The following is a 56,676-nucleotide window of genomic DNA, read 5'->3' on the forward strand; positions in this document are numbered from 1 at the left end:
GCGGGCAATCTGTTCCTCCAGCGCGGCGAAGCCTTCGCTAATCCAGTGAGCGATCCAGGCGGTGATCTGATCTGGGGTCGCCGTGAAATCGCCGCGTAGCCGGTCGAGGGCACGCAGATTGTTGAGCGGGTGGATATCGCAGGCGACGAGGGCCGCCATGCCGCGAACCACCGCTCGGTCGAACGGAGTGGCGGGCAGCAGCGGCGGGTCGGGATATTGTTCGTCCAGCCATTCGATGATCGCGCCGGACTGGGTGAGGACACCGTCCGGCGTCTCCAGCGCGGGAACGAGCGCTTGCGGGTTGAGCGCGCGGAAGGACGGGGCGCGGTGCGCGCCGGTACGCAGATCGTGGGTCGTCTGGCGATAGTCCAGCCCCTTGAGCGCCAGTGCGATGCGGACCCGGTAGGCGGCGCTCGACCGCCAATAGCCGTGCAGGATCATGCCAGTCAGCCTTTCGCCGGAAGGATGCGGGCGCGGCATTCGCCAAAGCCGATGGACACGAAGCCTTCCCGCTGCGCGGTCGCGGTGAGGATCACTTCGTCGCCATCCTCCAGAAAGGTGCGCTGTTCGCCCGATGGCAGGGTGATCGGCTCCGCGCCGCCCCGGCTGATTTCGAGCAGGCTGCCATAGGCGCTGCGATCGGGGCCGGAAATGGTGCCGGTGCCGAGCAGGTCCCCAGGCTGGAGGTTGCAGCCGTTCGAGGCATGATGGGTAACGATCTGCGCGGGCGTCCAATACATGTTCGATGAGGGACCGTGGCTGAGCGCGAAGTCCGGCAGCCCTTGATCACGCATGCGGGCAGTGGACAGGGTGACGCTAAGGTCGAGTGCTAGAGCCCCGCCTGCCTGATCCTGTTCATCCCAGAGATAAGGCAAGGGCTTGGGATCGGCGGCGTCCCGCATCGGCTGCGCGGTGCGGAAGGGGGCGAGCGCTTCAGGCGTGATGACCCAGGGCGAGATGGTGGAATGGAAATTCTTGGCGAGGAAAGGGCCGAGCGGCACATATTCCCACGCCTGAAAATCGCGCGCCGACCAGTCGTTGAGCAGGCAGAAGCCCGCAATATGGTCGGCCGCCTGGCCGATCGGAATGGGCTCGCCCAATTCATTGCCCTCGCCGATCCACAGGCCCAGTTCCAGCTCATAATCCAGACGCCGGGTCGGACCGAAGCGCGGTTCGCTATCCTGTGGTCCCTTGGTCTGGCCGACTGGGCGGACGACTGGGATGCCGGAGGGGCGGATCGAGGAGGCGCGGCCATGATAGCCGATCGGCACATATTTATAGTTGGGCAGCAGTGGATTGTCGGGGCGGAATAGCTGCCCGACATGGGTGGCGTGATGGATGCCGACATAGAAATCGGTATAATCGCCGATGGTCGCTGGCAGGTGGAGTTCGCATGCCGCCATCGGGTGCAGCGCGGGTTCGACCGCTGCCTGAAACGCCAAATCGGACAGCGAAGCGGACACTGTTTTGCGTAATTCGCGCCGGAGGGCGGTGGGCAGGGCGAAGAAGTTATTGAGGCGGGTTTGGTTCAGCGCGGCCTGTAAGTCCGTCGGCAGAATGTCAATTATAGATTTTATATCAAGGATATAGTCACCGATCGCAATACCAGCGCGCGGGCTGCCGCCCGGTGGCGAGAAGATGCCGAGCGGCAGATTCTGGATCGGGAAGGCCGCATGGCCGTTCGCGCTGGTGACCCAGCTTTGCAGGTCGGCGGCGTGGGTGTGGTCGATCATGCGGCGTCCTTGTCGGTGGGGAGTTGCGCCTTGCGGAAGCCATCCCAGCATTGGTCATAGTCGGGCTGGGCGAAGGGGGCTTGCGCGGCGAAGCTTGTGGGGCGGAAGGGGAAGCGGCTTTCGAACATGAAAGCCATGGTCGCCTCGATCTTGTGCGGGGCCAAGGGGGCGGAGATGCCCGCTTCATAGCTGGCGCGGTCGGGGCCGTGGCTCGCCATCTGATTGTGCAGCGATGCACCGCCGGGCGCGAAGCCGCCAGCCTTGGCGTCATAGGTGCCTGTTATCAGGCCCATAAATTCGCTCATGACGTTTCGATGGAACCAGGGCGGGCGGAATGTGTCCTCCGCCACCATCCAGCGTGGCGGGAAGATGACGAAGTCGCAATTGGCGGTGCCCGGCGTGTCGCTGGGGCTGGTCAGGACGGTGAAGATGGACGGATCGGGATGGTCGTAGCTGACCGTGTTGATCGTGTTGAAGCGGCGCAGGTCATAGCGGCAGGGGGCGAGATTGCCGTGCCAGGCGACGACATCGAACGGGCTGTGCGGCAGGCGGGTGGACCAGAGCTGGCCCTGGAATTTCTGGATGAGGTCGACCGGCGCATCGACATCCTCGAACCAGGCGACCGGCGTTTCGAAATCGCGCGGATTGGCGAGGCCGTTCGATCCGATCGGGCCAAGGTCGGGCAGGCGGAAGGCCGCGCCGTAATTTTCGCAGACATAGCCGCGTGCGACCGGGGCCAGCAATTCGACGCGGAAGCGCAGGCCGCGCGGGATGAGCGCGATCTGGAGCGGCGCGACATCGAAGCGGCCGAGTTCGGTGATCAGGCGGATGGTTCCTTCCTGCGGCACGATCAGCATTTCGGCGTCAGCGTTGAAGAAAGCGCGGTCCTGCATCGAGCGGTTGCAGGCGTAGAGATGCACGCCCTGCCCCACGCCCGCCGCGACATCGCCATTGCCGCAATAGGTGACGAGGCCGTCGAGGAAATCGGTCGGATCGGTCGGGATCGGCAGCGGGTTCCAGCGCAGGCGGTTGGGGGATGGTGGCAGGTCGGCAAAGGGCGCGGAGCGAAGTTGGCCAGCCCCCTGCCAAGGGCGATAGGTGCCATGCTGTGCAGTGGGGCGCAGGCGGTAGAGCCAACTGCGGCGGTTCTCAGCACGGGGCGCGGTGAAGGCCGTGCCCGAAAGCTGTTCGGCATAGAGGCCGAAGGGCACTTTCTGCGGCGAGTTGCAGCCGACCGGAAGCGCGCCGGGCACGGCCTGCGTCACGAAATGATTGGCAAAGCCGGTCATCATATCGTCCGCCTGTACCATTGTCGACATGCCTCCATTTATAGTTTCATATGCAGCCACTATAAGACTTGCCGAACTGGTGTCAAATGTTACTATCTGGCATGTCTACTCCCCGGCTCGCGCTTGATCATTTCCTGCCCTATCGCTTGTCCTTCACCGCCAATCTGGTGAGCGACGCGGTGGCCCATGCCTATCAGGCGCTATTCGGGCTGCGCATTCCCGAATGGCGGGTGGTTGCGGTGACGGCCGAGAGCCCTGACGGCATCACCCAGCAGGCCATTGGTAGCCGAACGCGGATGGACAAGGTGACGGTGAGCCGCGCGGCCAAGAGCCTGATCGCGCGCGGCCTGATCGCGCGCAGGCCCAACGCCGCCGATCAACGGTCGCATCTGTTAGTCCTGACGAGCGAGGGATGGACGCTGTATGACGCTGTCGTCCCGAAGGCATTGGAATTGGAGAGGCGGATTTTCGATTGTTTCTCCCAGTCGGAACTGGCCCGGTTCGAGGCGATGTTGCGGAAGGTTGATGCGATCGTGCTGGCATCCGGCCTGTCGAACGGTGCGCCGGATGCCGATTAAGCCGGTGTGCCGCCGCGCCGTTCGCTCGCCCTTGGCGGGGTAAATCAATCTGGATCAATGCGATTGCGCGGCGCGCGGTGCGGCCAATTTGTCGTTGAAACGTTGTCGGGAGGTGAAACGAACAGGCGATTGGCAGGTTACCCCGTCGATCCGTTGATTGACGGGATCAACCGGCACGTATGACACAGACAATGAAACGGAATGCAGCATGTTCCCCTGGACCCATGAGTCCCAAACCCAACTCGAAGGCGAGTTGCAGGATCATATCAGCGCGCCAGCCTTTCCCTGCGTCGGCGCGAAGGCCGCACTGGCGCGCGGCAATCTCGTGACGCTGGCATGCAATCGCATCGACAGCGCGTGGGACGATCTGCGCGTACATGATGCGTTGCTGGGCTTTACCAGCGCGTACAAGGATCAACCGGGGCTGTTCCGCAGCTTTGCGGCGGTGTTCGAAGGGCCGGACGATCTTTCGGAGGAAGCGTTCGAGCGCGCCTTGTGGGACCGGGTGCAGTCGCTGAGCGACAAGGATGCGTGGCGCGGCCAGGATTATGACAAGCGGGTCAGCGCCGATCCGACCAATCCCCATTTTTCGCTGAGTTTCGGGGGCGAAGCCTATTTCATCGTAGGCCTGCATCCCCGCGCCAGCCGACCGGCGCGCCGGTTCAAGCATCCCACCTTGATCTTCAACCTGCACGACCAGTTCGAGCAACTGCGGGCCGAAGGAAAATATGAGACGATGCGCGAGAAGATATTGGTGCGCGACGAAGCGCTGGCCGGATCGCGCAACCCGATGCTGGAGCGATTTGGCGAGAATAGCGAGGCACGGCAATATTCCGGGCGCGCCGTGGGCGACCAATGGGTCGCGCCGTTCGAATATCATGGAGAGAAAGCATGACCGATGGCGTGCAAGTGATCGCCGAGCGAAGCGGCACGGCATTCCGGCTGCCGCGCGGGGCCGTGCTGACGGTGACCGATCCCAAGGGCGAACAGGTGGCGGACCTGTTGGCCTATAATGCCGCCGATGTGCGGGAGGTGATTTCGTCCGGGCGGACGCTGGACTATGCCGAGACGATCAGCCTGACCACCGGCCATGCGCTCTATTCCAATCGGTCGCAGGTGATGCTGACGATCATCGCGGATACGGTAGGCCGGCATGATTTTTTGCTGACGCCCTGCTCCATCGACACGTTCCACCATTTCTATCCCGACCTGGAGCCGCATCGCGGCTGTTTCGGCAATCTGGCCGAAGCGCTGGCCCCCTATGGGATCGAGCCGGATACGATTCCGGTTGCCTTCAATTGCTTCATGAACGTGCCTGTTGCGCCGGATGGCAAGCTGCGCGTGCTGCCGCCCGTCAGCAAGGCGGGCGACCATATCCGGTTCCGGGCGGAGATGGACCTGATCATTGGCCTCACCGCCTGTTCAGCGCCCGATTCCAATGGTGGCAGGTTCAAACCCATCCATTATGAGATTGAGACTGTCGCTGATCAGGCTGACGCTATCTGATCCACTTCGGCCTGGAGCAAGGCGCGGCTCTGGTCGGTGACGGTCCAGCGATCGGCGAACAGTCCCTGTTCGCCGAACAAGGCGGTGACGATGCCGTCGGTCCCGGCCGATTGCCATAGGGCGGCAAGCTGCGCGGCCATGGGATCGTCCACCGGCCGCGCGTCGCCGCGGATGTGGAGCATCCAAGCGGCCAAGGCTTTCAATGTTGCGGGACAGGCGCGGCCTGCGGCCAAATTGATCGCCAGCGGCTCCAGCCAGCGTTGCGGGATTTTCTGCGACCCGTCGATCGCGATCTGGGCGAGGCGGTGGGGCAATGCGGGATTGGCGAAGCGCGCGAGCAGTTGCGCGGCATAGGCGTCGATGTCGAGGCCGGGGGCGCTACCGAGGCTTGCGCCCGCTTCGTCGCGCATAAGGCGCTCGATCAAGGGACGCAGGGTTGGGTCGGCGATCGCCTGATGCACGAAGTCATAGCCTTGCGCGAGGCCGAGATAGGCGAGCGCCGAGTGGGCACCGTTGAGCATCCGCAGCTTGGCGGCTTCATGCTGGCGCACATCGGATACCAGTTGCGCGCCGCCGACTTCCCAGCGGGGGCGTGGCCCGGCGAAGCGATCCTCGATCACCCATTGGCGGAAGGGTTCGGTGATGACGGCGGCGGCGTCCTCAAGACCGATGGTGTCGGCGATCTGCTGGCGGTCGGCATCGGTGACGGCGGGCACGATGCGGTCGACCATGGTGGAGGGGCAGGCGCATTCGCGGTGGAACCATGCAGCCAGGCCCGAATCGACGCGATCGAGATAGGCGTCGAGCAGGCCGGACAGGACCGTGCCATTTTCCGCGAGATTGTCGCAGCTTACGAGCGTCAGGCCTGCAAGGCCGGCCGCGCGTCGATGGGCCAGCCCGGCGGCGAGAAAGCCGTAGATGCTGCGCGGGGTTGCGTCTTTGGTCAGTTCCGGTTCGAGCAGGGACAGATCAAGCTGGCCTGCGGGGGTGCGGCAATAGCCCTTTTCCGTAACGGTGAAGCTGACGATGTGCGTGCTGCTGCTGGCCAGCGCCGCGACGACGGCGGCGGGGTCGCGCGGCGCGACGATCACGTGCTGCACTGCGCCGATCAGGCGGGTGCGCGGGCTGCCGCTGCCGCGTTCCGATACGGTGAACAGGCCATCCTGCGGCTGCATCTGATCCGCGACATCGCCCGAACGGAGCGATACGCCGGTGATGCCCCAATCGCGGTCGCCCGCCGCCATGGCATCGTCGGTATAGACGGCCTGATGCGCGCGGTGGAAGGCACCGATGCCGAAATGGACAATGCCACAGGCCTGGACAGCGCGGTCATAGCCCGGCCGTTCGACGTTCGCGTTCAGCGCGGTGATATTCTCTTGCGACAATCTCACAGCTTATACGCCTTTTTGGCCAGCGTGTAGGATAGGTCGATGGCCAGTTCGGCCGCCTCCCATTCCTCCATCCGATGTTCTGCGACCCATTGGGCGAGGAAGCCGCAGTCGATACGGCGCGCGACGTCGTGGCGCGCCGGGATAGACAGGAAGGCGCGAGTATCGTCATTGAAGCCGACCGTATTGTAGAAGCCCGCCGTCTCCGTCATCTGGTTGCGGAAGCGGCGCATGCCTTCGGGACTATCGTGGAACCACCAGGCCGGGCCGAGCTTGAGCGCGGGATAATGGCCAGCCAAGGGCGCGAGTTCGCGCGCATAGCTGGTTTCATCCAGCGTGAAGAGGATGATGGTGAGGTTTGTTTCATTGCCATAGCGGCTGAGCAAGGGGCGCAAGGCGTGGACATATTCGGTCGCCATCGGAATGTCGGCACCCTTGTCGCGGCCGAAGCGCGTAAAGAGCGACGCATTATGGTTGCGATAGGCACCGGGATGAATCTGCATGACCATGCCGTCCTCGACACTCATCCCGGCCATGACGGTCAGCATATGCGCGCGGAACAGTTCGGCGTCGGCATCGGGCACGCTGTCGGCGGTCACGCGCGCGAACAGCGCCTGCGCCTCTGCGTCGGTCAGATCGGCGGTCGCAGCGGTTGGATGGCCGTGATCGGTCGAAGTAGCGCCCATGCTGGCGAAAAAGGCGCGGCGCTGGCGGTGGGCGGCGAGATAGCCCCTATAGTCGAACGCATCCTCGCCAGTCAGCTCCGATAGCTTGCGCAGATTGTCACGAAAGCCGTCAAAATGCGGGTCGATGACGGGATCGGGGCGGTAGGCGGTCAACACCCTGCCCTTCCAACCGTCGGCGCGATCTTTTTCGGCAAGAATGGCGGCGTGATGGGCGAGGTCGTCCAACGGCGATTCCGTGGTTGTGATCACCTCGATATTGAAGCGATCATAGAGCGCGCGCGGACGGAAGGCCTCGGTCGCCAAGGCCTCTGTAATGGTGTCATAATAGAGGTCGGCGCTGGCCGCTTCGAGCTGGACGGTCAGGCCGAAGGCTTCCGCGAAGACCCAGTCGAGCCACATGCGCGAGGGCGTGCCGCGGAACAGCGTGTAATTTTCCGCCAATATGCGCCACGCCGCGCGGGGATCGACAGGGGTGCCGCCGCCCCCATTGGGCACTAGCCCGATCGTTTCGAGCGATATGCCCTGGCTGTAGAGCATCCGAAAGACATAATGGTCGGGCGTCAGCAGCAATTCGCTGGCGTTGCCGAAGGGTTGATCCTGCGCGAACCAGCGCGGGTCGGTATGGCCATGGGGGCTGATGATCGGCAGGCCAGCGACGGCTTCATAGAGGCGGCGCGCGATCGTACGGACGGACGGATCGGTCGGAAACAGACGGTCAGGATGCAAGGTCAGCGGGCGCATGAACAAAACCTATAAAGTTGCGGCGCGGCTATAGCGCGCACGGGTGGAAGCGACGGTGCGACGGGCATCCTGGATCGCGTCCTCTTCGATCGCGAACAGCAGATGATCGATCACCGCGCCGAGATGCGCGCGCATCGCCGCCCTGGCCGCGGCGGGATCACGGGCATGAAGGGCATCCTGCACGGCGCTATGTTCCTCGACGATGGGCTGGATATTGGCGGTGCGCGCCTTTTCAAGCAGGAGCGCGCAGTCGGGCGAGGTCGAACGCAAGCGCCACATCTCCTCTACCTGGCTGTGGATCACCGCGTTGCGCGTGGCCGAGGCGATGAGCAGGTGGAAGGCGCGATCGGCTTCGGTGCTGACGCCGGGCAAGAGATTTTCTTCCGACATTTGCTGTACCAGCCGGTCCAGCTCTTCGAGTTCATCGTCGCGGATGTTGACCGCGGCGAGCGCCGCCGCCTCCCCTTCGACCAGCAGCCGGGCTTCCATCAGTTCAAAGGCGGTCACGGTGAAGCCGGGACGATCCTGATCGCCGGGCAGGGCGCGGACATAGGCACCCGATCCGACGCGCACCTCGATCAACCCCTGGACTTCCAAGGCGATCATCGCCTCGCGCACGGCGGGTCGGCTGACCCCGTGCATGACGGAAAGTTCGCGTTCGGCGGGCAAACGGTCGCCAATGGCATAGCGACCCGCCGCCAGATCCTGGAACAACCGGCGCGCCAGCTTCTGATACAGCCGTTCGGTCCCTTCCATAGGGGCAGAACCGCCGGCACTTTTATCTGTCTCAATCATGTCTCAGCCCTCGCCTATAATAGGCCTTACCAATTCAAGAGAAATCGGCAAGGGTGATACTAGCGGCGCTTGGCAATCTTCGCCACTGTTGCGAGCGAGAATTTCCATGGCATGAATAGGATTTGGAGCGTTAACCGCGGACAGGATCAAGCATCGATGCCTGGTTGTCGATCCGGCCGTCCATTGTTTATCGAAGAGCCGCAGGCCGCCCCATTCCCCGAATGCCCGCTTATCCTTCTACACTCCGTCTGGGCGATGATAGTGGTAAGGCCAGACCGACGATATTTCTGCAGGCATCGACGGCGGCGCGTGCGCGATCCTCGTCATTCACGCCCTGGGCCTTGTCTATCCACCTTGGTACTTCGACTTCAACCAGCAGCGGCTGGTGAAGGACGGATAAGAGATCAGAGAGCGGGAAAGTCCCTTTGCCTGGCAGTTCGCGCGTCTTGACCGCTTCGTTCCAGCGCTGATCATCTGGACAATGGTGCAGACCGTCCGACAACTGAATATAGCTGATGAGATCGGCGTTGGCGGCGACCTCCTCCACGCTACCGCCTTCGCGAAACAGATGAAGGGCGTCGCAGGCCAGCATGCCGCGCTTTGCCTGCCGCACGATCTGCGCTGCTTCGCTGATCGTGCGGATCGCCGAAAAGCGCATAAATTCCAAACCGGCAACGATGTCGAAACTGTGCGCGAGCGCGGCAAAGGCAGCAAAACGATCAACCGCTTCGGTCGGATCAGATATGGCATGGATATGCGCGGTCGCGCGCGTGGCGCCCAGGGACGCGCCGACGTCGAGCGCGCGCGCGAAAGCATCGACATCCTCTTGCCCATCGAGGGAGAAAACCTCTATATTACCGATCGTTACACCGGCATCCTTCATATGGGCGCGCAATTGCGGCACGTCGGAGGGCGTCACCAGCGGGTAGCGTCCCTTTGCTGCGTCCGGCATGATGGTGAAGAGGCACACATGCGCGCATCCGGTCATTGCAGCCAGATCCACCAGCCGAGTCGGCGCGGCGTCGAGTATCGTCAGTTGATGCAGCGACAATACGATGTCGGCGGTGGCGTCCATGCCGGTCTCTCCTTGGTCTGTCCGCCTTTGACCTTACACGCCATTTGGCAGAAAAAGACAATCATGGATGTCTTTTTCTATTTTCCGCTATAGGATGGTGTCATAGAGTCAGGCGGCAAGCCTGACCGAGAAGGAGGAGAGGCACCATCGTGAAACGCACCGCTGTTGATGGGCCAACGCAGCAGGCGCTCAAAAGCCTGAATACGCGGGCGCGATTGATCGAGGCGACAATCCGGGTTCTCGTGCGCAACGGCTATGCCCGCACGACCACGCCGCAGGTCGCGCTGGAGGCCGGGCTGTCGCGCGGTGCGATGCTGCACCATTTCGACAATGGCGTTTCCCTTATCAAGGAAACGATCATCCACCTGCACGAACGGCGGTTGCTTGCGTTCCGTCGGGCGGCGGAACGCAATGCGCTGGACCATCGCGCCATGGTGCGCACCTATTGGCGGCAGGTGCAGAAGCCCGCCTTCATCGCCTTTCACGAACTCGCTATTGCAGCGCGCACGAACAGCGATCTGGCCGCGATGCTGCACCCCTTGCAAGCGGAGTTCCGCGCCCGCTTCAACCAGCTAGCCGCCAGCCTCTATCCCGAATGGCAGAGCGAGCCGCATCGCTTCGCGCTCGCCATGGCCGTGTCGCAAGCGACTATGGAAGGTATGGCGATCAACCTGATGACCGGCGCCATGGACGAAGCCCTGGTGGAGCCGGTGCTGTGTTCGCTCGAAGCCCAGCTTCATGCGCTGCGGCCCGATCAACCGTCCTTGGCATTGGCCAGTCCCCAGCCAATGCCACGGCGCAAAAGCTCATGAAAAATCGGATAATTCCAGGCGCAGCGTTGCGGATGCGGCCAGAAGGACGTCAGCGGCCGAAGATCATAATGGCCCCGGCAATGACCCAGCGTGAGATACAATATCGCCCCCTTCCCCACCGACCGTTCGTAGAGCACGGGCACCTGCGGTTCGTCCCAGTCCGCATCGCGAAATTCGTCGCATGTTCCGGTGAAGCTGGTGTGGAGCAGCACGTCGATATCGGCGGTGCGATGCGTGAGATACAGTTCATCCTCGACGCGGAAGTCGCGCAGTCCCTGCGTCATCATATGATCGCCGCGCGTCACGAACACCTTGAACGGAGCGATCGGGGGATGGCCGGCAAAGCGGGTGCCGAGCAACTGGCTGAACGTCGGCACAAGATCGGGTGTGTCGACGACGCCGTCCGCACCGAAGCGCAGCACGGCATTGGTGCCGTGCAGGGCGAGCCAGCGGCCGCCGCGTCGCAGGAATGTGTCGAGAGCCGCCACCTGCGCATCATCGGCTGGCATGAGGTCGCATGTGTAGGTAATCAGCATATCCGCGCGCGCCAGATTGGCGAGATCGGCATAGTCGGACGCAACAGACGTACGGATTTGTGGCTGTTCCGCCAGCAATTTGAGCAGTTCGAGCCGCGCAAAATCAATGTCGTGAAATTTTCCGGCGGCGATCAAATGAACGTTCATGACAGCAAACTTCCCTCTCCCGCATATGTGCGTGTGCGCGCGAGCTTAGGGCAGGCCAAGGAGATGGCAATGATCGAGACGGGCCAATGAGCGGCAAAGGAAAAGGGCCGCTGGCGGGCGTGCGCATATTGGACCTGACCAGCGTGCTGATGGGCCCTTATGCGACGCAGATTTTTGCCGACTTGGGGGCCGATGTCGTCAAAGTGGAAAGTCCGCAGGGGGACACCACCCGTTTCATTCCACCCGGACCCGATGCGGCGCGCGGAGCGATGTTCCTGAACGTCAATCGCGGCAAGCGGTCGATCGTAATGGACCTCAAGCAAGCTGCCGCGCGGTCCGCGCTGCTGCGGCTTGCGGAAAGCGCCGATGTCTTCATCCATTCGATGCGGGCCAGTGCCATCGGGCGCCTCGGCCTGGACTATGCGGCCCTGAGTGCCGTCAACGATCGGATCATCTATGCCAATCTCTATGGTTTCGCGCGAAACGGCCCCTATCGCGACTATCCGGCCTATGACGATATCGTACAGGCTGCATCGGGCATCGTCGATTTGCAGGCGCGTCTGTCGGGCGGTCAGCCGACCTATGCCGCCACGGTCATAGCGGACAAGGTCGCCGGGCTGACTGGCGCCTATTCGGTAATGGCAGCGCTCTATGCGCGCGAAAAAAGCGGTACCGGGCAGGAAATTGAAGTGCCCATGTTCGAAACGCTTGTATCCTTCACGATGGTCGAACATCTGTGCGGATCGCTATTCGTGCCGCCGCAGGGGCCGCCCGAATATCCCCGTGCGACATCTGAGGCCCGGCGGCCCTATCGCACGGCCGACGGGCATATCGGCGTCATGATCTATAATGACAAACATTGGCGCGCCTTTTTCGAGGAACTTGGTCATCCCGAATGGTCGCGCGATCCGATCTTCGGGTCGATGCGGTCACGCACCGAAAATATCGGGACCGTATTGGTGCGGGTGGCTGACGTGATCGCGACGCGGACGACCGAGGAATGGATGACGCTGTTCCGACGGGCGCAGATTCCGGCAACGCCGATCGCGACGCTGACCGATCTGTTGACTGATCCCCATCTGGCCGAGACGGGCTTTTGGAACGAGCAGCAGACGGAACTGGGCACGATGCGCTTTCCCGGCATTCCCACCCGCTTTTCCGCGACGCCCGGTGCGATCGGCGACCCTGGACCCGTGCTGGGCGGCGACAGCGAACAGATCATGCGCGAAGCGGGATTTTCCGATGCCGAGATTATGGCGTTGCAGGCGACGGGCGCGCTGGGGGCGTCGGCATGAGCGGGCCTGAGCAGCAATGGCGCGCGGCGCTGACACAAGGACGCTGCCTGCTACAGCGGGCGCCCGATGGCCGGGTGATTTTCCCACCGCGCGCGACCGCACCCGGCACCGGCGAACCGCTTGAATGGATCGAGGCGTCCGGGCGCGGCACCGTCTATAGCCTGTCCTGGATCCATCAACGTCCGCCCGCGCCGCCCTATCATGTGGCGCTCATTGATCTGGAAGAGGGCGCACGGCTGATGAGCCGGGTCGAGGGTACGACGCCCGAAACGCTGCACATTGGCCAGGCTGTTTGCGCCGTCATAGCGGGATCGGCGGATGGGCCGCTGCTGGTATTCCGGGTGGAGGATTGACCATGGCAGATCGCTTTCCGCGCGGCCGCGCCGCCATCGCCGGGCTTGCGACCTTTGGCGTAGGCGAAACGCCGGGCTATAGCGCGATGGAATTGACGGCGGCTGCTGCAACGCGCGCAGTGGCCGACGCCGGGCTGACACTGGCCGATGTCGATGCGTTGTTCATTTGCCAGCCCGACGATTTTTTCGCGGGCCTTTCCTTTGCCGAGCATCTGGGGCTGCGGCCCGGCTATACCGACAATAATCGCACGGGCGGTTCCGCCTTCATGAGCCATATGGCGGTCGCTGCCCTGATGCTCGACGCCGGCTATATTGATTGCGCGCTTATCGCCTATGGCTCGAACCAGCGCAGCGCGGGCGGCAAGCTCGCGACGCGGATAACGCATAATCAATGGGATGCGCCCTATGCGCCGCTATTCCCGATCACATCCTATGCGCTGGCCGCAGCCCGGCACATGCATGACTATGGCACGACGCGGGCGCAGTTGGCGGCGGTGGCCCTGTCAGCGCGCGGTTGGGCGCAGACCAATGAAGAGGCGTTTGCGCGTGGGCCACTGACGCTCGATGACTGTCTGTCGGCGCGCATCGTGAGTTCCCCGCTTTCGACGCGCGACTGCTGCCTCGTCACCGATGGGGCCGCCGCCATCGTCATGACCCGGACCGATCGCGCCCGCGATCTGGCCAAGCCGCCGGTGCCGTTGCTGGGGGCGGCGGCAGCGACATGGTGGAACGCGATTGCCCAAGCGCAGGATGTGACGGTCACCGCGGCGAAGGAATCGGGCGCGCGCGCGATGGCGATGGCGGGCATTGGCGTGTCAGACCTCAAGCTGGTGCAGCTTTATGATGCCTTCACGATCAATACGATCCTGTTCCTGGAGGATTTGGGCTTTTGCGCGAAGGGCGAAGGCGGGCCGTTCGTGGAAAGCGGCACCATCGCGCCGGGCGGATCGCTGGCGGTCAACACCAATGGCGGAGGCCTGTCCTGCTGCCATCCGGGCATGTACGGCCTCTTTGCCATTATCGAGGCGGCACGGCAGATCCGGGGCGAGGCTGCAAACCAGCAACCAGGCATTGATGTTGCCCTGGCGCATGGCAATGGCGGCACGCTGTCCTCGCAAGCTACCGTCATAGTTGGGAGCATGGCCGCCTTATGAACGACGCCGGATTGATCATCGAGCGGCGGGGTGCGATCTGCCTGCTCACCATCGACCGCGAGCCAGTGCGCAATGCGCTGGACGCGGCAACCGCGCGTGCGCTGGACGCCGCAGTCACCCAGGCCGAGGGCGATCCCGATATCGGCGCGATCGTGCTGACGGGCGCGGGCCATCGCGCATTCTGTTCCGGCATGGACCTCAAGGAAGCAGCGGTGATGGGCGCAGGCCATGGCCTTATCCCCGACCGGGGCTTTGGCGGACTGACCGAGCGGCGGCGCACCAAGCCGCTGATCGCCGCGGTCAATGGCACCGCGGTCGCCGGTGGGTTCGAGATCATATTGGCGTGCGATCTGGCCTTTGCCGCCGACCATGTGCTGATGGGGCTGAGCGAAGTGAAGCGTGGCCTGTTCGCCTTTGCCGGTGGTGTGCAGCGGCTTGCCCGGCAAATTCCGCGCGGCACGGCGCTGGCGATGATCATGACCGGCGAATTGCTACCGGCGCGGCGGCTTTATGAACTGGGCGTCGTAACCGAGGTGCTGCCTGCGGCGCAGTTGCTGGACCGAGCCCTGGCCGTCACGACGGCCATGTTGGGCAATAGCTGGGACGCGATCAACAATGGCCGCCGCCTTTATGAACTGGCCGCAGACATGGAGCTCAATCAGGCGCTCGCCATGGGAAAAGCATGGGGCATGGCGACGCTGGACAGCCCCGACAGCCGCGCCGGGATCGCTGCCTATGGTGGCGGAAGGCAGGCGGAAAACAGCGGGCCTTAACAATAAAAAAGACAATCATGGTTGACTGTTTTATTGTGACGCCTAGGATGCGGTAAGAGCTTTGCGGAGCCGGATTCGGATCGCCAGACTTCGCAAGACATAAGCCCATGCCCCGCATGACGGGTGCCATTGAGCCTTGGGAGAGAAGAGCGATGCTGGATCTGGTGACGGATCAGAGGCCCGAAAACGACTTCGCGCGCATGGATTATGAGCGTGATCGCAAGGCTCCGCCCGACGGGTTCCCCAAATTGCCGGATATCCCCGGATCGCGATACACCGACGCTGAATTTCTGAAACTTGAGCGCGAAATGATGTGGGATCGCGCCTGGCTCTATGCCGGACATACCGACCAGTTGCCCAATCCCGGCAGTTGGTTCCTCACGCGCAATTCCGGTGCGCCGATCATTGTCGCGCGAACATTGACCGGCGAAATCAAGGCTTTTTACAATACCTGCCAGCATCGCGGTGCGCCGCTCGTCACCGAAGAGGCTGGTGAAGGGCGCGGCTTTGTCTGCGGCTATCATGGCTGGAGCTACACGCTCGATGGCAAGCTGACAGCGGTTCGCGACAAGCGCGATTTCGTGGACCTGGATTTTTCCTGTCGCTCGCTGATGCAGGTGCGTTGCGAATTGCTGGGATCGCTGATCTTCATCAATCGTGATCCCGATGCGCAGCCCCTGCTTGCGCATATCGGGCCTATGGCCGAGCAACTTGAACAGTTTGAACTGGAGAAACTGCGTCTGGTCGACAGCCGCAGCTATGAGGTGGACTGCAACGTCAAGGTGCTGCTCGACGCCTTTCTCGAAGTCTATCATCTAAAATCCATCCACGTCGATACGGTGGATCGCTTTCTCGACCATCGCGCCATGATCGTGACGCTTTGGCCCAATGGGCACAGCCGTATGGCGACGCCCAACCGCCGTCCCGACTGGGTCGATCCCGGCACCGTCGGCATGCCCGCCATTCCGTCGATTACGGAATTTCCGGCCAAGAATAATGTAAGCTATCAGATTTTCCCCAATTTCGTGATGCCGCCTGCACCCACGGGCATTCCGATCCTGCAATTCTGGCCAATAGGGCCGAAAAAGTCGCGCGTCGTGTCAAGCTGGCTCGCGCCCGACCATGATCCGGCCAATCCGCACCCGCTCTGGCCCACCCGCCTCTCGAACTGGGAGCGCATCCTCTATGAGGATTTGCAATATGCGCCGCAAATCCAGGAATCTCTGGAAAGCCCCGGCTTCAAGGGCATGCCGCTCAACTATCAGGAACGCCGCATCTATCATTGGCATGAGGAACTGGACCGGCGCATCGGCCTCAATATCGTACCCGAACATGCCCGTGTGCAGCAGGTGTTGAGCGATTGGGTCCAGAAAGACTGAACAACGACAGATAGAGGAGCGCGGCATGGCCGAGTTGACAGGCAAGGTTGCCATCGTGATGGGCGCCGCCAACCGCGACAATATGGCGCAGGTCATCGCTCGCCGTCTCCGTGCGGACGGCGCGCATATTGTGGTCGCGGGTCGCAAGCCGGAGGCGTTGGAGGAACTGGCGTCGGAGCTTGGCGGACTTGCGGTCAGTGGCTGCGACCTCAGCAATGAAGCGGATCTGGCCCGGCTCGCCCAATGCGCCGTAGACCGCTATGGCGGGGTCGACATTGCCGTGAATGCGACCGGCTGGGGCTTGCTGAAACCCTTTCTGGAAACCACCAAGGCTGAAATAGAGAAGATTACCGCGCTTCAGTTTACTGGTGCGATCCTCTTTTACCAGGCGATGCTGCGGGTGATGCGGCCGGGCGGATCCTTGATCCAGATATCCTCGGCCACAGCCACCATCATGCTGGAGGATCATGCCGCCTATATGGGCACGAAGGCGGGCGCGGACCATGTAATCCGCTGCATCGCCAATGAATTTGGCCGCCGTGGCATTCGCGCCAATTCCGTTGCACCGGGCTTTACCGCGACGCCCATGACCGCGCAGGCCGCCAAAAACGCTGCGATCGTCGAAACATTCGTCAAGGAATATCCATTGGGGCGGGTCGGGACCAGCGAGGATATTGCCGAGGCCGTGTCCTGGCTGGCGAGCGACGCCTGCTTCATGACCGGCCAGACTTTGCAGGTGAATGGCGGTCTGACGTTGCGCCGCAATCCGACCAATGCGGAAATCGTCCAGGCCGTGAAGGCGGCGCGGGCACCGTCATGATCCGCGGGGTCCATCACCTCGCCATATCCACACCCGACATCGACCGCTTCGTCGATCATTATCAGCGCTGGTTCGGCTTCGAGCCTGTGGGCGATGGCGGTTGGGAGCCTGGCAACGACCGGATCGATCAGATGGTCGGCCTGTCGGGCAGCGCCGCTCGCTATGCCTTCCTGCGGCTCGGCAATGTGCATGTCGAGGTGTTTGAATATCGGACCAACGATCCGGTCGATGTCCGGCCGCGCATGTGCGACCGCGGCATCACGCATCTTTGCCTATATTGCGACGATGTTTTCGAAGAATATGAGAGATTGAAAGCATTGGGAATGACGTTCAACGCCCCGCCGGGCGGCACAGCGGCGACCCGCGCCACTTATGGCCATGATTGCGACGGCAATGTCGTGGAATTGCTACAAATCGTCGATCCAGCCTGCAGTTTTAGTTTCGGAAATCTGCGTGCATCCTGCTAGGCGGGGCGCGTAAACTGCACCGGATGACCTTGCCCTTGCCTTTATCCTCCGCCTTTCCCGACGATCCCGACCTTGAGCGGATACAGGCCTTTGCCTTTGACAGGATTGGCCCCGACCAGTTTCGGGTCGAGCCGGGGCGCAGCGGTTTGTTGCGGCTGTTTGGCGGAGCCGTGCTCTCGCAAAGCCTTGCTGCGGCGCAGCTTACCGTGCCGGAGGACAAAATCTGCCACAGTCTGCACGCCTATTTCCTCAAGCCGGGACTGACCGACCGGCCCGTCGCGTTCAGCGTGACGCGCGAAAGCGATGGCCGCAGCTTTGCCAACCGCATGGTACGCATGACGCAGGACGGCACCCCGATCGTCAATCTGATGGCTTCGTTCAAGACGGCGGAAGACGCACCGCAGTATAGCCTGCCGATGCCCGATGTGCCGATGCCCGATACGCTGCCGAAGCTGGATGACCTGATCGCCGCTTATGGTGACCGCTTGCCGCTGCGCCATCGCCCTTTCTGGCAACGCCGCCAAATGTTCGAGTGGCGGCCCGTCGATGGATATCGTTTCGACGAGCGCGTGATAGGCCCGGCGACAAGAGCGCTGTGGTTTCGGCTGAACGGCACGGAAGATGGCCCTGCCGCCGTGCAGCAGCGGCTGCTGACCTATGCGTCGGACATGCATATCTTTCATACCGTGCTCAGTCCGCTGGGTCTTGGTTGGGCCAATGATTTCCTGCAAAGCAGCAGTCTGGACCATGCGATCTGGTTTCATGCCGATTTTCGCGTCGATGACTGGCTGCTCTATGTGCTGGAAGGTGCCGCCGCGTCCAATGCCGTTGCTCTGGGACGAGGGCATATTTTTCGCAGCGACGGACAAATCATAGCCACGGTCAGCCAGCAGGGCCTGGTGCGGTTGCTGGCGGAAAGGCGGGAGGGGAAATTATGACCGCAGATTTTTCCGCGCGAAAACCCCATCGCCAGTTCGAGGATCTGGCCGTCGGCGAGTTTCGTCGCTCAAGCGAGCGGGTGGTGACGCAGGACGAGATATTGGCGTTCGCCCGCCGCTATGATCCGCAATGGTTCCATAGCGACCCGGAGGCCGCCGCCCAATCAGTGTTCGGCGAGTTGGTGGCAAGCGGCATCCACGTTCTGGCCTTGTGGCGGCAGATGGATCATGAGATTAATTGGGACATTGACTGGGTGTGCGGCATCGGCTGGGACGAGTTGCGCCTCCGCCGCGCGGTGCGGGCCGGCGATCATATTCATGTGACGAGCGAAATCGTCAGTCTCGAACCGTCAAAGACACGAGACGACCGGGGCACCGCCATCACCCGCTACGCCGTCATGCTGGCGGATGGGACAGAGGCGGTGACGTTCAGCAGCATCAACCTGGTGTACACGCGCGCAGGCCGCGCGCGTATGACCGACTGATCCGCCTGCTTTACCGCCGCTGATCGAAGCGCCGTCCCAGCATCGCGCCTGCGATATTCACCTTCTGGATGTCGATGGCACCGCCAGCAATGCCCCACCCCCAACTGTCGCGCAGGCGGCGTTCCATCGGAAAATCCTTGGAATAGCCATAAGCCCCCATCAACTGCATGGCGTCGCCCGTCACTTCGCGCGCAATTGTGTTGGCAAAACATTTGCCCGTGGAGCTATGGAGCACGGACGGCAGGCCGTCTTCCGCCAGTGAGGCAGCGCGCCAGATCAACAGTCGCGCTGCTTCCACCTTCATCTGCATTTCTGCGAGCTTCAATTGCACCGCCTGAAATTCAGCGATTGGCTTGCCGAACTGCTTGCGTTCCAGCACATAGGCGCTGACATCTTCCAGCGCGCCCGAAGCCTGCGCCAGCGACATGGTCGCATTGCCGCACCGCTCCAGATCAAAGGCTTCCATCAATTTCTTGAAGCCGCCATCGGCCGGGACGATGATATTGTCGATCGGCACTTCGCATTCGTCAAAATGGAGGTCGGACGAGGGTATGCCGCGAAAGCCCATCAATTGTTCATTGGGACCGAAACTGAGGCCCGGCGCGTCTTTCTCCACCAGCACGGCACCAATGCCCTTTGCGCCCGGCGCATCGGACAGGCGGCAATAGACGACATAGGCATCGGCATGGCCGCCGCCCGAACACCAGCGTTTGGTGCCGTTAATCACGACCCGGTCACCCCGGATCAGGCCGGTGGTCTTGAGGTCGGTGAGCGCGCTGCCTGCATCGGGTTCCGACATGGATACGGCGACCACCATTTCGCCCGCGCAGACGGCCGGGACAATGCGGCGGCGCAGGCTTTCCGAAGCGAAATGCTCGATCGCACGAACGGGGCCAACCGAGGATTCGAACACGGGGAAGCCGACCGCCGAGGAAATCTTGCCAAATTCTTCCAGCACGATCAACGCTTCGATATTGCCAAGGCCAAGGCCGCCCAGATCACCGGCGATGTTGATGCCCAGAAAGCCGAGTTCGGCATAGCGCTTCACCAAAGCCCGGCTCGGCGGCTTATTGTCCCGCTCCAGTTCCGCCGCGATCGCAGGCAGTTCGGCGCGCGCAAAGGCGCGGGCGGCTTCCTGAAGCTGGCGCTGGTCTTCGGTCAGTTGAAAATGCATGTCGGTCGCCTTCAGAGCAAATGGGGCTGTTCGAGGAGGTTCGCGAGCGCCGCCATGAAGCGGCCGCCATCCGCGCCGTCGATGGCGCGATGGTCGCAGGAGAGAGCAAGATGCAGGACCGGCACGATGCGGATCGCCCCGTCATCGTCGACCGGCTCCGGCCGGGCCGCGCCGACCGCCAGGATGGCACCCTGCGGCGGGTTGATGATCGCGTCGAACTGCTCGACGCCAAAGCTACCCAGGTTCGAGATAGAGAAGCTGCCGCCGGTAAATTCTTCCGGGCGCAGCTTGCCGCTGCGCGCGCGCTGGGCCAACGCCTTCATGCCCCTGTTGATCTCCGCCAGCGACAGGCCATCTGCACCGAACAGAATGGGCGTCACCAATCCCCTGTCGGTCGCGACAGCGACGGCGATATCGGCCGCCGGGAAGTGATGAACATCATGGCCATGCACTTGAATGTTGAGTGCCGGGACTTCCATCAGCGCCAGGGCGCAAGCGCGCACGATATAGTCATTGACGCTGGGGCGATCGCCCACCGCTGCCGCGCGGAGGGCGAGCAGCCGGTCGGCGCGCACCCGGCGGCGAACGTAGAAATGCGGGATCTGCTGTTTCGCTTCGGTGAGCCGCCGGGCGATGGTGCGACGCATGGAGGACATGGGGATCACGTCGGCACTGTGCGGCACGGCCGCCTGATACTGGGGCGGCTGCGCGACGGTATCGGGATAGCGCGCGGGACGAGCCTGTTCCAGTACCGTTAGGACATCGTCGCGGCGTACTTTGCCGCGCGCGCCCGTGCCCTGTATGCCTGCAAGATCAAGCCCGTTGAGGCTGGCAAGACGCCGGGCTACGGGCGTGGACAATATAGCGCTGGGCGGCGTCGGCGGAAAAGCGCCAGTGAGCGTCACCGAAGGCGCCGGACGCGCGGACTGATGCACATCCTGCGCGAAAATACGACCATGCCGACCCGATCCTTCGACACCGGCGAGATCGACGCCAAGCCGTTGCGCTTCGGCAATCGCGACCTGGCTGGCCGCTACACCATCGGGGAGAATCGGCGGCGTGGCGGCCTGGGCCACGAGCGGATCGGGTGCAGCGCATGGCGACGAAGTGTCCGGTTCGAAGCGGCTGTCCGATGGTCTAAAGGCTGCGATCAGTGCATCAACTTCCGCAACGCTCGCTTCGCCGCCGTCGCTCAGCACGCCAAGCAGGGCACCCACGGGATAGGTCTGTCCCGCCTGCGCAATGATGCGTACGAAACGGCCATCCTTTTCCGCCTCGACCTCATTGGTGATCTTGTCGGTTTCAATGAGCGTAAGGACCGTGCCCTTGGCGAAAGGCGCGTTTTCAGCGACCATCCATTCGGCGATGGTCCCTTCGGCCATTTCGATCCCCCATTTGGGCATCGTGAAGGCGGTGAGCTTCGTCATCTGCGCCTCCCTCTAGCGAAAAGCGAGGGTACGGCGCACCGCATCCTCGATCTTCTGCGGCGAAGGCACCCAGGCGCGTTCGAGCGAACGGGCAAAGGGCAAAGGGCTGTGCGGGCCAGTCACCATCGCCGGGGGGGCCTTGAGGCTGGTGAAGGCACGTTCGGTAACCATGGCGGCGATGTCAGCCGCGAGGCTGCACCGCGGCGGACTTTCATCCACGACCACCAGGCGGCCCGTCTGTTCGACCGATTCCAGGATCGCATCCTCATCGAGCGGGCTGGTGGTGCGCAGATCCAGCAAATCCATGCCGATGCCATCGGCGGCCAGCTTGTCCGCCGCTTTTTCCGAGAAGCTCACCATCCGCCCGCAGGCGACAACCGTGACATCGCCGCCTTCGCGCACCATGCGCGCCTCACCGAAGCGCTGGCGATGCTCGCCATCGGGCACTTCTCCCTTCACGCCGTAGAGCGTCTTATGTTCGAAGAACATGACCGGATCATCGCCGCGCAACGCCTCCGTCAACAGGCCCTTGGCATCGGCAGGCGTGGTCGGGAGTACGACCTTGAGGCCCGGCATCGCGGTCAGCATGGCATAGACCGACTGGCTATGTTGCGCGGCCGTCTGCATCCCGGCGCCGTAAACGAGGCGAACCACCGCTGGACAGCGCGCCTTGCCACCGAACATATAGCGGAATTTAGCCATCTGATTCCATATCTGGTCGAGGCTGACGCCTACGAAATCAGCGAACATCAATTCCGCCACGGGCCGCTTGCCCGATAGTGCTGCTCCTGCCGCCGCGCCAATGATCGCGCTTTCGCTGATCGGCGTGTCGATCACCCGATCCGGGCCGAATTTGGCCCAGAGGCCGGGGCTGGTGCCCCAGATGCCGCCAATGGCTTCGGGACCGCCAGCAGTACCGTTGCCGCCTACGACATCTTCCCCCAACAGGATGATATCGGAATCGCGCTCCATTTCCGCGTGCAGCGTTGCGACGATCGCCTCGCGGATGTTCATGATGGCCATGCGCCTCTTTCCCTTCCGCTCAGCAATATTCAGCGTAAACATCGTCGGCGACATGCGCCGGGTCCGGTTCCGCATCGGCCCGTGCTTCGGTCACCGCCGCGTCGATCAGAGCGATTACTTCCGCGTCGATCGCGTCCATCTCCGCATCCCCCAGCCATTGTTCGGCGCGCACGCGATCGCGAAAAGCCGTCAGGCAATCGCGTTCAGCGCGGATACGATCGAGTTCGCCCTTACCGCGATAGCGCTGAGGATCGCCTTCGAAATGACCGAAATAGCGTTCGGTATCGAGTTCGATGGCAGCCGGACCATGACCTGCGCGCACATAGTCCAGCAGGTCGGCGAAGTTTTCATAGGTCGAGAAAAAGTCGCAGCCATCGGCTCGCCAGGCGCGCATGCCAAATCCCTCGGCGCGGCTGGCGATATCCTTGGCCGTGCCGACCGCATAGGCGTCGCCGGTATGTTCGGAATAATGGTTGTTTTCGAACACGAAGATGGCTGGCGCCTTGGTGACGACGGCCAGATTCATCGCTTCGAACGTCGTACCCTGATTGCAGGCCCCATCACCCGAAAAGGCAATGCCAACCCGCCCCTTGCGATCAATCTTCGCAGCGAGCGCCGCGCCCACCGCCTGCGGCGCGCCGCCCCCGACTATGCCGTTGGCACCCAACATGCCGACCGCAAGATCGGCAATATGCATGGACCCCGCCCGCCCCTTGCAAAGGCCGCCGACGCGCCCGTAAATTTCCTTCATCATGCCCTTCACGTCGCACCCTTTGGCGATGCAATGGCCATGACCGCGATGGGTGGAGACAATCTTGTCCTCGACGGTCAATTGCTCGCAAATGCCGACGGCTACCGCTTCCTGCCCGGCATAGAGATGGGTGAAACCGCCAATCTCGCCAGTCTTGATCTCATCATGCAGCCGTTCCTCGAAGACGCGGATGGTCTTCATGGTCCGGTAGGCCCGTAACAACTGATCGCTGGTGAACGGCATCGCCTGGTTTCCCTGTAAAGCCGGTGTCACAGGTCGCCCTGCTGTTTGCCGTGGGGGTAGATGTAATCGTCCAATACCTTGTGGAAATGACGGATGCGCAGTTCCTGATCGCCGATCCACAGGCCCGGATAAAAGTCCGACTGCATTCCCGTCTGCACCGTCGGCAGGTTGAAGGCGTCCTGGTCCAGCACCTGCCCGATCGTCTTGTCGCCATGGCGAAAATGCTGGTGACGCACGCGGTCTGGCCACGGCTCTCCGTCCGGCACCAGTTCGAACATCCAGATGTCATAATACATCTTGTTGGGATCGGTGGCGTGGGGGCGCTGGCGAAACAGCATGATGTCGTCGGCATGCACATTCACCGACACATTGGGAAAGATCGTATAATGATAATCGTCGGTCAGTTGCTCATCATTCAGTTCCGAATAATCCTTGCCCTGGGCCGCGCCATGCTGGCGCTTGAAGAGCTGGACATCGCGGCGGATGTCGGACACCCGGCCATCATAGTCGGCCGGGTCCATGCCGGCATTGACCATGATTTCATGAATGGCAGGCGGAATCTGGCTGGGCAGCGCGACGCGCGGGCTGATCGCGGCAAAGGGGATCAGATAGCGATTATGCCGTTCGTAACAGTCGATCTGCACATTGACATCGTCCAGATACCATTTGAGCTGGGGGTGAATGCCCTGCACATGATAGGTTTCGCTGAAAGCATCGACCGACGTTTTCCAGTTGCAGTCCCATTCAACCGTGATGTCCCGCGTCCAGGCCATGCGTTCGGGGTGATAGGGTTCGAGATGCTGGCGCAATGGATGGATGAAATCGTCGAACGGCTCGACGGCGGGGTTGAGCGAGAACCACAGGAAACTGTTCCATTCGACGCAGGGCAGCGGCGTCAGCGCCATGCCGGTCGGGCCGCCCTGATGAAATGTGCATAGGTCCGGGACATGCTCCAGCCGCCCATCCAGGCCATAGGACCAATGATGATACATGCAGCGAAACTGTTCGGCATTGCCGCGCCCTTCCGGACGCAGCCGGTTGCCGCGGTGCAGGCAGAGATTGGGGAAGGCCCGGATCGACCCGTCCGCCTGTCGCACGATCAGTACGGATTCCTTGCCGATGTCGGTGCAGATATAATCGCCAGCATTGGGGATATCATCGGCGCGGCCGCCCAGAAGCCAGACCTTGGTCCAGATCCTGTCCCATTCAAGCTTCATGAATTCGGGGGAGAAATAGCGTGCCGCAGGGATGATGTCGGTGCCAAGTTCCGGGTCCGGCGCCTTTTCGACCGGCGTACCATTGCCGACCGTGTCCGGATCGACCCGATAGACATCGACGACGCGCTTTACGTCCATCGCCGCCCGGTCCCAACCCATGACATGCGGTTTCATCAGAACTGGGTCCTGTTGGTGAAGCCGCCATCGACGACCAGATGGGACCCGTTGCACCAGCTCGCCGCGTCGCTGGCAAGAAAGGCGATGGCCTTGGCAACCTCGTCGGGACGACCGAGCCGCCCCATCGGATGCTGGCGTAGCTGGGACTGATAGAATTTTTCCATCGTCCCCTTTATCATGTCCCAATTGCCGCCTTCGAACTCGATCGGACCGGGCGATACGACATTGACGCGAATGCCGTTCTTGCCATGCCAGAGCGCGAGTTGCTTGCCCCAGGTCACAAGACTGGCCTTCATCGCATTATAGGGCTGTGGCCCGCCCATCGCCTCTGCGACTGATGTGGTGCCGATCAAAACGATCGAACCGCGCTGCTGCTGCGTCATCGTTTCGATCACGGCTTCGACCGCGCGAACCGGGCCCATCACATCGGTTTCAAAGGCGTTATACCAATATTTTTCGCTCCCCATGCCACCGCCTGCGGACGTGAAGGGGACGAGAATGTCGACACCGTCCAGTTCAGCGACAGCCCAGTCGATCCAGGCCTTATAATCTTCGGCCTGCTTGGCGTTGATCGGCTTGCCAATGATCCGCGTTCCATAGCGCGAGAGGCTGGCGATGGCGTCCTTCACGCTGTCCTCGCTGCGCGCAGTGAGAGCGATGTCGCATCCCTCGCGGGCCAGAACCTCGGCCACGGCATAGCCGATACCGCGCGCCGCACCGATCAGAATGGCTTTCCTGCCCGCCAGTCCCAGGTCCATATGATGATCCTCTTCCTTATGTCGGCTGTCGTTGCCTGCGCCTTTGTCCATCTATCCCGGACGGTTTATCAGAGGCAAGAAAAAAGCAGTCGTGTCTGTCTTTTTTATTGGCCGCTAGGCCGTCTGCAAATCAACGATCAAGGCGTCACGAAGCCGGAATTTCTGGATTTTCGATGTCGACATCGGCCATTCCGTCACGAAGCGAATGTGACGGGGCAGCTTGAAACTGGCGATTCTGCCGCGGCAATGGTCGATCAGTTCCTGCGGTGTCGCCTCAGTACCTTCCGCCAGTTCGATGAAAGCGGCCGGTATCTCGCAATAGCGGTCGTCCGGGATGCCCACGACCTGCGCCAGTTTGACAGCAGGGTGCGTCTGAAGCATCGCCTCTATCTCGGCCGCGGCAACATTCTCGCCGCCCACCTTGAGCATGTCCTTGGTGCGGCCATGGAACATGAGATTGCCGTCAGCATCGATGGAGCCGATATCGCCAGTGTAGAACCAGCCGTCGCATATGGCCTCCGCGGTCTTTTCCGGCGCGTTATAATAGCCCATGAGGATATTGGGCCCGCCAAGGACGATTTCACCCTGCTGCGACGGGCCGCAGTCCACGCCGGTTTCCGGATCGACAATCCGCACCTGCCACTCATCCAGCGGCACGCCACATCGTCCGGTGCGGACCTCATAGCTATCCGACAAGCGACTGGTGGACACAGTGCCCGCCGCCTCCGTCAGGCCATAGGTGCCAACCTGGATCGTGTGCGGCATCGCTTCTGCCACGGCCAGTTTGATCCATTCGGGCTGAACCGCGAAATTGGAGTTCATCACGCGCAAGCGCGACAGGTCGGTTTGCGCGAAGGAGGGATGCGTTATCAGGTCCTGCATGATGGTGACGAAGCTGGGATAGGCGACCGTCGCGCCTTCTCGTCCCAGCATCTGCAACCCGACGCCCGGATCGAAGCGGGGGATCGTCATGTAGACGCCGCCCAGATCCAGGATCATCGTCATCGGCAGAATGCCCGCAATATGGAAGATGGGAAGCGGGGACCAGACCTTGTCCTCCTGCGTACATTCATAGCGACGGCCCAGGTTACGGCTGTTGGCGACCTGCGCCCGATTGCTGATCATCGCGCCCTTGGGATTGGCGGTCGTGCCGGACGTGTAGAGGATCATCGCGATATCGGCGGGCGATACAGCGACGATACGGGCAGCTATTTCCGCGTCCGCAACCTGCGCGCCCGCAGCCATGGCATCGGCGGCACGCAGCAGATAGGGCGCGCAATGATCGTCGAGGCAGATGACGCTGCGCAAACGCGGTGATTCGGGCAAGGAAAGCCGCCAGGGATCAGCCGCCTGACGAAGCGAAGGCAGCGCTGTATCCAGCCGGTCGCTGAAGTCCAGACCGTCGGCAACCTTGCCGATCGTGATGACCGTAACAAGGTCGGCATTGGCGACCACATAGCCGAGTTCGCCGGCCTGATAGCGCGCGTTGATCGGCACGGCGACGCCGCCCGCCATAGCAATGCCATAGAAAGCCGTGATAAACTCGACGCATGTCGGCAGCAGGATGCCAACATGGTCTCCTGGCTGAACGCCCATTGCAACCAAAGCCTTGGCCCATTTGGTTGCCTGCCGATCAAGCTCGCTATAGGTCAGGCGGGTGTCGGGAAAGACAATCGCTTCCCTGTCGCCATGGCGTGCCGACGATGCCCTGATCATGGCACCCATCGTCAGGATCGGTCCGTCTCCCATGCGTCGCTCTCCTCATTCTTAGGGGTGCCTGTGCCGGACGGCACGCCCCTTTGTTTCGCGTGAGATTATCAACGACTGCGCAAAATACAATCAGTCATGTATGTTTTTATTATTTCCAATATCCTGCACGTCCCGCGCGGTGCCTGCACCCTGGGCCATATTGTCATTGACCCGACATGCTTGCGTCGCCCGCCGTCATGGGCGTAAGCGAATCAGAATATAGTATAGCGCAGCACAGTAACCAGGCGATTCAGATGGCCCTTTCCCGCACCCGCACAACCGCATCGACAAAGCCCGCCGCGACAAGAAGCAATGGCGGGACGCTGCAGGCGGCCAAGGCCGCGCAGACGCGCAGCCGGTTACTCGAAGCGACGGTGCGATGTATTGTAAAGCATGGCTATGCCAACACGACGACCCCCCGTGTCGCCAAGGAAGCTGGCCTCTCTCGCGGGGCGATGATGCATCATTTTGAAAATGGTGCCGCGCTGATCAAGGCGACGATCATCGAACTGCATGAAAAGCGCCTGCGCGCATTCAGACGGGCGGCCGAACGGCCCGAAGAACATGATGTCGACACGCTGGTCGAAACCTATTGGGCGCAAGTACAGAAGCCCGCCTTCATTGCCTTTCATGAACTGGCGGTGGCAGCACGTACCGACAAGGAACTCGCCGACATTCTTTTGCCATTGCAGGAGGAGTTTCGCGATCGCTTCAACGCACAGGCGCACGCCCTATTCCCCGAATGGGGCGATTCGCCGACGCAGTTCGACTTGGCGATGAGCCTGTCGCAAACCATCATGGAGGGGATGGCGATCGCGGTTCAGACCGGCGCGATGGATCGCGAAAAAGTCCCGATGATGCTGACCCATCTTGAAAACCAGATACGCGCGATCATGCCTGCTACGGCACGGGCGACGGCGGGCAAATCATAAAACAATCTTGTTTGTCTTTTTGATCTCGCAGCGCTACCCTTGCGTCGGGTTCGGGATCAACAGCGGCGGTTGCCGCCCGTACCGCGATTCGCAAGGATATGGATTTGGACGCCTCGAAAATCTTTACGCCCCGGATATTCCGCCCCGAAGATGACGGAACCGACCGCCCGGCCCGCGGGCTGGACGAGGATGCGCTGCAGGCGCAATCAACCATCTATCGCGATGACCTGCTGGCTGGACAGAGTATCCTGATTACAGGTGCAGGCAGCGGCATGGGCAAGGCGGCGGCCTATCTGGCGGCCAGACTTGGCGCGCAGGTGACGATCTGCGGGCGCGACCCGGAAAAATTGCAGGCGACGGTCGATTTCATTCGCGCGGCGACGGATCGCGACGTGCTGGCCGTCCCCACCAATATCCGCGATGCCGACGCCGTCGAGGCGCTGATCGGGCGGGTTCATGACCATTTCGGCAGCCTGGACACCATCGTCAACAATGCCGGCGGGCAGTTCCCCCAGGATGCCATTGATTTTTCGCGCAAAGGCTGGCTGGCGGTTATCGACACCAATCTCAACGGCACCTGGTGGATGATGCAGGAAGCCGCCAAGCGCTGGCGCGCCGACGGGAAGCCGGGGAACATCATCAATATCGTTGCCAATGTCGAGCGGGGCATGCCCCAGGCCGCCCATACCTGTGCTGCCCGTGCCGGTGTCATCTACCTGTCCAAAACGCTGGCGACGGAGTGGGCGCAGTGGAATATCCGTGTCAACTGCATCGGCCCCGGCGTCATTGAGACAGAAGGTTTCCGCATGTATCCCGAAGAGGCGCTGGCGCGGTTTCACAAGGCGAACCCCATGAAAATGCGCGGGAATGCATGGGATGTCGCGGAGGCGATCGCTTATCTGTCATCCCCCGCCGCACGCTTCATCAACGGCGATCTGCTCGTCATCGACGGCGGGCAGGCGCAATGGGGCGTCATCTGGCCAGCGGGAATGCCGGACTATTTCCGGGATGACGGCGCGGCCTGAACCTGACGCACCGACACAGGCGCGCAAATGAATGAAAATGCAGGAGAGCAGAATGGACCGGGTAAAGGACAAGGTCGCGCTGGTGACTGGCGGCGGGTCAGGACTGGGCGCCGCCGATTGCGAAGCGCTGGCGCGTGAAGGTGCCAGGGTCGTCGTAACCGATGTCAAACTGGACACAGCGCAGGCCGTTGCCGACCGGATTGGCAACGGTGCGATCGCCATGGCGCTCGACGTTGCCGATGAAGCGCAATGGATTGGCGTGATGGCGGAAATCGAACAGCGGATGGGGCGGCTCGACATATTGGTCAACAATGCCGGTGTGGTGCTAAGCGCCGACGTTGAAAATACCACGCTCGAACAGTTTCGCTGGGTCAACGCGATCATGACCGATGGCGTGTTTCTGGGCTGCAAATATGCCATTCCGCTGATGAACAAAGGCGATGGCGGATCGATCATCAATATGAGTTCGACGGGTGCTCTGCTTGGCTATCCCATTTTCTTTGCCTATTCGGCCGCGAAAGGCGCGGTCCGTTCGATGACCAAGTCAATCGCGGTCATGTGCCAGGAAAAGGGGTATAAGATCCGTTGTAATTCCGTCCATCCCGGCGCGATCGAGACGCCGATGGTGCAGACAGCGGAGGGGCGCGTCGATCAGCCCAGGGACATACCCGACGGCATATTGCCGCCCGGAACGCCGGGCCATCCCAAGGATGTGGGCGCGCTTATAGTATTCCTCGCCTCCGATGAATCGCGCTTCATCACGGGCGCCGAGTTGGTGATCGACAATGGGGTCACCATCCGCCCCTTCTGATGCAAGATAGTAGCAGGGGCGGAAAGGCCCCTGCCCGCCCCGTCATTTTCGTTCGAGCCAGCGGTCGAGTTCGGCATGGAAGTGGCGCAGCCGCGCCTCCTGTTCGCCCCATAAAGGCCCTTTGAAGCCACGCGATCGCGCGCCGGCCTGAACGATCGGAAGCAGGTCCGAATCCTGGTCGAGTACTTCCCCCATTCCGGGCGGTTCACCAAGGCCGGTGTGCACGACCTCCGGCCGGGTCGCTCCGGTCACGTCAACGTCGGTGCCAAGGCCCATCCAGCCGGGCGCGCCATAGCCGGGCGCATCGACATGGCGGTAGAGGATCGTGGTTTCATAGGTGAACTGTTCAGGATCAGTCGCGTGCGGCTTGAAACGGTGAAGAAATACCGCCTCAGGATGGCAGCCGATCTGGGCGTTGGGGAAAATGCCAAAAATCGTGCTGTCGGTGAGCTGGGCATCCGAAAAATGTGAATAATCTAGGCCAATGCGCGCGGCCCGCTCCCGCTTTGCATCTGCTACGGCCGCGCGACTATCCTGCGCGCTGCCCTCAAATTCCTCAGGATCAATGCCTGCATCTTTCAGCAGCGCGGCTATGCCCGGATTGATCCCGGTCTGATCAGCGAAATGAGAATTGGGCTGGGCCATGGGTACGAATTGACGCGACAGGCCGCCGGGAAACAGGTCGATATGCGTCCGATCGTCGATGACCCCCATCGTCTGCGGATGGATGGCATGCAGATGATAGCTTTCGTAAAAAGCATCAATGCCGCCCTTCCAGTTGGCAGCCCAATCCGATCGGCGATGCTGGACCACATGCATCCGGTCTATGCGATAGGTTTCCAGCATTGGCAGCACCGGCGCCAGATAATCAGCAAGCGGCGGCGCATCGTCGCTCATGCAGATGAATATGAGGCCAACGGCTTCCTCGGCCCGTACGGAGCTGAGATCCGTGCCGTGGCAAAGCACTTCAGGCCGGAAGGTTTCGGCATCGGTCACATGCTGATTATGACCGTCAATGCCGAACCGCCAGCTATGGAAGGGACAGGTGAAACTGTCCTGGCTGCCCATGTCTCCGCTGACAAGCTGACTGCCGCGATGCGGGCAGACATTATAGTGGGCCGCGACCGAGCCATCCTCCTGCCGTACGATGATGAAACTTTCCGGGCCGATGTCGAACTTCACCCAGTCGCCCGGTTCCGGCACATCGCTTGCCGGGGCGGCAAGCAGCCAGCTACGGGTGAAAACCCGGTGCCATTCCCGCTCGAAAAAGGCGCGCGCGGTATAGCGCGACGGGTCGGGCCGTTCAGTGCCATTATCAATCGGCGACGCCGCCTGGTCGAACGGATGTTCGGACCCTTTATGGACAGCCCATGCGCGCGGATCATAATTCATGGCCGCTTTCCCATCCGACGATCAAGTTCAGCATGAAAATGACGCAGGCGCCCTTCCTGTTCGCTCCATAACGGTCCCTTGAACCCGCGCGATCTTGCCCCGGCCTGAACGATGGGCAAAAGTTCCGAATCCTGATCCAGCACCTCGCCAAGACAAGGCGGCTCGCCCAGCTTCGTGTGGATAATGTCGGGCCGAGTCGCGCCGCTCAGATCCACATCCTCGCCAAGTCCCATCCAGGCTGGCGCGCCATAGCCGGGTGCATCGACATGCCGATATAATATGCAGGTGTCATAGGTGAACTGATTGGGATCAGTGGCATGGGGCACGAAGCGATGCAGGAAAATCGCTTCGGGATGACAGCCGATCTGAACGTTGGGAAAGAGTGAATAGACAACGGAGTCACTCAACTGGCTGTCGCTGAACCGTTCATAGCCAAGACCGAGCTGGTCGGAGCGGCGGCGCTTGGCTTGCTGCACGGCATGTCGTGTTTCCGCTGCAGTTCCGTTGAAGGTCGCTGGATCAATACCGGCGTCGCGCAACATCATCTGAATACCGGGGTTGACCGTTTCCTGATCGGCATAACGCGCCGCCGGCTGCGCGAAGGGAACGAACTGGCGCGAGAGGCCTCCGGACCACAGGTCGATCTGGGTGCGGTCATCCATGAGGCACTGGGTCTGGGGATGGACGGCATGGAGATGGTAGATTTCGGCGAAGGCATCGACGCCGCCTTTCCAGTTGGAACCCCAGTCCGACCGTCGATGCTGAACGACATACATTTGGTCGATCTGATACAGCTCAAGCTGCGGCAATATGGGCGCGAGCCAATCATGGAGCGGCTCAATCTCGCTATCCATGGAAAGGAAGATGAGGCCGACCGCCTCTTCGCAACGCACCGATGTCAGGTCATGCTTATGGCATAACACTTCCGGGCGGAACGTCTCCTCATCAGTGACGGCGATATTATGGCCTTCCAGGTCGAACTTCCACGAATGGAACGGACAGGTAAAGCGGTCGAGCGAACCGAATTGGCTGGTCACCAGACGGCTTCCCCGATGCGGGCAGACATTATAATGCGCATGCACAGCCCCATCGTCGCCGCGCACGATGATGAAATTCTCAGGTCCAATCTCGAACGTGAAGAAGTCGCCGGGTTCGGGAATGTCGGATGCTGGCCCCGCCAACAGCCAGCTTCGCGCGAACACCTTATCCCATTCTTCCGCCATGAATGCGGGATCATGATAGCGCGCCGGGTCCGGCCGATCCGTGCCATTATCGATCGGCTTTACGCGATCGTTAAACGGATGGGGCTTTCCGACGTGGATGTTCCAGTCATCGAAATCGAGCTTCATCATGGCCATGCCTCTCCTCAACACGCCCCTGGTCGGCTCGTGGCGGCCGACTCCACATTAGGGGTGGACAATTTTAACAAAACAATCATGACTGTTTTTATTGGAAGCGCAAGAGGCGGCTTGTCAAACAAGGCGAATTGACGGCGCAAGGAGAGAGGATTGCCATGAGCCGTTTTTATGGTCGCACGTTCCAGATCGCCTATGTCGTTCCCGATATCGATGTCGCGATAGAATATTGGACGAAGAAAGTGGGCGTCGGACCCTTTTTCGAATTTCCCCTGCCGCTGCCCTTGGAATCGCTGAGCGTCGATGGCGAAGCCGTCGCATTGGACCATCCTCTCTTCAGCGGCGTTGCCGTCAGTTATAGCGGCGACACGATGATCGAATTGATCCAGCCCGGTAGCGCGCCGTCAACCTACACCGAATTTCTGAAAAGCGGCAGGAGCGGCGTGCATCATCTGGGCACATGGGTCGATGATTATGATGCCGCGATCGCGCATGCGCAGCATGCCGATGTGCCCATTGTGCTGGAGGGGAGCCTTCCCCTGTCGCGCTTTGCTTATCTGGATACCCGAATGGATGGCGACGGGCCGCTCGTTGAACTGATCGCGCCGCTGCCGCCGATGATCGAGATGTTCGACATGATCCGCACGGCAGCAGCGACATGGGACGGCCAAGCGCCGCGACGCACGCTTTAGGGTTTAGGCAAGGCAAAAGCGACGACATGATCGCCCGGCGTCGTGCCCATATAGGCGTGGCCGCCAGCAGCTATGACGACATATTGGCGCCCGGTTTTGCGTGACACATAGCTGATCGGCGTTGCCTGCCCGCCCGCAGGCAGACGGCCACTCCATAATAGTTTTCCGCTCGCCGTATCAAAGGCGCGCAGTTGATTGTCCATCGCGGCTCCTATGAAGGTCAGGCCGCTCGCTGTATTGACCGATCCGCCGAGATTGAAGGAGCCCGGCACGGCAATACCGAGCGGGGCAGAGTCAGCCGTCGTGCCCAAGGTCCTCTGCCAGGCAAGGCGTCCAGTGGTGAGGTCCACGGCAGCGAGCTTCCCCCATGGCGGCGCTTCACAGGGAATGCCAAGCGGCGAGAGCATGGGCAGCAGGCTGACACCATAGTCCGTGCCCGTCTGGGGCAGATAGCCCGGTGCGTGTGAGTCCTTTGCCAGCGCCGGGCGATCGCCGGCCGTGCCATGGCGAAACAGGCGCACTTCCTGCGGAATGGCCGAGGCATTGACGATCATCAATCGACGGTTCGGGTCAATGCTGACACTGCCCCAATTCAAGATGCCGAACGTCCCAGGCCATTGCAGCGCGCCACGCTCCGATGGCGGCGTGTAGAGGCCCTTATAATCCAGCGAGCGGAAACGGATGCGGCACCAGAGCTGATCGAGCGGCGTAGCACCCCACATATCTGTCTCGGTCAGATCGGGCGGCGTGAAGCTGGCAAACCCCTTAACGCGCGGCTGGCTGGCGGCATAGGGTTCGCCCGCTATGGTGCCGCGCGGCACCGTCTGTTCAACCACCGGCGTCAAAGGCCGTCCGGTCGCGCGGTCAAGGATGTAGATGTCGCCCTGTTTCGTCGGCGCAGCCAACGCCGCTATGGTCCGGCCATTTACGATATGATCGAACAGGACCGGCTGGGCAGGCACGTCATAATCCCACAGATCGTGGCGCACCGTCTGGAAATGCCACCGGACCCGGCCGGTGCGCACGTCAAGCGCGACGATCGAACTCGCATAGCGTTCCAGCATCGGCGATCGATGCGTGCCGACATGATCAGGCGTCGCATTGCCGGTTGGCAGGTATACGAGACCGAGTGCCGGGTCGGCGCTGAACACGCTCCAGGCGTTGACGGACCCGCGTGTCCATTGCTCGCCGGGGGCCGGCATGGGCGCATCGTCCGGACGCCCGCTGTCCCAGCCCCATAGCAAGGCTCCTGTCCTGACGTCGAACGCCCGCACCACGCCGGACGGATCATCCTTGCTGTAATTGTCCCGGACATAGGAACCGAGAATAGCAACGTCGCCGACAATGGCTGGCGGGGAGGATGTATAGGAGCGCAGCGGGTCTGTGCTGCCCAGCCCCTCGTTCAAATTGACTGTCCCGTCCCGGCCGAAATCCACACAAGGGCGGCCGGTCGCCGCATCGCTCGCAAGCAGTCGGCCATCCACGGTCATGCTGATGATGCGCTTTGCACAAAGGCCTGCGGCGGCAAGATCTTCATGGTAGGAGACGCCACGGCAGTTGAGCATCTGGGCATTGCCGATCACGGTTTGGGGATCGCGCATCCACAATTGCTGGCCGCTGTCGGCATCCAGCGCGAATATCTTTCCTGTCGGCGAACAGAAATAGACGCGATCATCCACCATCAGTGGCGTTGCCATGAAGCTGATACTATTTATCTCCGGCCGTTTCGCGCGGGTGTCGCCGGTTTCGAAAGACCATGCCGGTTCCAGTCGCGCGACATTGGCGGGGGTGATTTGCGCCGCGCCGGAATGGCGCAGGCCGCCTGCGGTGCCGCCATAATTGCGCCAGTCGGTCGCCATGCGGTCAGCCTGGGCAGCAACGCCGCCGGCATTGGCATTCGCGGCCACAGGTCTGACATCGAAGGTCGGAACAAGGGCAAAACTGACGGCAAGCAACAGAAACGATACCCCGGCGGTGACGGTACAGGCATAGCGCGTCACGCCGTCGGCCGTTGGCGTAAGCCAGCGACGCACAGGCGGCAGGGCAAGGAATAGTCCAATGACGGTTGGTCCCGCCAGTCGTGGGAGCAATTGCCAGAACGCCCCGCCCACTTCCCATATCGACCATAGCAGGGTGCAGCCAAGCATTGCGCCATAGAGCCACAGGCCCCGCCTGTCGCCGCGCACCATAAGGATAGCCGCCGCCGCGCAGGCAAGGCCCGCGAGCAGATAATAAGCGGAGCCACCCAACATAATCAGATAGCCCCCACCCGCCAGCAGGGTGATGCCAATCAAGAAAATTATGGTGCCGATAATCCAGCGTGGCCAAGGCATGGATCGCTTGTGCGTCGTTCCCGCGTGCATCGTTCGCAGCGCTCAGGCGGTTTCGATGGCAGCAATGGGCGCACGGACATCCACCGTCTCTCCCTCTACCGCTATGATCCGTGTCAGCGTCCCGCCGACGGGCGCTGGCACTTCGACCGTCGTCTTGGCCGCCTCGACCTCAACCAGCGTTTCGCCTTCGGCCACTAAGTCCCCTTCAGCCTTCAGCCAGCGTATGATTTCGCCATCCTGCATGCCCATGCCATATTGGGGCAGCACCATTATATGCTCAGCCATGGTCTTCTCCTCAAGCCGGTTGCGGGGCGACGGGCGCGCCGACAATGCGACGGGCCGCAGCGACGATGCGATCCACAGTCGGATAGAGCGGCTTTTCGATATGCGGACTGAAGGGGAGATGCGTGTCCGGTGTCGTGACGCGGATGACGGGCGCGCGCAGCGCATCGAATGCCTGCTCCACGATCGTCGCCGCTATCTCGCTTGCGGCGCTACAGGTGCGATGGGCGGGATCGACGCAGATCGCCCGCCCCGTCTTGCGCACCGATTTGAGGATCATGTCCCGGTCGAGCGGCACCAGCGTGCGCGGATCGATAACTTCCGCGGAAATGCCGTCCGCTGCTAGCTGTCGCGCGGCCTTGAGCGCGGTGGGCACGCCGCCCGCAATAGCGATGATGGTGAGATCGGTGCCCTCCCGCTTTACGTCACCTTTACCGATCGGCACCAGGAAATCCGGGTCATCCGGCACATCAGCCTTTGCCATCCAGCATGTGCCGTCTTCAAAGCAGAGCACCGGGTCATCATCCCGTATCGCTGCCTTCAACAGCCCTTTCATGTCTGCGGGGTCCGATGGCGCGATGATTTTCAGCCCCGGCATGTTCATGAACATCGAATAAGGGCGATCGCTATGCTGCGCCGCATTGCTGTTGCCGTAGAACATGCAGGAACGGATCACGAGCGGGAGCTTGGCCTGACCGCCATATATATAGCGCGACTTAGCGATGATGGAGCAGATCTGATCCATGGCGGGATAAAGGAAGGAGGAAAGCGTCGCATCGACAATGGGGCGCATGCCGACCATCGCTGCGCCGCCTGCTGCGCCGATGAACCCGTTTTCCGAGATGGGGGTGTCACGGATGCGCTCTTCCCCGAACCGCTCGACGAAGCCGGTAGTCGTGCCAAAAACATTGCACCGGATATCTTCGCCCATCATGAACACGCGCGGGTCGCGTTCCAGTTCTTCGGCCTGCGCTTGCTGAATCGCTTCCAGAAATGTGATCTTTGCCATTTTCGTCTCCTGGTCAGGCGTGCGCGCGGACATCGTCGGGGATGGGCAGGCGATCGACAAAAACATGGTCGAACGCTTCTTCGAACACTGGATAGGCGCTGTCGCGGGCATATTGCAGCGCGTCGGCCACCTCCTGCGCCACTGCTTCCTCAATGTCGGTCAACGCCGTTTCGGTTACCCCGTCCTGGAGCAGCCGCGTCCGATAGAGTTGGATGGGGTCGCGTCCCACCCACTCGTCATGTTCAGGCCCGCGCGGCGTCAGGTCACGGCCCATATTGACCGCATGATCGGCATAGCGATATGTCTTCGTTTCAATGAGCGTCGGTCCCTTGCCCGCACGCGCCCGGTCAACTGCTTCGCGCACCGCCTGCTCGACCGCATCGACATCCTGCCCATCAACGATAACGCCGGGAATGCCGTAGCCATGCGCTCGATCCGCCACATGCGCGCCCGCGACGGCGGCGCTGGTCGGCGTCGACATGCCAAAGCGATTATTTTCGCACACGAAAATCGCAGGTAGTTTCCACACCGCCGCCAGGTTCATGCCTTCATGAATCGCGCCTTCGCTTGATGCGCCATCGCCAAAGAAGCAGAGGGCAACGCGATCCAGTCCCTGAAGCTTGGCTCCCAATGCCGCGCCTGCAGCGACCGGACCGCCTGACCCGACGATGCTGGTTTCGCCCAAACTGCCAACCGAAAAGTCGGAAAGGTGCATCGACCCGCCCTTGCCTTTGCAAATGCCGGTCACCTTCCCCAGCAGTTCCGCCATCAGCGGGCGCAGCGCGGCACCCTTGGCAATGGGATGGCCGTGACTGCGGTGGGTGCCGACCATATAATCGTCATTCCGCAAGGCCATACACGCGCCCACACCCGACGCTTCCATGCCGGCATAAGTGTGCAGCGCGCCCGGTATCTCGCCAGCAGCGTGAATATTCTCCGCCTTGGTTTCGAACTGGCGGATACGCTGCATGCGCCGATATTTTTCGAGCCGGCGATCATTGTCGCCAATCTGTGCTTGCCCTTCATGCATCGGTCAGCTCCCGTGTTGCCGGGGCTTCGATCAGTTCCAGCGGCGCAGCATACATGGGTTCAGGACCCTGGGCCGTGATGGCATAGACATTTTCCATGTGGCATGGTCCCAGCTTTGCGCCGAAATACAGGCTGTCGAGCGAGATCAGCATATTTTCCTCCATGATGAAGCCCTGCTTGACCCCGGCGAGGCCAGCGGCGGGATAAGGCAAGGGAATTTCCAGCGGCATGAGGCCAATCCCATGCGCGACGACCAGCAGCTTTTCAGGTGTCGCGACGCCGTGCGCTTTCAAATAGTCATAGCCAATCTGCGGCAGGCTGGCGGTGGACACGCCCGGTCGCAGATGATCGACCATTTTCAAAAAGGCATCGCGCAATATGTCATGCTGACGCCGATAGGCATCGCTGGGCGGTCCGATCATCGCCGTGCGATTGATATCCACCCAGAAGCCGTCATGAATGCCCTGCGTTTCAAGGATCACTATGTCGCCACGGCGCAAGGTCCGATTGCCGCGGGTACGGAACAGGTCGGGAATGAATTCATCCGCTTCATAGGCACCGCCGAACAGCATGGCACCTTCATCCACCGGGATGACCGCGTGCCGCACCATGAAATCGCAGATGCGGGCCTGCACGTCATTCCAGTCGGCCCCTTCGTGCAACAGCGATCCGGCATAGGCGATGATCTGGTCCGCGAGCAGGCCGACCTTGCGATAGCGCGTCAGTTCCTCTGCGGTCTTGACCACGCGGGCGCGCATCATGAGGTCCAATATGTCGCGATAATCATGCGGCACGGCAGCCGCGATCCGTGCCGATACGCGATGTTCATCAAAGCCTATCGCCTTGCCCGCCATGCCGTGGTCGGCAAGCGCCACCGCAATGGCCGCCGTCACATCGGGTTGGCAGCGACCCGCAATCGCAGGCATCAATTCACCGGCATCCCTGCCAAGCTGCGTGACAGGCCGGTCAGGGTCGATATAGCGACTGACCTCGCAGAAATTCAGCATGTCAAATGTCCGGATTTCCCCGAACGTGCAGGCATCACCGTCGCGATTGAGCACCGCAACCAATCCCAGATTGGCCTCCGGGATCACCAATGTCAGCGGCTTGGCTGGATCGGCATAGACAATCGCTGCGGCCATGGCCTCCATCTGGCCCCAGCGTTCCAGAATGGAATGATAGCCCGTGGCATAGCGCACATCGTGCGGATGGCTGAGCACGACGGCATCCAGTCCCTCCTCCACCATGATCGTCCGCAATCTTTCGGCGCGAGGATTGCCGGTTGCCGTCATGCCGCCTGCTCCATCGCGTCGTTTGAAATGTCGGACGCCACGTCCCCACGCGCAACGTCGCGCAGATATTCGTGGTTGAGAATGAAGCGGATGCCCCCTTCTTCATCGGTGAAGGCCACCGCCCCATGCCCCATGAACAGATATTCTGTGACTTCCTCGCAGCGCGCTTCGCTGTGGCGCGATCCGATGGGCTCATAGCCATAGGTGCCCGCCGGGGCCGATCCGACATCGTAGATCAGTTCCCCCTTGGTCACGAAATACTGGCCATGGCCCAGATGCCAGTGCGGCGCGAAGGTTGCGCCCGGTTCCATCTGGACCCACAGCACCCAGTCACCCGTCTCTTCACTGTATCGCAACAGACGGATGGTCGTTCCCGCTCCCAGCGTCACGGGTCGGCAATCGTGAATGTTGACGATGAGATCGCCGGTCTTTCCTGGATCGTGCGCGATTGTCATCAGCTTATCCTCTCTTGTCATTGCGTCATCACATGGTTGCGGTCAGGCCTTCGTCCGCAGGGATCACCGCACCGTGGACTGCGCTCGACCGATCATCGAGCAGGAAGCAGACCAGATTGGCGATCTGCTCCGGCTCCATGAAGAAGGCCCGTCGTGGGCTGGGATGGCCATCCATCAAGGCGGCGATGGCCTGCTCGCCCTCCGGGGTGCGCAGGCCGGCCGTTAAAGGTGTTGCAACCGCGCCAGGGCAGACGCAATTGATCCTGACCCCGCGCGGTCCAAGTTCGGTGGCCAGCGTACGGGCAAGCATGGCAACACCGGCCTTTGATGCGCTATAGGCGCTGTCGCCAGCGCGGCCAGCGATGCCGCTGACCGATCCGATAAAGACGATGGCCCCGCCGCCAGCCCCGATCAAGCCCGGCAGCACTGCCTGGGTAACGTAAAAGCTGCCCTTGAGATTGATGTCGATATGGCGGTCGAACAGTGCGATCGGGCTTTCCGGGACCGGGTTGGACGCCCAGATAGCTGCGTTATTGACCAGAAGCCTGACGGCCCCAAGCTCTTGTTCGATCCGGCCCACGGCTTGCACAACGGCCTCTGCGTCAGCAATATCCACTTGCTCACCCCAGGCGATGCAGCCCGAAGCCACTGCTTCGTCCAGTTCCTCACGCGGCGCATTGGACAGCACCGCGACGCGAGCGCCCGCTGCCGACAATTGCGCCGATACCGCAGCGCCGATGCCGCTGGTGCCACCAGTGACCAGCGCCACTTTTCCAGCCAGGTTGCTCATTGGGCTGTGAACCCGCCATCGACGATGAGCTCGGAGCCATGCATATAACCTGCCTCATCCGACGCCAGAAAGCGCACGGTCTTGGCTATGTCGATCGGATCGGCCATGCGTCCGATCGGATGCGCGGGGGCCAGTCCGGCTGCGGCTTCCTCAACGCTGGCGGCAAAACCATTGTCGACGAGGCGCTGCAGGATGTGATCGACCATGCCCGTCTTGACGCCGCTTGGATGAACCGAATTGACCCGGATCTTGTAGCCGAGGGCGGAAAATTCCATCGCGCAGGCTTTCACGAACAGCGTAGCGGCCCCTTTCGACGTGCAATAGCCGACGTGAAGGGGAGAGCCGATCTTGCCGGCGACGGAGGATATCACGATGACCGACGCGCCATGCGGCAAATTTTCGCCGGACCGACGCAAGAGCGCCGTCGCGCTCTTGGTGCCAAGGAACACGCCGTCGACGTTCACCGCCATTTGCTTGCGCCACTGGTCGATCGTCGTTGTCTCCATCTTTTCGACGACGACGATACCCGCGACATGGACCAGAATATCCAGCCGCCCGAACTTCTGGTCGACAGCAGCGACAGCATCCTGCCACGAGCCTTCGTCGGTAACATCGAGCTTCAGATAGTCGGCGCCGCTCCAGTCCGCAGGCCGGTCGGGCAGGTCAGCGCCAACAACGGTTGCGCCCGCGACTGCAAGCTGGCGGGAAATTTCGCTGCCGATGCCGCCGGTGCATCCAGTGACCAGCGCGATGCGTCCTTCAAGCGCGCCCGTCATGCCACGGCTCCCGTCAGGGCAAGTTGGCCCAGAGGATCAAAGCTGCGTATGTCCGGTTCGCCTTCCAGGCAGGCATAGCCTGCTGCCGACATGGCGACATGATAGGGTTGCCGGGCATGGGCTTTGCGCGCTTCCTCCGAAGTGAAAAGCTCCATAAAGGCAAAGCTGTTCTGATCGCCCTGCGACCGCAACACCTGAAACAGCAAGGTGTCCGGCTCATTGGCATGAACGTCCCGCTGCAACTGGGTCGTCAATGCTATAAATTCGTCTGTCTTGTCAGGCTTTGTGCGGACATGCATGATGACGCCAATCATAAAAAGGACCTTTCGCCATGTGGGGGGATTTGTTGAAAGAGGCGGCGCGCATCGCGCAGGGCCCCAGCCCTGCTGCCGCGAAGCCGCTGATTGATCGTCTTCTCGCCCAGCGGCATGACGACGCTGATGCCCTGACGCTGGCTGGCATCGTGGCGCAGCGGACAGGCGAGACCCGAACTGCCATCGCCATGTTCAGCCATGCCAGAGACGTTGATGTCGGCAATCCGGCGCGTCACCAGAATCTGGGCGTTGCCCTGAAAAATGACGGAAAGTTCGATGCCGCCTGCGCCGCGTTCGAGACCGCTTTGCGACTGCGCCCAGGGCATCCCGCTACGCTGTCCAACCTTGGATCGTGCCTGATAGCCGCGGGTCGTTGCGAGGACGCGCTGCCGATATTGGAGCAGGCTGGCGATCATCCCGACGCGCTGACCAATATGGGTGTCGCCTTGGCCGGGCTTAGCCGCTGGCAGGAGGCGATTGCTTGCTATCGCCAGTCCTTGCGGCTGCGGCCGGGGCATGGCGATAGTATGATCAACCTGGCTGACGCGCTGGCCAATATGGGCGAAGACAGGGAAGCCGAAACCTTGCTGAGCGCCATATTGCAAGGCCAGCCAACCCATATTCGCGCGGCCAATCAACTGGGCCTTTTGCTGGAGAAGAGGGGCGATTATTCGTTGGCGCTGGCGGCGCTCAGGCCTGCACTCGACCTCGCGGCCCCTCATCATGCGCTCGGCGTCAATCTGGCCCGCATCCTGATCCGCGCCGATGAACCGAAGGCGGCGGTCGATATATGCAATCGGCTGATCGCCACGCAGCCAAGCATCACCACCCCCCTGGCTCTCAAAATGGCCGCACTGACGCGCTTGGACGACATCGCCGGTCGCGACGATCTGATGGGGCTGAAGCGCTTCGTCACGGTCCACGACATTCCATCGGCGCCGGGCTTTGCGGATATGGAGAGTTTCAATCAGAGGCTGGTCGAAGAACTGACCATGCACCCGTCGCTCACCTATGAGCCTGCCGGGCTGGTCACGCGGAAAGGACGGCAAAGCGGCGAACTGGTCGGTGCGCCGACCCCTGCCCTCAGCATGTTGGCGAAGATCGCCACCGACGAACTGGCCCAGGAATGGGCGAGACTGGCGGGCCTGCCGGTCGATCACCCCTTTCTCGCGGCGATACCAAAGGAATGGACGTTGACTTTGTGGGGAACGATCCTGTCCCCTGGCGGCGAAGTCTCGGCCCATATTCACGCGCCCAACTGGCTTTCGGGGGTTTATTATCCGGCGTTTGCCGAGGAAGACAATGAAGAGGCAGGTGCTTTTGGTATCGGCATGTTGCCTGCGGAACTGGGCGGCGGCGGGGATGTAACAGTACTTCCGCCGCGGGCCGGTCGCATGATCCTGTTCCCCTCCTATCTCTGGCACGCCACATTGCCGTTCGCGGGACAGCAGGATCGCATCAGCTTTGCCTTCGACCTGGTACCCACAGCCATTGGACGGCCGCATCATTTGCACTGACCCCTTCCCCCGGCCCGAAAGCCGAGCCGGGAGAAGGGTGCGGGAGCGGTGTCGCCCACCTGCCCATTGAGAGAGCACCGCCGCCATCGCCTCAGAACTTCACCGCGCCTTCGATGCCGAAGCTACGAGGGGGCGCGTAATTGGTGAAGTTGAACAGACCAGCAACCGAGTTAGCCGAGACGCGATACACTTCGTCGAGCAAATTGCGGCCGAAGATCGCTACGCGGTAGCGTTGCGACGGGTCGGTCCAGCCAATGCTTGCCCCCACAAGTGTCCGGGCCTGACCTTGGGAAAAATCGGCGTTCAACGTCGTCGATTCATATTCGGACTGGTAGTTGATGTCGGCATTCATCGACACCGTGCCCCAGGATGTCGGCGGGAATTCGTAGCGGGCATTGGCGCTGGCCGTCCAGTTGGGGGCATTGCGCAATTTCAGGAAGGAGGCGTCGTCATTGATGCCATCGCCATCAATATCCGTAGTGAACTCCTTATATTTCGCCTTTTGCCAGCCAAGCGCCGCACCGAGGGTCAGCCCGGCGACTGGTGCCACCGAAATCTCAAGCTCAATGCCTTTGACCTCCGCCTTGCCAGCATTGGTGGTGCGCGTTTCCTGGCCCGGCAAGCCGGTAATCGGATCAAGGAAGGGCACGACCGCGTCACGCTGAAGGTCATTATATTTCACATAGAAAGCGGCGACATTCACGCGAAGGCGGCGATCGGCTGTCTCTGTCTTGAAACCCAATTCGAAACTGTCGGCGGTTTCTTCCGCGAAAGGCAAGGCTGAGGTCGCGGACATCGCCTGTTCATTATAGCCGCCGGATTTATAGCCTTGGCTATAGGTGAAGTAATTGTTGATGCCGGGCGATATTTCCCAGCGATATCCGCCGCGGAAGGTCGGTTTGCTGAAGCTGGCACTATCGCTATATTCGGGCCAGAAACCCGTTGCGATGGTCGACCGGCGAACCTGCGGCCGGACTGAGAAATCTTTGCTTTCCTTTGTGTATCGCCCACCCAGAAAGACCGAAAAGGGGTCTGCGACCTTATATTCCGCCTCGCCGAAAACGGCATAGGAATCGACCTTATAATTGGCGGTCGACTGGTTCGGGTCTGTCAGGGCCGTCGGGTCGCCCAGGAAACGCAGGAAGCCAAGGAAGCTCGTCGCATTGGCGTCAAGTGTCTGACCCCAATACATGGCCCCGACCGTGAATTTGAGAACGTCGGAGAAGTCGGAGCTGAAGCGGCCTTCCAGACTATATTGCTTACGGGTATCTTCGCGCGTTGACACGAACAGATAGGCATTTTCACCTGTATAGTCGGAAGGCAATTCGGAACGAACCCGCCGCCATCCACCCACCAAAGTGATACCGCCCACGCCATCGATATTGTGTTCGCCGCGCAAATAGATGCCATCGACATCGACGCGGTGGCCGTCCAGCGTTCCGACACAGGTCGGTGCCAAGGCGGAACCCGCGCACAGGGTGGTGCCGGTATCAAAGGGACTGGCGCCAGTCGTCTGAATGCCAGGGAATCCGACCACATCGAACAGGAAGCCGGGTGGTGTCTCATTAACGGAAGGCGGGGAATCCCCACGATCCCGCAGCATCTCGTAAGTGAGCATGATGTCAGTGTCGGGCGATGGCTCCCACAATAATTTCGCGCGACCGCTGAAATAGCGTGTGCCTGGCCAACGCTGACCGCGCCCCGGCACGCCCTGAATGCCATCGACGTCATTATTCTTCGTCAGCCGGTAGAAGCCGTCACTTTCCTGGAAGGAGCCGGCAGCCCGGAGATAGAGATTGTCGGTGAACGGAATGTTGACGGCGGCCTTCACATCCTTGGTGTTGAAACTGGAATAGCCAAGCCGCACCTCGCCGCTGAAACCGGGCTCTGGCCGTTTGGTGATGACGTTGACGACGCCACCGACCGTATTCTTACCAAACAAGGTGCCCTGTGGCCCGCGCAGCACCTCGATCCGTTCAATGTCAAACAGGTCGAATAGTTGTGTCTGAACGTGCGCCAGAACGAAGTCGTCAACCACCACCGCGACGGCTGGCTCGAAGGTCAGGATGATATCGCCGGTCGATTGCCCACGAATGCCGATCGACGCCGCGTTGAAGCCCGGCACGTTGGTGATGACGACATTGGGCACGTCGCCAGCCAGCGCACGAATATCCGTGGCGAATTTATTTTCGATGGCGGCGGACGTGAAGGCCGAAACCGCGACCGGCGTGTCCTGAAGCGATTCCGAAATGCGCCGGGCGGTGACAACAATATCTTCAAGGCCGACCGATTGCTGCGGCACCGCTTGCGCCTGCGCCGGTGTGCCTTGGGCTAGAGCGGCCGGACTGGTGCTGACCAGCAGACCGGCAGCGAAAGATTTGAAGACGCAATTCAGATGTGTCCTGCTTATCATGTTCTTCCCCTCCAACCGACTGCCATCTCACCGGGCGGCAGTTCGAATCAGCGTCGGCATTTTCGCTCGACACCAACAAATGAGTACATATGTTCATTTTTGTGAAGAGATAAAAAACAGTCATGTATGATTTGTTTTTCTGCGACGCAGCAAGGTCATGCGGAATTTGAGGGTTTCATTCCTGCTTGCGCCTATGAATATGCAGGAGGGGGGCCAATATATGCGCTATGAGGAACATCGTGCGGTGCAAAAAGAGTCTGTGAAAAAAGAGTCGGCCCGCCGCCGCTACACCAGCCCGGCGATGACATTGCGGCGTGCACGAGTCGTCGACACCGCCCATCGGCTGCTGGGCGAAGGGGGTGTAGCGGCCTTGACGATCCGGCGTTTGTCTGAAGATGCAGGCGTTGCGCAACGAACCGTCTATCGCCTGTTCGGGGACAAGGACGGGGTGGTCAGTGCCACGGTGATCGACCGGATGGTCGAAGTCCGAGCGCATATTGCCCGGCGCAACGCGACCTATACGCTCGATGTGGTTTTTGCCGAACTTGATTGGATGGTCAGCGAACTGGAACGCGACTGCCTTTATGCGCGGGTCGTCATCGATTTTGTATTTGCGCCCGAACCGCGCGAGTTGGAGGTGCGCGAACTAACATCTGTCGCTCGCGCCCGCTTCCGGGCTTGGCTATTGCTGCAACAGGAAATCGGCCATGTCCGCGACGATCTGGACCTGGAATATGTGATAGACACGCATGTCATGCATGAATTTCTGGTCTATCGCCGCTGGTCGCTCGGTCAGTGTGACGCAGCTTTGTGCCGCATGGAACTTCATGCCTGCTTTTTACAGACGGCAGCGCTGGTTCTTGTCGATGCCGTTCGCGAACAATATCTTTCGCACCTTGTGACATTGCAAAAGCAGATCATGCGCGCGCGAGGGTCTCATCCATGCTGAACGACAATCATTCTCCTGAAATGCAATAATCGCATCACTCGCCCGTCTTGTGCGCCGATCCGACCGATTCATCCTTTTTACCGCTTCTCAAGACCGCTGCGCGCGTCCGAATATAGTGACGCAAGGCCTCAATCTGGTCAGGCTTAAACTCGCCAAATTCCGGCATACCGGCTGATACCAGTGCGCCATGGGCCACAATCTGGGTGAAGCTGTCCTTATCTGCGACGGCGGCGGAGCCGCGCAGATCCGGCGCCGTGCCTCCCGCTATCACAGATGTCCCGTGACAAACGGCACAGCGCCCGCCGAAAATGGCTTCACCCCGCGCCGCCATCGCCGCATCGGGCTTGAACGTCGGGTCATTGAACGCGGTCGCCTTATACGGCGTGCGGGGTGGCAATTGTTGCGTGCCGCCGATCGCGAAGGTCAACACGCGCCGGGCCTGCGTCCTGTAGTCTATGCCATATTGCGCGAACATCGGTCCAAACAGACCAACGCTGGTGCCGATACCCGCTACGACCGTGACATATTGCCGCCCCTTGTGCCGATAGGAGATAGGCGGTGCCACCACGCCTGCCCGCGCATCGAAATTCCAGAGCCGCTTGCCGTTTTCCGCGTCATACGCCGAAAATCCGCCGTCGGGTCGTCCCTGAAACACGAGCATGCCTGCGCTTGTCATGATGCCGCCATTGCCGTGCGTTTCCATCGGCAGCTTCCAGCGTGGTTTCTGCGCCACCGGGTCCCAGGCAATCAGCCATCCGGTCACATCCTTGCCACCCGCATCAATTGAATAGCCGACCCCCGGCGAAAGCCCCATCCCTCCGGCGAATTTGAAATTTTCGCGGGTGATGCCGGTATCGTCGAACGACGCCTGAAGATCGATCGCAGGAATATAGGTGAGAGCGGCCTTTGGATTATAGGCCATCGGCATCCAGCTATGCGCACCGAGCGGTGTCGGCCGGAACGTGGTTTTCCCACTTTCGTACCGGACGCCCGGATTTTCTATCGGTCGGCCGGTTTTGATGTCAATCGCCTTTGCCCAGGTGACCTCCACAAAGGGTTCGGCCGAAATCAACTTTCCGTTCTGCCGGTCTATGACATAATAAAAGCCGTTTTTGGGTGCCGTCATGACCACCTGTCGCGGCTTTCCATCGATCACCAGATCGGCCAGTTCCATGTCCATCGCGGCATTGAAATCCCAGCTTTCACCGGGATTTATCTGATAGTGCCATTTATATTTGCCGGTTTTCGCATCCAGCGCGACGATGGAACAGACGAAGAGATTATCGCCTTTTCCCATCGACCGGATTTTGTGATTCCACGGCGCGCCATTGCCCGTTCCGATCAAAATCTGGTCGTTCCCCTTGTCATAGGTCATCGCATTCCAGACAGACCCGCCGCCGCCATATGTCCACCAATCTCCGTGCCAGGTCTTTGCTGCCATTTCCTGCGCAGCATCCTCAAAGCCATTGGCGGGATTGCCGGGGACAGTGTAGAATTTCCACAGGGAGCGCCCGGTGTCGGCGTCAAACGCCGTTACAAAACCGCGCACAGCGCTCTCGTCGGAGCCGGCGTTGCCAATGATCACCTTGCCGTCGAACACCCGTGGCGGCCCGGAAATAAACATTGGCGCGCCTTCGGCCAGAGTCTGGACCGTCCAGACTGGCTCGCCGGTGCGTTCATCAAGCGCAATCAGCCGTCCATCCTGCGTAGCGGTAATGACCTTATGATTCCAATAGGCGATCCCGCGACTGCCCCACCCCTGTCGCAAACGAATGCCGGATGCTTCGGGAGCTTTGGGATCATGAGTCCATTTGACCTTGCCGGTTGCAACGTCAATGGCGCGCACAACCGAGTATCCACTTGCCAGATAAACGGTGCCATCCACTTCGATCGGCCCGGTTGCTGGATTGCCAGGGGGCAGGTCAACCGCCCAGACCAAACCTAAATCCTTGACATTCTCTCTGTTGATCTGGTCGAGGGGGCTGTAATGTTGTTCGCCATAGGTGCGGCCAAAGGCAGGCCAGTCATCGCCATCGCTCGCATCGTCAAGTTGCAGTTCCCACTGTTCAATATTCTGCGCAACCGACTTGTTGTCGCTGGTCGCTGAGTTGCAGCCGATTAACAACGCCACAAGGCTGACCGCCACTGCGCGACCAAACGGCCCATATTCCGCGTTCACCATGACTTCCCCAGAAAAATGCGCGGCCAGTGCATGACTGGCCGCGTATCAGATATTTATCGTTTGCTGCCGAGTGCCACGCCTGCTTCCAGGCCAAAATAACGCGGCGGGCCATATTGGGAGTTGAGCCACAGGCCAGCCACATTCTGAATGCCGACCCGGTAGCGCTTGTCCGTCAGGTTCTTGCCGACCAGACGCAGATAATATTTGTTGTCAATCTGCGAGAGGGTGATCGACCCGTTCACCAGCGTCCGGGCGTTGAGGAACGTATTGCCGAGCGGATCATCAATCGCCTGGGTGTTGAGGTTCCGGCCGGTATAAGCGGCATTGGCATTCAACGTCAGCTTATAATCGCCAATCGGAACAGAATAGACACCGTCCAGCGTCCATTGCCATTTAGGCGCACGATCAAGCGGCGCGGAAGCGAGATCATAGCCCGCATTGGCCGCCGTGTAATTATTATATTTGCCATCCTGATAGCCAAGTACGCCACGAAGGGTTAGTCCCTCCACTGGCGTGGCCGACAGTTCCGCCTCAATGCCCTTGACGGTCGCACTGGCGGCATTGACGAACAATGTGACCTGATTGGGCTGGCCGTTCACCTCAATCGGCACATTCAATTGCTTTTGAAGATCCTTATATTTGACATAGAAGCCCGTCAGATTGAACCGTACGCGATTGTCCAAAAACTGGGACTTCAGGCCGACTTCGAAGCTGTCGGCCTTTTCCGGGTCAGTGGCGCGCGCAGCCTCCTGAAATGCGTTCAGATCGCTGCCAAACGCAGCAAAGCCACCAATCTGGTCATTAAAGCCGCCGCCCTTATAGCCGCGCGAATAGCCACCAAAGACGAAGAGATCGTCCGTTGCCTGATAGCTGGCGCTGACCCGATAGGTCGGCTCCCGCCACTTGTCTGACACGGTGACCACGCCCGCTGGATAATTGTAAACACTGGCGTCGAGCGCCTGGCTGATGGTGATTGTCGGGTCGAACCCGCCGCCCAGCGCGGGAATGAAAGTCTGCTGGCGGCCCAGCCAGGTCTTGTCATCCCAGGTATATCGCCCCCCTGCCGTGATCGTTAAACGGTCTGTGGCCTTGAACGTGCCTTCGAGAAAAAGCGCGCGGGATTTTGACCGCTGCGCGTTGCACAGAACATAAGGGGTATCGTTCCAGTTGCCAAAGGGAAGTGGTCCCGATGTCAGATCCAGAAAGCCCAATATCTGGCCAACGCAGAAATCAACCTTGTCCCTCTGGTAGAAACCGCCAGCAACAAAATTGAACGGCCCAGCGAAATCCGACGCGAAGCGCAGTTCCTGCTGCCATGTCTTGCGATTATCATCGCGCGTCGCATCGAAGAAGGACAGATATTGGCCATCAGCCGCCACCGCAGTAGCGCCGGCATAAGAGTTGGGAATGCGCGAGCGCTGGTTTCGGTATCCTGAAACCGATGTGATCGTGCCTAGCCCCGTATCATATTCGATATTGGCATATAGGCCATCGACGGAGATGCGTTGGCCCTGACCCATGAACAGCAAGCCGTCATTGCGCCCGGTATAGGCCGCACGGTCCAATGGGTCGCGGTTCTGGGCGTTGGGTTCGGTAAGACCCAGAAGATCGGTGAGGAATGGATTGTCGCCGGTATAGAGATAATTCTCGTTCACCGAAGGCACGACATCGGATGTGTCGCGAATCCACTCATATTGGAACAAGGCGCTGAAATTCGAAGACGGCTCGATAAGCAGTTTGGCACGCGCCTGCCACACATCTTTGCCGCCCAGCGTTTCGCCGCCCAGGCAACCGCTGCGACCCTGAAATTTGTTGGGTACAAAGCCAGTCACCGGCCCGTAGCAGGCACCATTGGTGTAATAGCCATCGGATTTTTCATATCCGCCGACCAGCCGCAATGCCGCAATCGACCCGATGGGAACGTTGGCCGATGCCTGAAGCTTGCGCTGCCCGAAATCGCCATATTCGACCCGGCCTTCAACGCCGATATAGTCGAGTTCCGGCCGCTTCGTGCGGACCGTGACCACGCCGCCCGTCGTATTCTTGCCGAACAGCGTACCCTGCGGGCCGCGCAGAACTTCCACCTGGGCCACATCAAAAGTGTCGAGCAATTGGGTCTGAACGGAAGGAACGACGAAATCATCGACCAGTACCGCGACCGGGGGCTCGAAATAGACAATGATCGACGTTTGCCCCACGCCGCGCATCGCGAAGCTGGCAGCATTGAAATTGGCAATCGTCGCCGCCGAGAAATTGGGGACAAAAGCAGCGATTTCACCCAGATCGCGGGGTGAAACTTGCGCTATCAACGAACTGTCTACCGCTGAAACGGATATGGGCGTCGATTGAAGGTCCGTCGAGCGGCGGGTGGCCGTCACGATAATGTCGGCCAGGCCGACATTGGGCGCACTGGTATCGGCGTTATCCGCCTGAGGCACGATATCTGTGTTGGTGGACGTCTGCGCACTTGCCAGCGCACTGCCTGTTGCGACGATCAACGCGAACAAACATGACGAGCGGTAAAGCTGCCTGTTCAACATGCCTCTCTCTCCTTGTTGCCCCGCCATTGCTGCGGGTTCGGCATGAGGATTATCACGAATGCAGCGATTTGCAATCAGTCATGAATGTTTTTTATATTGCAGCCTCTGGCGTCCCTCGGAGCGTCCAGTGAGCAACAGCCAGTTGCCAGTTGCAAATCATTCATGTTTGTTTTTATTAAGACTGAGCCTAAGGTGGGGCAGAGGTTTTGACGCACCCCTTATATGACCGGCAGAAGAGCTCCAAAACCGTTAAAAGCGAGAGGATCGGCGCGATGCCTTTTAGTTTCTTGTCCCGATTTCGAATCCAGGAAAGCCGCGAGGCCGAGTTCATATCTTTGGCCAGAGAAATGGAAGGGCTGTCCAGAAATGAGCCGGGGACGCTGCATTATCAGTTCTTCCGGTTGGCCGAGCCGGGGATGTTCGCGGTGTTCGAGAGCTTTATCGACGAAGCGGCCGATGAAGCGCACATGGCCTATGATCACAATAAGCCGCTGATCGAAAAGATCGTCAGTTGCATGGATGGGGCCTATGAAAGGGAGATTTTATATGATCTCTCCACAATGACAGGAGAATATTGATGACGGGGAAAAGCTTTATAGCGCAATTGCGGACAAAGCCGGAGAAGCGGAGCGAAATGATTGCCCTACAATCCGAACTCAAGCAATTGGTATTCAAACATGAGCCGGATGCGCTCGTCTATGAATTATTTCAGTCTGAATCAGACTCCGACCTGTTTCAAGTTATCGCAACATTCCGGGACGATGCGGCCTTCGAGGCTCATATGTCGATCGATTTTCACGACAGACTGGTTCCGCCGATATTGAACTGTTTGGCCGAAGAGATGGCCATCGCATTCTACAGATCACTGCCTTGATTGAAGTGTAGTTTTCCCCTCAATCACGCCGCGCCTACAATCAAGCAAGCGCGGCGTGGGTATTTTCAGGAACGATGCTTAGCTTTTGCAAACCACAGCTTCGATCGCACGATGCGTATTGTCGCCCACTGCGATACCCGGCATCAGCATCACCAGCACGGTATCGCGTTCGGGAATGACCCAGAACCGACGTGTGCCGATGCCGTCCCAGCCATAGCTGCCGTTCGGCAAAGCCAGACCCGATGCCTCCTGATCGACAACGATCCCGACGCCAAAGCCAAAACGCAATCCCGGCGCGCTATGGTCGCCAAGACCCGCATACTGCATCGGGTTTAGGCCGCCAAAGATGACATTCCCAATCTGATTGCGGCTCATCATCTCAACCGCTGCGGCAGGGATCAACTGCTCCGAACCGTGCCTGCCCTTGTCGAGCAGCAATTGCGCGAATTTGGCATAGTCGCTTGCCGTCGAGAATAATCCGCCGGAACCGGAGTGATAATGGCCAACCGTAATGGGCAATCCAGCGAACATGCCCAGCGGTAGCGAGCGTTCGACCTTGGCCGGATCGCGCCCAAACTGCGTATCACTCATGCCCAACGGATCGGTAAAGCGCTCACGCACATAATCACCAAAGGATTTGCCCGATACGATCTCGACCAGTCGGCCGATGATATCGTAGCCCGTCGTATTGCTATAGTGCCAGCGTGTACCGGGCTGAAAATCCAGCGGCAGATCGGCCAGCTTTGGCACCCAGCTTTCCAGCGTATCGTCAGGCGTGATCGGAGGATAGTTTGGATCTGGAACGCCTAGTGTCTGTAGGCCGGACGTCATCGTCATCAGGTCGCGCACGGTTATCGCACGTTCTGCCGGGACCAGGTCAAATTCAGGCATTGGTCCAGGCGCCTCACCTGGACGCGGCGGGAAGGAAGGAAGCGAATGCCCCGGCTTCAATACACGAACCTGCCGTGGCTTGGCGAATTGCGGGATATATTCGGACACCGGACTGTCGAGCGAAAGTTTGCCCTCCGCCACGAGTATAGAGGCCGATGCAGTCGCAACTGGCTTGCTCATCGACATGACGTGAAAGATTGTGTCTGTCTCCAGTGTGAAGTTCCGATCGCCGTCATCGGTACCCAATGCTTCCAGCGCCTCGATCTCGCCATGCCTGGCAACCAGCGCGATCCCGCCGGCAATTTCGCCAGCATCGATCCGGCTTTGAATAGCGTTTCTGATTTCGCTGGATAAGTTAGACATGATAATTGTCCTTCGCTCTAGTTTCGGCTTTTATGCCCAATGCAAGCTATTGGTCTATATGATGTTTTTTCGGTAGGTCGTCTCCGGTCAGGCATCTCCTATCCCCAGATACTGTCGCAATGACGTGCTTGCATAATCTTCATGAAATAGCTTGCGACGCTGCAATTCGGAGACGATGAAGTCCACAAATTCTGTGACTCCGCCGGGTGTAAGCAGCGGCGTGACGTTGATGCCATCGCACACGCCCGCCAGAAACCAATTGGAAGTGCGCAACGCGCAGGACGCGGTAGCGGCATCATCCAAAGACAGATATGGCATCGGTAAATCCGCAGCGAGTGAGTCGAGATCCACCGCGCCACCGGATGCCATCCGGCGGGCGCCACCGTCATTCCCAGCGTCCTCTCGCCCCGTCTGGACATACGGCTTTCCCTCCGCCTCAATCCACCCAAGGTGCGAGCACGACCTTGCCGGTGCTGTTGCGTGTTTCAATCGCGCGATGCGCTGCGGCCGCTTGCGACAGGGGGAAGGCCGTGGTTTCGACCTTCAACTTGCCGTCGCGTACCCATTCGGCCATCTGCCCAATAGACTCCCGATAGTTGCGCGCTGCTTCCTGCGGCGGCAGGGCACCCATCGGGAAAACATGATTGCCGACGTTGAAGAAGCCCAGAACCTGATTGGTCATCATCCGCTCTTTGGCGAACAGTTCGCCGAAATCGAGCCGCGGCGGCTCGCCATTGGCGGTGCCATAGATGCGCGCGATGCCGAACGGCGCGACGCAGCCAAGGGCCGTCATGAGGGAGTCGCCGCCCGTCATGACGAGCGCGCCGTCAACCCCGCGCCCGCCGGTGAGATCACGCACCTGCTGGTCCCAATCGCTTCCCGAATAATCGATGGCATGGTCCGCGCCCAGATTCAGAACGGCCTGCCGCTTTTCGGCCGATCCGGCGCAGCCGATCACCGTACCTGCGCCCATCAACCTGGCGATCTGCACCGCCAACGAGCCTACGCCGCCGGCGGCGGCCATGACCAGAACGGCCTTGCCCGGTTCCAGCTTCACGCCCTCCTTGAGGAGCCAATAGGCCGTCATGCCCTGAATAAGCAGGGCGGTTGACTGCGCCTTGGAAACGCCCTGAGGCAATTTGATTGCGCTGGCCGCCAACACGGCGGCATATTGGGCATAGCAACCCGACGAAAATGGATCGGTGACGCCGAAAACCTCGTCGCCCACAGCAAGCCCTTCAACACCAGGGCCAACTTCTTCGATGACGCCAGCATATTCGCCGCCTAGAATATAGGGAGTGGGTGTTGGAACCGGATAGAAGCCGCCGCGACGGCGTTCGACTTCGGCGAAGTTAATGCCTGCGGCTTCGTTCCTTACCAAAATCTGGCCTGGTTTAACCTGTGGCTTTGGAACATCGCTATACACCAGCACATCGGGCGCGCCCTTTGCGTTGATAACAGCAGCCTTCATGATCTTGGACGTCATTCGATAAACTCCGGATTCACACGGTCGGATTGTGGAAACATGTCATTGCGCAACCACCTATATGCGGCAGCTCACCCAATATTTGTAAGGTCGCCATCCAATTTGCCCAATCTCATCACAAGGTGACCTGTCGAGTTATCAGCGGCCACAGGAATAGTAGGGCCTCGATCCCAACGAACCGAGGCCCACGAGCACATCAGAAATTCACATTGACGCGCACACCATAAGTCCGGGGCGGACGCAACACTGAGACCGGCACAGAACCAGGCGATAGCGCCGGTCCGGGAGGGCCCATCCGCTGTGCGCTTCCAGTGCCGGCCTTGAAGTCGGACACAACTGCATCGGTAAAGTTGCGTACCCAGCCGGTAATACTCCAGTTTCGGCCAGGTGTATTGTATGTCAGCGAGGCATCTCCGATAAATTTGCTGCCCTGACTATGAAACGGCAGATAATCGAACGGTGCGAGCCAGACCGAGGACTGGAACTGTCCGCCAACATTCGCGACGAAGGACGAACCGTTCGCCAATTCGAAGGTCTGCTCTATGCCGCCGGTCAACGACCATTTCGGCGCATTTATCATCGGATAGCCATTGCAGTTGTATATGAATTCGCCGCCCACCTGACCAAGCGGCGGGCAACCAGTAGTCTGGGGCGCAAAACCCGTCGAATATTGGAACTTGGTGTACTTGGCGTCGAGATACTGCGCATTCAGGAACAGGTTCGTCGTATCGGTGGCAAGCCAGCGAATGTCCGCCTCGACACCCTTGATCTCGGCGTTACCGGCATTGTCGGTCACGAAGCCAGGAGATGGCAAGCCGCCGCCATCGAGAATGACCGCGAAGTGCGACACCTGCTGGTCCTTATAGTCATACCAGAAGGCTTCAAGGTTCAATTGCAGACGGCGGTTGAACAGCATGTTCTTCGAACCGATGGTATAGCTGGTGATTTGTTCCGGTTCATAGGTCGCACGCGGCCCAGCGGTGAAGAAGAAGCCGCCGGAATGATATCCCCGATCGACGCCAGCATAGAGGAGCGAGTTCGCGCTGACATCATATTCCAAGCCGACTTTCCACGTCACCGCCGAGTCGCTGCGCTTTAGTCCGGCTTGCCGTGGGTTAGGCGGTTGCAGGCCATCGAACGTCTTCTTGTCGCTCGTGTAACGTACACCACCAGTCGCACGGAAACCATCGGTGAGCGGAACGGTCACCTGACCAAATGCAGCATAGCTTTTGGTACTGGCATCCACCAACTGGGTGGTCGGCGGAAACAGCGGGTTCAATCGGATCAGGAAATTCGAGTCCGTGTCCTCATCGAACGCAAATGCGCCCAACACCCATTTGACCGGCGAAGATGGTTGAGAAGAGAGGCGCACTTCAAGCGACGTCTGTTCATGCGTCTGATGTTCTTCAAGATTGGGGTAGCTGTTGACGTGGTAATTCAGGCTCGACCGGCGATACGCTGGCAAAACAGTAAGCGTACCAAAGCCGACATCCCAATCTATCGTC

54 protein-coding genes (1 of these 54 only partly in view) are annotated in these 56,676 nt (G+C 60.6%); 21 read left to right on the forward strand and 33 right to left on the reverse strand.

What is annotated here, in order from left to right:
* The 3 genes from maiA to hmgA all read right to left on the reverse strand — a co-directional run.
* Positions 1 to 441: maleylacetoacetate isomerase (gene maiA, locus V2I08_RS10650; protein WP_349635077.1), on the reverse strand; the 441-nt coding region annotated here is incomplete at its 3' end.
* A 5-nt stretch (positions 442 to 446) separates the two neighbouring features.
* The gene (gene fahA, locus V2I08_RS10655; protein ID WP_349635078.1) at positions 447 to 1,733 is read right to left on the reverse strand and encodes a fumarylacetoacetase; all 1,287 of its coding nucleotides are present in this window, start codon (positions 1,731 to 1,733) and stop codon (positions 447 to 449) included.
* Positions 1,730 to 3,022 carry a homogentisate 1,2-dioxygenase gene (gene hmgA, locus V2I08_RS10660; RefSeq protein ID WP_349635156.1) on the reverse strand — a complete coding sequence of 431 codons (1,293 nt, stop codon included), beginning with the start codon at positions 3,020 to 3,022 and terminating at the stop codon, positions 1,730 to 1,732. The genes fahA and hmgA overlap by 4 nt, the downstream gene beginning before the upstream one ends.
* Positions 3,023 to 3,123: 101 nt before the next feature.
* Between hmgA and V2I08_RS10665 the strand changes: the two genes are divergently transcribed.
* The 3 genes from V2I08_RS10665 (at position 3,124) to V2I08_RS10675 (ending at position 5,106) form a co-directional block, all read left to right on the forward strand.
* On the forward strand, positions 3,124 to 3,600 hold the full coding sequence (locus V2I08_RS10665) for a MarR family winged helix-turn-helix transcriptional regulator (protein WP_349635079.1): 477 nt from the start codon (positions 3,124 to 3,126) through the stop codon (positions 3,598 to 3,600).
* A gap of 208 nt (positions 3,601 to 3,808) precedes the next feature.
* Positions 3,809 to 4,495, forward strand: a complete 687-nt coding sequence (gene gntA, locus V2I08_RS10670; protein WP_349635080.1) for a guanitoxin biosynthesis heme-dependent pre-guanitoxin N-hydroxylase GntA — start codon at positions 3,809 to 3,811, stop codon at positions 4,493 to 4,495.
* Positions 4,492 to 5,106, forward strand: a complete 615-nt coding sequence (locus tag V2I08_RS10675) for an urea carboxylase-associated family protein (protein WP_349635081.1) — start codon at positions 4,492 to 4,494, stop codon at positions 5,104 to 5,106. The genes gntA and V2I08_RS10675 overlap by 4 nt, the downstream gene beginning before the upstream one ends.
* Here the strand turns inward: V2I08_RS10675 and V2I08_RS10680 are convergent.
* The 4 genes from V2I08_RS10680 to V2I08_RS10695 form a co-directional block, all read right to left on the reverse strand.
* Positions 5,088 to 6,497, reverse strand: coding sequence for a mannitol dehydrogenase family protein (locus V2I08_RS10680; RefSeq protein WP_349635082.1), 1,410 nt, complete (start codon positions 6,495 to 6,497; stop codon positions 5,088 to 5,090). The genes V2I08_RS10675 and V2I08_RS10680 overlap by 19 nt on opposite strands.
* The gene (gene uxaC, locus V2I08_RS10685) at positions 6,494 to 7,921 is read right to left on the reverse strand and encodes a glucuronate isomerase (RefSeq protein WP_349635083.1); all 1,428 of its coding nucleotides are present in this window, start codon (positions 7,919 to 7,921) and stop codon (positions 6,494 to 6,496) included. The genes V2I08_RS10680 and uxaC overlap by 4 nt, the downstream gene beginning before the upstream one ends.
* A gap of 9 nt (positions 7,922 to 7,930) precedes the next feature.
* Positions 7,931 to 8,677, reverse strand: coding sequence for an FCD domain-containing protein (locus tag V2I08_RS10690; protein WP_349635084.1), 747 nt, complete (start codon positions 8,675 to 8,677; stop codon positions 7,931 to 7,933).
* Between the two features lie 268 nt (positions 8,678 to 8,945).
* Positions 8,946 to 9,791, reverse strand: a complete 846-nt coding sequence (locus V2I08_RS10695) for a TIM barrel protein (RefSeq protein ID WP_349635085.1) — start codon at positions 9,789 to 9,791, stop codon at positions 8,946 to 8,948.
* Between the two features lie 149 nt (positions 9,792 to 9,940).
* Between V2I08_RS10695 and V2I08_RS10700 the strand changes: the two genes are divergently transcribed.
* Positions 9,941 to 10,603, forward strand: a complete 663-nt coding sequence (locus tag V2I08_RS10700; protein WP_310222322.1) for a TetR/AcrR family transcriptional regulator — start codon at positions 9,941 to 9,943, stop codon at positions 10,601 to 10,603.
* Here the strand turns inward: V2I08_RS10700 and V2I08_RS10705 are convergent.
* Positions 10,546 to 11,286: a ThuA domain-containing protein gene (locus V2I08_RS10705; RefSeq protein ID WP_349635086.1), complete on the reverse strand. Its 741-nt coding sequence runs from the start codon at positions 11,284 to 11,286 to the stop codon at positions 10,546 to 10,548. The genes V2I08_RS10700 and V2I08_RS10705 overlap by 58 nt on opposite strands.
* An 86-nt stretch (positions 11,287 to 11,372) precedes the next feature.
* Here V2I08_RS10705 and V2I08_RS10710 point away from each other — a divergent pair, with 86 nt between their 5' ends.
* From V2I08_RS10710 to V2I08_RS10750, 9 genes are all read left to right on the forward strand, one after another.
* Positions 11,373 to 12,581: a CoA transferase gene (locus V2I08_RS10710; protein ID WP_349635087.1), complete on the forward strand. Its 1,209-nt coding sequence runs from the start codon at positions 11,373 to 11,375 to the stop codon at positions 12,579 to 12,581.
* Complete coding sequence (locus V2I08_RS10715) at positions 12,578 to 12,934, forward strand: OB-fold domain-containing protein (RefSeq protein ID WP_349635088.1); 357 nt, start codon at positions 12,578 to 12,580, stop codon at positions 12,932 to 12,934. The genes V2I08_RS10710 and V2I08_RS10715 overlap by 4 nt, the downstream gene beginning before the upstream one ends.
* Before the next feature lie 2 nt (positions 12,935 to 12,936).
* Positions 12,937 to 14,088, forward strand: coding sequence for an acetyl-CoA acetyltransferase (locus V2I08_RS10720; protein ID WP_349635089.1), 1,152 nt, complete (start codon positions 12,937 to 12,939; stop codon positions 14,086 to 14,088).
* The gene (locus V2I08_RS10725; protein ID WP_349635090.1) at positions 14,085 to 14,861 is read left to right on the forward strand and encodes an enoyl-CoA hydratase-related protein; all 777 of its coding nucleotides are present in this window, start codon (positions 14,085 to 14,087) and stop codon (positions 14,859 to 14,861) included. The genes V2I08_RS10720 and V2I08_RS10725 overlap by 4 nt, the downstream gene beginning before the upstream one ends.
* 116 nt (positions 14,862 to 14,977) lie before the next feature.
* Complete coding sequence (locus V2I08_RS10730) at positions 14,978 to 16,240, forward strand: aromatic ring-hydroxylating dioxygenase subunit alpha (RefSeq protein WP_349635091.1); 1,263 nt, start codon at positions 14,978 to 14,980, stop codon at positions 16,238 to 16,240.
* 25 nt (positions 16,241 to 16,265) lie between these two features.
* Positions 16,266 to 17,060, forward strand: a complete 795-nt coding sequence (locus tag V2I08_RS10735) for an SDR family oxidoreductase (RefSeq protein ID WP_349635092.1) — start codon at positions 16,266 to 16,268, stop codon at positions 17,058 to 17,060.
* Positions 17,057 to 17,527 (forward strand): VOC family protein, encoded by a 471-nt coding sequence (locus tag V2I08_RS10740; protein WP_310222339.1) that lies wholly within the window; start codon positions 17,057 to 17,059, stop codon positions 17,525 to 17,527. Before V2I08_RS10735 ends, V2I08_RS10740 begins: the two co-directional genes overlap by 4 nt.
* Positions 17,528 to 17,550: 23 nt before the next feature.
* Entirely contained in the window at positions 17,551 to 18,465 is a 915-nt protein-coding gene (locus V2I08_RS10745) for an acyl-CoA thioesterase domain-containing protein (RefSeq protein ID WP_349635093.1), read from the forward strand.
* Positions 18,462 to 18,950 (forward strand): MaoC/PaaZ C-terminal domain-containing protein, encoded by a 489-nt coding sequence (locus tag V2I08_RS10750; protein ID WP_349635094.1) that lies wholly within the window; start codon positions 18,462 to 18,464, stop codon positions 18,948 to 18,950. The genes V2I08_RS10745 and V2I08_RS10750 overlap by 4 nt, the downstream gene beginning before the upstream one ends.
* Positions 18,951 to 18,960: 10 nt before the next feature.
* On the opposite strand, the gene V2I08_RS10755 is transcribed toward V2I08_RS10750, so the two are convergent.
* The 7 genes from V2I08_RS10755 to V2I08_RS10785 all read right to left on the reverse strand — a co-directional run bounded on the left by V2I08_RS10755 (position 18,961) and on the right by V2I08_RS10785 (position 27,469).
* Positions 18,961 to 20,124, reverse strand: a complete 1,164-nt coding sequence (locus V2I08_RS10755) for an acyl-CoA dehydrogenase family protein (protein WP_310222345.1) — start codon at positions 20,122 to 20,124, stop codon at positions 18,961 to 18,963.
* Between the two features lie 11 nt (positions 20,125 to 20,135).
* Positions 20,136 to 21,551 carry a 2-oxo acid dehydrogenase subunit E2 gene (locus tag V2I08_RS10760; RefSeq protein WP_349635095.1) on the reverse strand — a complete coding sequence of 472 codons (1,416 nt, stop codon included), beginning with the start codon at positions 21,549 to 21,551 and terminating at the stop codon, positions 20,136 to 20,138.
* A 12-nt stretch (positions 21,552 to 21,563) separates the two neighbouring features.
* Positions 21,564 to 22,574: an alpha-ketoacid dehydrogenase subunit beta gene (locus V2I08_RS10765; RefSeq protein WP_349635096.1), complete on the reverse strand. Its 1,011-nt coding sequence runs from the start codon at positions 22,572 to 22,574 to the stop codon at positions 21,564 to 21,566.
* Positions 22,575 to 22,593: 19 nt separating this feature from the next.
* Positions 22,594 to 23,568 (reverse strand): thiamine pyrophosphate-dependent dehydrogenase E1 component subunit alpha, encoded by a 975-nt coding sequence (locus tag V2I08_RS10770; RefSeq protein WP_349635097.1) that lies wholly within the window; start codon positions 23,566 to 23,568, stop codon positions 22,594 to 22,596.
* 26 nt (positions 23,569 to 23,594) lie between these two features.
* On the reverse strand, positions 23,595 to 24,959 hold the full coding sequence (locus V2I08_RS10775; protein ID WP_349635098.1) for an aromatic ring-hydroxylating dioxygenase subunit alpha: 1,365 nt from the start codon (positions 24,957 to 24,959) through the stop codon (positions 23,595 to 23,597).
* The gene (locus V2I08_RS10780) at positions 24,959 to 25,771 is read right to left on the reverse strand and encodes an SDR family oxidoreductase (RefSeq protein WP_310222355.1); all 813 of its coding nucleotides are present in this window, start codon (positions 25,769 to 25,771) and stop codon (positions 24,959 to 24,961) included. The genes V2I08_RS10775 and V2I08_RS10780 overlap by 1 nt, the downstream gene beginning before the upstream one ends.
* A 63-nt stretch (positions 25,772 to 25,834) precedes the next feature.
* The gene (locus V2I08_RS10785; protein WP_349635099.1) at positions 25,835 to 27,469 is read right to left on the reverse strand and encodes an AMP-binding protein; all 1,635 of its coding nucleotides are present in this window, start codon (positions 27,467 to 27,469) and stop codon (positions 25,835 to 25,837) included.
* Between the two features lie 254 nt (positions 27,470 to 27,723).
* Here V2I08_RS10785 and V2I08_RS10790 point away from each other — a divergent pair, with 254 nt between their 5' ends.
* The 3 genes from V2I08_RS10790 (at position 27,724) to V2I08_RS10800 (ending at position 30,237) form a co-directional block, all read left to right on the forward strand.
* Complete coding sequence (locus tag V2I08_RS10790) at positions 27,724 to 28,401, forward strand: TetR/AcrR family transcriptional regulator (protein WP_349635100.1); 678 nt, start codon at positions 27,724 to 27,726, stop codon at positions 28,399 to 28,401.
* A 98-nt stretch (positions 28,402 to 28,499) separates the two neighbouring features.
* Complete coding sequence (locus V2I08_RS10795; protein ID WP_349635101.1) at positions 28,500 to 29,426, forward strand: SDR family oxidoreductase; 927 nt, start codon at positions 28,500 to 28,502, stop codon at positions 29,424 to 29,426.
* Between the two features lie 52 nt (positions 29,427 to 29,478).
* A complete protein-coding gene (locus tag V2I08_RS10800; protein ID WP_349635102.1) occupies positions 29,479 to 30,237 on the forward strand; it encodes an SDR family oxidoreductase in 759 nt (252 codons plus the stop codon).
* A gap of 42 nt (positions 30,238 to 30,279) precedes the next feature.
* Here the strand turns inward: V2I08_RS10800 and V2I08_RS10805 are convergent, their stop codons facing one another.
* Both V2I08_RS10805 and V2I08_RS10810 read right to left on the reverse strand, forming a co-directional pair.
* Positions 30,280 to 31,629, reverse strand: a complete 1,350-nt coding sequence (locus V2I08_RS10805) for an aromatic ring-hydroxylating dioxygenase subunit alpha (protein ID WP_349635103.1) — start codon at positions 31,627 to 31,629, stop codon at positions 30,280 to 30,282.
* On the reverse strand, positions 31,626 to 32,978 hold the full coding sequence (locus V2I08_RS10810) for an aromatic ring-hydroxylating dioxygenase subunit alpha (RefSeq protein ID WP_349635157.1): 1,353 nt from the start codon (positions 32,976 to 32,978) through the stop codon (positions 31,626 to 31,628). The genes V2I08_RS10805 and V2I08_RS10810 overlap by 4 nt, the downstream gene beginning before the upstream one ends.
* 164 nt (positions 32,979 to 33,142) lie before the next feature.
* On the opposite strand from V2I08_RS10810, the gene V2I08_RS10815 reads away from it, so the two are divergent.
* The gene (locus tag V2I08_RS10815; RefSeq protein ID WP_349635104.1) at positions 33,143 to 33,676 is read left to right on the forward strand and encodes a VOC family protein; all 534 of its coding nucleotides are present in this window, start codon (positions 33,143 to 33,145) and stop codon (positions 33,674 to 33,676) included.
* Here V2I08_RS10815 and V2I08_RS10820 read toward each other — a convergent pair.
* From V2I08_RS10820 to V2I08_RS10860, 9 genes are read right to left on the reverse strand one after another with little or no spacing between them, the layout of a single operon-like run.
* Positions 33,673 to 36,039 carry a membrane-bound PQQ-dependent dehydrogenase, glucose/quinate/shikimate family gene (locus V2I08_RS10820; RefSeq protein ID WP_349635105.1) on the reverse strand — a complete coding sequence of 789 codons (2,367 nt, stop codon included), beginning with the start codon at positions 36,037 to 36,039 and terminating at the stop codon, positions 33,673 to 33,675. The genes V2I08_RS10815 and V2I08_RS10820 overlap by 4 nt on opposite strands.
* Before the next feature lie 12 nt (positions 36,040 to 36,051).
* Positions 36,052 to 36,294 (reverse strand): biotin/lipoyl-containing protein, encoded by a 243-nt coding sequence (locus V2I08_RS10825; RefSeq protein ID WP_310222370.1) that lies wholly within the window; start codon positions 36,292 to 36,294, stop codon positions 36,052 to 36,054.
* A gap of 10 nt (positions 36,295 to 36,304) precedes the next feature.
* Positions 36,305 to 37,300, reverse strand: coding sequence for a transketolase C-terminal domain-containing protein (locus V2I08_RS10830; RefSeq protein ID WP_349635106.1), 996 nt, complete (start codon positions 37,298 to 37,300; stop codon positions 36,305 to 36,307).
* A 13-nt stretch (positions 37,301 to 37,313) separates the two neighbouring features.
* On the reverse strand, positions 37,314 to 38,330 hold the full coding sequence (locus V2I08_RS10835) for a thiamine pyrophosphate-dependent dehydrogenase E1 component subunit alpha (RefSeq protein ID WP_349635107.1): 1,017 nt from the start codon (positions 38,328 to 38,330) through the stop codon (positions 37,314 to 37,316).
* Entirely contained in the window at positions 38,323 to 39,621 is a 1,299-nt protein-coding gene (locus V2I08_RS10840; protein WP_349635108.1) for a M24 family metallopeptidase, read from the reverse strand. Before V2I08_RS10840 ends, V2I08_RS10835 begins: the two co-directional genes overlap by 8 nt.
* Positions 39,618 to 40,076, reverse strand: coding sequence for a cupin domain-containing protein (locus V2I08_RS10845; RefSeq protein ID WP_349635109.1), 459 nt, complete (start codon positions 40,074 to 40,076; stop codon positions 39,618 to 39,620). The genes V2I08_RS10840 and V2I08_RS10845 overlap by 4 nt, the downstream gene beginning before the upstream one ends.
* Positions 40,077 to 40,104: 28 nt before the next feature.
* Positions 40,105 to 40,866: an SDR family oxidoreductase gene (locus V2I08_RS10850; protein WP_349635110.1), complete on the reverse strand. Its 762-nt coding sequence runs from the start codon at positions 40,864 to 40,866 to the stop codon at positions 40,105 to 40,107.
* A complete protein-coding gene (locus V2I08_RS10855; protein ID WP_349635111.1) occupies positions 40,863 to 41,642 on the reverse strand; it encodes an SDR family oxidoreductase in 780 nt (259 codons plus the stop codon). Before V2I08_RS10855 ends, V2I08_RS10850 begins: the two co-directional genes overlap by 4 nt.
* On the reverse strand, positions 41,639 to 41,956 hold the full coding sequence (locus V2I08_RS10860) for an antibiotic biosynthesis monooxygenase (RefSeq protein ID WP_349635112.1): 318 nt from the start codon (positions 41,954 to 41,956) through the stop codon (positions 41,639 to 41,641). Before V2I08_RS10860 ends, V2I08_RS10855 begins: the two co-directional genes overlap by 4 nt.
* Positions 41,957 to 41,973: 17 nt before the next feature.
* On the opposite strand from V2I08_RS10860, the gene V2I08_RS10865 reads away from it, so the two are divergent.
* Positions 41,974 to 43,473 carry a tetratricopeptide repeat protein gene (locus V2I08_RS10865; RefSeq protein ID WP_349635113.1) on the forward strand — a complete coding sequence of 500 codons (1,500 nt, stop codon included), beginning with the start codon at positions 41,974 to 41,976 and terminating at the stop codon, positions 43,471 to 43,473.
* 91 nt (positions 43,474 to 43,564) lie between these two features.
* Here the strand turns inward: V2I08_RS10865 and V2I08_RS10870 are convergent, their stop codons facing one another.
* Complete coding sequence (locus V2I08_RS10870; RefSeq protein WP_349635114.1) at positions 43,565 to 45,886, reverse strand: TonB-dependent receptor; 2,322 nt, start codon at positions 45,884 to 45,886, stop codon at positions 43,565 to 43,567.
* Between the two features lie 259 nt (positions 45,887 to 46,145).
* Between V2I08_RS10870 and V2I08_RS10875 the strand changes: the two genes are divergently transcribed.
* Complete coding sequence (locus tag V2I08_RS10875) at positions 46,146 to 46,835, forward strand: helix-turn-helix domain-containing protein (protein ID WP_349635115.1); 690 nt, start codon at positions 46,146 to 46,148, stop codon at positions 46,833 to 46,835.
* A gap of 34 nt (positions 46,836 to 46,869) precedes the next feature.
* Here the strand turns inward: V2I08_RS10875 and V2I08_RS10880 are convergent, their stop codons facing one another.
* On the reverse strand, positions 46,870 to 49,017 hold the full coding sequence (locus V2I08_RS10880; protein WP_349635116.1) for a PQQ-dependent dehydrogenase, methanol/ethanol family: 2,148 nt from the start codon (positions 49,015 to 49,017) through the stop codon (positions 46,870 to 46,872).
* A gap of 53 nt (positions 49,018 to 49,070) precedes the next feature.
* The gene (locus V2I08_RS10885) at positions 49,071 to 51,557 is read right to left on the reverse strand and encodes a TonB-dependent receptor domain-containing protein (protein WP_349635117.1); all 2,487 of its coding nucleotides are present in this window, start codon (positions 51,555 to 51,557) and stop codon (positions 49,071 to 49,073) included.
* A 272-nt stretch (positions 51,558 to 51,829) separates the two neighbouring features.
* Here V2I08_RS10885 and V2I08_RS10890 point away from each other — a divergent pair, with 272 nt between their 5' ends.
* Entirely contained in the window at positions 51,830 to 52,135 is a 306-nt protein-coding gene (locus V2I08_RS10890) for an antibiotic biosynthesis monooxygenase (protein ID WP_349635118.1), read from the forward strand.
* Positions 52,135 to 52,431, forward strand: a complete 297-nt coding sequence (locus V2I08_RS10895) for an antibiotic biosynthesis monooxygenase (protein WP_349635119.1) — start codon at positions 52,135 to 52,137, stop codon at positions 52,429 to 52,431. Before V2I08_RS10890 ends, V2I08_RS10895 begins: the two co-directional genes overlap by 1 nt.
* Positions 52,432 to 52,509: 78 nt before the next feature.
* Here V2I08_RS10895 and V2I08_RS10900 read toward each other — a convergent pair whose 3' ends face one another.
* The 4 genes from V2I08_RS10900 to V2I08_RS10915 form a co-directional block, all read right to left on the reverse strand.
* Positions 52,510 to 53,685 carry a serine hydrolase domain-containing protein gene (locus V2I08_RS10900; protein ID WP_349635120.1) on the reverse strand — a complete coding sequence of 392 codons (1,176 nt, stop codon included), beginning with the start codon at positions 53,683 to 53,685 and terminating at the stop codon, positions 52,510 to 52,512.
* An 87-nt stretch (positions 53,686 to 53,772) separates the two neighbouring features.
* Positions 53,773 to 54,054 carry a hypothetical protein gene (locus V2I08_RS10905; RefSeq protein ID WP_349635121.1) on the reverse strand — a complete coding sequence of 94 codons (282 nt, stop codon included), beginning with the start codon at positions 54,052 to 54,054 and terminating at the stop codon, positions 53,773 to 53,775.
* A 67-nt stretch (positions 54,055 to 54,121) separates the two neighbouring features.
* Positions 54,122 to 55,171, reverse strand: a complete 1,050-nt coding sequence (locus V2I08_RS10910) for a zinc-binding dehydrogenase (protein WP_349635122.1) — start codon at positions 55,169 to 55,171, stop codon at positions 54,122 to 54,124.
* Positions 55,172 to 55,367: 196 nt separating this feature from the next.
* On the reverse strand, positions 55,368 to 56,676 hold the 3' portion of the coding sequence (locus tag V2I08_RS10915) for a TonB-dependent receptor domain-containing protein (RefSeq protein ID WP_349635123.1). 923 nt of this gene lie beyond the right edge of the window; 1,309 of the gene's 2,232 nt are visible here — the last part of the coding sequence; its start codon lies beyond the right edge, outside the window; it ends in the stop codon at positions 55,368 to 55,370.

The sequence above is a fragment of the Sphingobium sp. MK2 genome (assembly GCF_040170545.1).
Lineage (GTDB): Bacteria > Pseudomonadota > Alphaproteobacteria > Sphingomonadales > Sphingomonadaceae > Sphingobium.

Coding starts and splice junctions, on each gene's coding strand:
- fahA (WP_349635078.1), bottom strand. CDS start 1,733: ATGATCGACCACACCCACGCCGCCGACCTGCAAAGCTGGGTCACCAGC.
- hmgA (WP_349635156.1), bottom strand. CDS start 3,022: ATGACCGGCTTTGCCAATCATTTCGTGACGCAGGCCGTGCCCGGCGCG.
- V2I08_RS10665 (WP_349635079.1), top strand. CDS start 3,124: ATGTCTACTCCCCGGCTCGCGCTTGATCATTTCCTGCCCTATCGCTTG.
- gntA (WP_349635080.1), top strand. CDS start 3,809: ATGTTCCCCTGGACCCATGAGTCCCAAACCCAACTCGAAGGCGAGTTG.
- V2I08_RS10675 (WP_349635081.1), top strand. CDS start 4,492: ATGACCGATGGCGTGCAAGTGATCGCCGAGCGAAGCGGCACGGCATTC.
- uxaC (WP_349635083.1), bottom strand. CDS start 7,921: ATGCGCCCGCTGACCTTGCATCCTGACCGTCTGTTTCCGACCGATCCG.
- V2I08_RS10690 (WP_349635084.1), bottom strand. CDS start 8,677: ATGGAAGGGACCGAACGGCTGTATCAGAAGCTGGCGCGCCGGTTGTTC.
- V2I08_RS10695 (WP_349635085.1), bottom strand. CDS start 9,791: ATGGACGCCACCGCCGACATCGTATTGTCGCTGCATCAACTGACGATA.
- V2I08_RS10705 (WP_349635086.1), bottom strand. CDS start 11,286: ATGAACGTTCATTTGATCGCCGCCGGAAAATTTCACGACATTGATTTT.
- V2I08_RS10710 (WP_349635087.1), top strand. CDS start 11,373: ATGAGCGGCAAAGGAAAAGGGCCGCTGGCGGGCGTGCGCATATTGGAC.
- V2I08_RS10715 (WP_349635088.1), top strand. CDS start 12,578: ATGAGCGGGCCTGAGCAGCAATGGCGCGCGGCGCTGACACAAGGACGC.
- V2I08_RS10720 (WP_349635089.1), top strand. CDS start 12,937: ATGGCAGATCGCTTTCCGCGCGGCCGCGCCGCCATCGCCGGGCTTGCG.
- V2I08_RS10725 (WP_349635090.1), top strand. CDS start 14,085: ATGAACGACGCCGGATTGATCATCGAGCGGCGGGGTGCGATCTGCCTG.
- V2I08_RS10730 (WP_349635091.1), top strand. CDS start 14,978: ATGACGGGTGCCATTGAGCCTTGGGAGAGAAGAGCGATGCTGGATCTG.
- V2I08_RS10735 (WP_349635092.1), top strand. CDS start 16,266: ATGGCCGAGTTGACAGGCAAGGTTGCCATCGTGATGGGCGCCGCCAAC.
- V2I08_RS10740 (WP_310222339.1), top strand. CDS start 17,057: ATGATCCGCGGGGTCCATCACCTCGCCATATCCACACCCGACATCGAC.
- V2I08_RS10745 (WP_349635093.1), top strand. CDS start 17,551: ATGACCTTGCCCTTGCCTTTATCCTCCGCCTTTCCCGACGATCCCGAC.
- V2I08_RS10750 (WP_349635094.1), top strand. CDS start 18,462: ATGACCGCAGATTTTTCCGCGCGAAAACCCCATCGCCAGTTCGAGGAT.
- V2I08_RS10755 (WP_310222345.1), bottom strand. CDS start 20,124: ATGCATTTTCAACTGACCGAAGACCAGCGCCAGCTTCAGGAAGCCGCC.
- V2I08_RS10760 (WP_349635095.1), bottom strand. CDS start 21,551: ATGACGAAGCTCACCGCCTTCACGATGCCCAAATGGGGGATCGAAATG.
- V2I08_RS10765 (WP_349635096.1), bottom strand. CDS start 22,574: ATGGCCATCATGAACATCCGCGAGGCGATCGTCGCAACGCTGCACGCG.
- V2I08_RS10770 (WP_349635097.1), bottom strand. CDS start 23,568: ATGCCGTTCACCAGCGATCAGTTGTTACGGGCCTACCGGACCATGAAG.
- V2I08_RS10775 (WP_349635098.1), bottom strand. CDS start 24,959: ATGAAACCGCATGTCATGGGTTGGGACCGGGCGGCGATGGACGTAAAG.
- V2I08_RS10780 (WP_310222355.1), bottom strand. CDS start 25,771: ATGGACAAAGGCGCAGGCAACGACAGCCGACATAAGGAAGAGGATCAT.
- V2I08_RS10785 (WP_349635099.1), bottom strand. CDS start 27,469: ATGGGAGACGGACCGATCCTGACGATGGGTGCCATGATCAGGGCATCG.
- V2I08_RS10790 (WP_349635100.1), top strand. CDS start 27,724: ATGGCCCTTTCCCGCACCCGCACAACCGCATCGACAAAGCCCGCCGCG.
- V2I08_RS10795 (WP_349635101.1), top strand. CDS start 28,500: ATGGATTTGGACGCCTCGAAAATCTTTACGCCCCGGATATTCCGCCCC.
- V2I08_RS10800 (WP_349635102.1), top strand. CDS start 29,479: ATGGACCGGGTAAAGGACAAGGTCGCGCTGGTGACTGGCGGCGGGTCA.
- V2I08_RS10805 (WP_349635103.1), bottom strand. CDS start 31,629: ATGAATTATGATCCGCGCGCATGGGCTGTCCATAAAGGGTCCGAACAT.
- V2I08_RS10810 (WP_349635157.1), bottom strand. CDS start 32,978: ATGAAGCTCGATTTCGATGACTGGAACATCCACGTCGGAAAGCCCCAT.
- V2I08_RS10815 (WP_349635104.1), top strand. CDS start 33,143: ATGAGCCGTTTTTATGGTCGCACGTTCCAGATCGCCTATGTCGTTCCC.
- V2I08_RS10820 (WP_349635105.1), bottom strand. CDS start 36,039: ATGCACGCGGGAACGACGCACAAGCGATCCATGCCTTGGCCACGCTGG.
- V2I08_RS10825 (WP_310222370.1), bottom strand. CDS start 36,294: ATGGCTGAGCATATAATGGTGCTGCCCCAATATGGCATGGGCATGCAG.
- V2I08_RS10830 (WP_349635106.1), bottom strand. CDS start 37,300: ATGGCAAAGATCACATTTCTGGAAGCGATTCAGCAAGCGCAGGCCGAA.
- V2I08_RS10835 (WP_349635107.1), bottom strand. CDS start 38,330: ATGCATGAAGGGCAAGCACAGATTGGCGACAATGATCGCCGGCTCGAA.
- V2I08_RS10840 (WP_349635108.1), bottom strand. CDS start 39,621: ATGACGGCAACCGGCAATCCTCGCGCCGAAAGATTGCGGACGATCATG.
- V2I08_RS10845 (WP_349635109.1), bottom strand. CDS start 40,076: ATGACAATCGCGCACGATCCAGGAAAGACCGGCGATCTCATCGTCAAC.
- V2I08_RS10850 (WP_349635110.1), bottom strand. CDS start 40,866: ATGAGCAACCTGGCTGGAAAAGTGGCGCTGGTCACTGGTGGCACCAGC.
- V2I08_RS10855 (WP_349635111.1), bottom strand. CDS start 41,642: ATGACGGGCGCGCTTGAAGGACGCATCGCGCTGGTCACTGGATGCACC.
- V2I08_RS10860 (WP_349635112.1), bottom strand. CDS start 41,956: ATGATTGGCGTCATCATGCATGTCCGCACAAAGCCTGACAAGACAGAC.
- V2I08_RS10865 (WP_349635113.1), top strand. CDS start 41,974: ATGTGGGGGGATTTGTTGAAAGAGGCGGCGCGCATCGCGCAGGGCCCC.
- V2I08_RS10870 (WP_349635114.1), bottom strand. CDS start 45,886: ATGATAAGCAGGACACATCTGAATTGCGTCTTCAAATCTTTCGCTGCC.
- V2I08_RS10880 (WP_349635116.1), bottom strand. CDS start 49,017: ATGGTGAACGCGGAATATGGGCCGTTTGGTCGCGCAGTGGCGGTCAGC.
- V2I08_RS10885 (WP_349635117.1), bottom strand. CDS start 51,557: ATGTTGAACAGGCAGCTTTACCGCTCGTCATGTTTGTTCGCGTTGATC.
- V2I08_RS10890 (WP_349635118.1), top strand. CDS start 51,830: ATGCCTTTTAGTTTCTTGTCCCGATTTCGAATCCAGGAAAGCCGCGAG.
- V2I08_RS10895 (WP_349635119.1), top strand. CDS start 52,135: ATGACGGGGAAAAGCTTTATAGCGCAATTGCGGACAAAGCCGGAGAAG.
- V2I08_RS10900 (WP_349635120.1), bottom strand. CDS start 53,685: ATGTCTAACTTATCCAGCGAAATCAGAAACGCTATTCAAAGCCGGATC.
- V2I08_RS10905 (WP_349635121.1), bottom strand. CDS start 54,054: ATGGCATCCGGTGGCGCGGTGGATCTCGACTCACTCGCTGCGGATTTA.
- V2I08_RS10910 (WP_349635122.1), bottom strand. CDS start 55,171: ATGACGTCCAAGATCATGAAGGCTGCTGTTATCAACGCAAAGGGCGCG.